Origin of the sequence: Acetobacter nitrogenifigens DSM 23921 = NBRC 105050 (assembly GCF_000429165.1) — a bacterium.
Taxonomy (GTDB): Bacteria; Pseudomonadota; Alphaproteobacteria; order Acetobacterales; family Acetobacteraceae; genus Acetobacter; species Acetobacter nitrogenifigens.
In genome coordinates this window covers 1-54,526 of sequence record NZ_AUBI01000018.1, presented here as the reverse complement: position 1 = coordinate 54,526, position 54,526 = coordinate 1, and the positions used below count along the sequence as shown (strand labels likewise).

Genomic DNA, 54,526 nt, shown 5'->3' with positions numbered 1-54,526 from the left:
AAAGCCGAATCCTGACCCTTCGCCTGTTCAAACAGAGCCTGCCAGACGCCGAGCTTTGCCCAGCGGATGAAGAGTTGGGCTGCCGTCCACCAGGGGCCGAGTTCAGCAGGAATGGAGCGCCATTTCGCGCCGTTCTGATGGCGCCAGAAAATCGCTGACATGGTCCGTCGCAGATCGCGAGGCGGGGTTTTGCCTTTCGGACGAACCGTCTCGATCAGAGGTTCCCAGATCGACCATGCATCATCGGAAAATACAGACTGTATCATGCTCATGACAAAGAGCTATGCAGTGCGCTCCGTCTTTCAAGACCTAACAGGCCCTAGCGCCTTGCTTAACACCGTAGCGACGGGCCGCCCGGCAACCTGAGTGATCGTTCACTACCGCACTGACGCTGCGGACGCACTCTCACGGCACGCCTTCCATTCTCGATAAATCATTCGAACTTCGTTCGCGCGCGATAATTAGGGCCTGTTATGGCTTGATCCAGTCTGCTGCGGCGGCGATGTGGATGACGGCGAGGAACGATGTTGCTGTTTTTTCGTATCTGGTTGCAACAGCGCGCCACTCCTTGAGGCGAGCCCAGAGGTTCTCAACGAGATGCCGGCGCCGATAGACCCATTTTGGGCAGGCGACCGCCCCATCGCGTCGTTTCGCAGGAATGGCGGGCCGGGCTGCCATGTCCCATATCCGTTCACGAAAGGCGTTCGACGCGTAGCCCTTGTCCGCCACGACCCACAGGGGAATGGCAGGAAGGCTGTCGAGCATGGCTGGTGCCTGGGGCAGTTCATGAGCCTGTCCGGGGGCCAGCGCAAAACCAAAGGCTTTTCCATGTCCATCAGCGATCACGCAGACTTTCGTGCCATAACCGCCGCGAGAACGGCCAAGTGCTTCACGATGGTCTCGCTCTTCGAAAGAGGCCCCTTTTTTTGGGCTCCCGCCGCTTTGTGGTGAGCCCTGATGTGCGTGCCATCCAGAAAAGTCATTCCGAACGCCACTCCGTGTTGTTCCTGAACCCGTTCGAGCAGGCGTTCCCATACGCCGAGTTTCGCCCAGCGGATGAAAAGCTGTGCTGCCCGCAACCACGGACCCAGTTCCGCGGGGATACTCCGCCATTTCGCGCCATTCTCATGGCGCCAGAAAATCGCTGCTATCGTGCGCCGCAGATCATGGGGCGGCGTCTTGCCTCGTGGGCGAACTGCCTCAATCAGAGGTTCCCAGATCGCCCATGTCTCGTCCGTAAAAGTGCCTGTTCCGTCTCCTTCTTCCATCCCTACAATATGGGAAGAATTTCAAGATCTAACAGACCCTACAACACCGAGCGCGAAACAATTGAACTGACTGAATCCACTACATTTCGCAACCTCTTTAAATTCTTCAAATCCCTATGATAACCAATCCACAATTTTTGATTTGGTATTAATATTTCATCAACATGCAGAAGATTCATTTTCTCGGCTACAATTTTTGGCAAAATGCACAAACCCAGTCCTCTACCGCATGCAAGCGCCTGCATTTCCGTTGTATCGAATCGCAGGGAAATAGGATTTTCTGGAAGAAATTCACGAGCCAAACCGAAACAAGTTGGAGCAGAGTGTTCAAAAGTCATGCCGATCACGGGCATTTCTCCAGACTCAAATATGGAGTTTTTGCCCTCGACTGCAAAACTCTGTGACGCGTATACGCCGTATCGAACGGAAACCAATCCCTTCTGTAGAACATGGACCTCTTCGAAGGGCTCATGCCTAATCAATATTGTCGTCTGGCAACTATCAATCTCGCCTTGAGATATATCGCTGGACAGTTCGAGGTCTTTAAATTCTTGCGGAGATTTTTTATTGAACAGCCGATCTATCACTACATGAGAGATAAACCAGTCCGGCGCAACAATTCGGACGGAACCCGCTACGGCCTGGGGCCCACATCCATATGACTTCTCGAGTATGCCCGCCTGTTTGGACATTTCGTCTACGTATTTCAGGACGTTCCTTCCATCCTCAGTCAACGCGTAACCGCGGCCGACGCGCTGCACGAGCGGAACGCCCATTTTCTTTTGCAGGACCGCCAGTCGCCGACCCGCCGTCGGTTGACTGATGCCCAGACTGGCTGCCGCCGCGCCTAGCGTTCGGTCCTGGGCAATTGTAGAAAACAGCTTCAGGTCATCCCAACACAGGTCATGTACGCTCATCAAAATCCCCCTCAAACGGCCGGACAGACGCAGCCAATCCTAATTCCAGATTCCCTTCCATGCACCAGTGAATGATTTGTATGCATTTCGCTACTGGATTAAAGACGACATCGTCGCGTAAGAATATTGCATACCGACAGCGCATCAACTCACATCACGCGCAACAAAAAACAGAGGTGAAAACGCAGGAATACATACAAAGTATATTATATTTTAATATATTCACACTTCGTCGTGCGAATAATCGTTTATTTGATTATTTGTATTTTTGAATACAATCCGCACCGGAACGCTGCGTGTGTAGGTTTTCACGCCCCACTTCCCTTAACGCGAATATGTTGCGAATGAATGATTCCAGACTGAATGGGTTGTACGGTTAAAAATTCATCGTTCGCCTCGGCATCGACGAAATTGCACCGTTGTTAAGCAGCCTCAGAGCTAAAGACGTCAATTTTAATGTTCACTTCTAACTCTATACATATGCGTACTGACGCGGAACAACCAACCGCGAGAGAATCGTTTCATTGGGAACAATGGCTGCCCACGCGCCACACCCAATAATCAAAAGCGAGCATATGTCGCTGTTGTAGTCAGGTCGAGTGGTTCAAAAGCATACTCGACCTCAAAATCTACAGTTTTTTCTGAAAGGATACCGTTTATGAGTAAGATTTCAGCAATGGCGTTCGGACTCGCCTTCTCCCTATCCGCCTCGGCATTTGCGTTCGACGCCAACGCCGACACCGTGCAAACAGGCAAGAGAGAAATTCTGCTCGAGGCTACAAAATCATGGAACGGGAAGCCTTACACGCATTTTACGACGGGCCCTGCTGAACTGGTCACTATTCGTCTTACGATTGCGCCTCATACCGTCCTTCCCTGGCACAGCCATCCATTTCCTAACGCCGGATACGTGCTCTCTGGCACTTTGACCCTGCATGATCGCGCAAGCGGCGATTCGCATACATTTCATGCCGGAGAAGCCTTTGCCGAATCAGTGGATGACGTGCATAGAGGTGAATCTGGAGATGAGCCAACTGTGCTGCTGATTACTTATGCAGCAACGCCGGGCACTCCCACATCCGTTTCAGCAAAAGGCGAAAAACCTGAATATTAATCTAATTATCTATAAATATTATATTAATATATTCACAGCGACGTCCAGAAGAAAGGATGAGTAGAGATGATAATACGCCGCCTCAGCATTGCTTTTCTATTCGGTCTATTTTTCCTTTTCTTCTTCCGGACTCCGCCCGCCTCATCGAAGGATCGTGAGCAAGTGCCTAGATATTACAAAGTAGTGCAATATTTCGCCACAGCCGAGTCATTTAATCCATTTCTCGACGCTTGCCGAGAAAATGCGGATGCCTCCCGCAAGGAGCCCGGCATTCTGGGATTTTCGTTCTTTACCGCGCCTGCAACCCCCTTTTCGCTTACGGTCATAGAGACCTACAAGGATCAATTATCGAGCAAAGAGCACATGAATACAGAACATTTTAAAAAATTTATCGAAAATCTCAAACGACTTCAGATTAAACGAACCGTTATAGAAGGCAGTGATTTTCATCTGACTGATGATAAATCCACAAATTAAAAAACTGCCCAACATGGAACATAATTCGTTAGTTGATTATGATGCCGCGCCTCCTGCGTACACATGCAGGGGCATGGCTCCAGTTGATATGCATCGAATCATCGGATGATCTCTCCGTCTCAATCTGCTCGCATGATCAACAACGAAAGCGATCGATTGCGTCGGTCATAGGCGTTTCACCAAAAGCGCTTCAACATCGGCCACAACTTCACCCACGATGCCTTCATATCCCGACATAACAGGAGCGGCGCTCCATCGTACACGGGCAAAGCGTAACGCCCGTGAAGTCTCCCCAGAACTTCGACGGACCCGCATTCTCCCCGCGCAGCAAGCATTCCTCCAACATCAATGACTGCAACTGAGGAAGCGTCGCCCGGCCCCCAGATCCAATAGGCGTTGTGCCCGCTGATGACGTGTGGAACGAAACCATCCGGACTCAAGACTAATATAGCGGAAGCCAGACCGTAATCGCTGGCGAACACTGCAGCCGTCACCGGAACAGAAGGTATCTTACGCCGAATCTCCGCGATCTGCCCGGCCAGTTCCCGCCATCCATGCATATCCGCATACTCTGCGCCTAGCGGCGCCGCACGCCCTCTCTCCGCCTCCGAAAAGTGGACGCCGTGCGCCTGTAGCCACCCTCGGTACGCCAGAAGCCGCGTTTCTGACAGCACCGGCGCAGTCAGCGGCAGCAAAACGAAACCGCTGACCAGAACACAAGCCAGCACCGCCCCCCGAAACGTCACATGACGGTGCAACGCGCGCTCGAACGCGACGCCTCCCGCCGCGAACATCGTCGCATCAATGGGAGCGAGATAATACGCCTTGCCGTGAAGCACGATCATCGTCACGAGAAGCAGCAGATAGGTGACGCCGATCCAACGTTGCTCCCTGTTCAACAAACACCAGCATAAACCGGCGACCAGGATCGACGCGGCGACAGGATTCGCCTGCTGCACCTGCTGCCCGATGAACGCCAATGGCGTGAGCAACACGTTCTTCGCCGCACGACCATTCCGAAGCAGTTCCAGCATCGGCCAATCGTGACGCCACTGCCACAATACGTTTGGAAGGGCGATCAGGATCGCAAGCGCGACGCCGCCGACAAACCATCGAGTGGCGAGCGCCCGACCTCGTCCCGCAAGAATCAACGCGACGGGCGCTGCGAGCGCAATGAACAGGGCGCTGTCCTTGGCCTCCATCGCCACGCCGAACGTCACCCCCGCTGCAAGCCAGTATCGGGGCCGCCCGGCGAGCGCCCGCGATACAAAGAGAGTCGCCAGAGTCCACAACGCCATCTGGACGGTGTCAGGGCCAAGCGTGGTCCCAAACGCTGACAGCACGGGCGCCAGCGCCACACTTGTCGCCGCCATGACCTGTCCCCAACGTCCGGCGCCCATCTCCCCGGACAAGACAATGGCGGCCCAGACCGTCACGGCGGCGAATACTGCCGGGATAGCGCGAAGCGCTACGAGCGAGACACCAAACGCCTGAGACGCCGCAGCGAGAAACGGGACCAGAACGGGCTGATCGACATAGCCGGCAGCGATTCGGCGGCCGCAGACGATGAAATACAACTCGTCCCGGAAGAAGCCATAATGAGGATTCACGATAAGACGCGCGATGAGCACGAGCACGGGCAGCCCGTAGACAATCCATCTGTCGTCGCGGCGGACCATGCCAGAGGCCGCCGCGGGAGCCTGCGTCACGAATCCAGCCAAGCCGGCAGACGCCAGAATGCGCGGACGCCTCTTTCGGAGCGTCCGCTCGTCGTCATGCGAGCGTGAGGCCGTAGCGTATCAGACCGCCCGGCGCGCCGCTCAGGCGACGCAGGTCCGGTCGAGAAGACGCCAGCGCTTCGGCTGAAGTCGGCAAATCCACAGTGACGATTGTCGGCGCCACAGGTTTGGCGAAACGCCAGACCGGGGCGGAGGGAGGATCGACGCGTTTCCTATCCGCGACGAAGCGCAAGACCGCGTCGCGGTTGCCGTCAGGCGCATTGAGAACGATTTTTTTCTGCCCCGTGCCAGGAAAACTGCCGCCGCCGCCAGCGCGATAGTTATTTGTCACCACGACGAAAACGTCATCGGCCCTGACCGGCCGCCCTGCATAGCGGAGGTCGTTAATTCTGTGGCTCGTCGCGTTGATTACTTCCCCGGACTGATCATATCGGGGTGGGCGCGTGACATCGATCTCGTATGTCAGCCCGGCGATCACGTCGAAATTATATGTCTGCCGGTCCGCCGCCAACAGCGCTTGAGGCGTCTTTTCGCCAGCCGTTACCGTGTTGAACGCGATCGCCGAACGCTCCAGCCATTCGCGCACCTCTGCGCCGGTGCAGCGCACGACGCTGATCGTGTTCGCAAAGACGTAGATACTGGCGATGTCCTTCATCGTCAGTGGCCCCGCCGGGATATCGACGAAGGCACCGGAGCCCATGCCGCCCGCGCTGAAAGGGGCGGCGGCGGAGAGCAGCGGAAACTTTGCCGCCTCGGTGCCCGCAAGGAGCGGGCGCGTGTACCAGAGCTGCGCCTCGTTCACGAGCGAGATGGACGGATCAGGCCCAACGAACGCGAAATAGGTGTCGATGGGGACCGCAGTCATTCCGACTGGCTTGGCCATCCACGCGATCGTAGCCTTGTGTTCCGGCTCGACGACCTCGCAGATCGCCGTGTCGTCTTGCGTGAGCGGTATGACCTTCCCGTCGCGTCGTTGGGAGATCGGCCGCACCTCCGTGTGAAACGAATCGACGCGCCACCCATCGGCGCTGCGTTTCAGCACGAGGTCGACAACGCCCAGATGGCTCCCCCAGAAGCCGGGCATGATCGCCGGCTTCCCAGCCAGCGTCCCCGCCACGGCGTCAACTCCTTTCAGGCCGCTATAATCCGGCCCGGGAAAGACCCGATGAGCGTGACCAGTGAAAATAACGTCGACGCCGGGCACGCCAGCGACATAGAGCGCTGCGTTCTCGTCCCCGCCGACACGCGGTTCGGCGGAAATCCCCGAGTGGCACAGAACCACCAGCAGGTCGCAGCGCGCCCGCAACTCAGGGATGTAACGCCGTGCGGCGTCGACGATATCCTGCGCCCGAAGTTTCCCGTTCAGACGCAGCGCGTCCCAGACCATGATCTGCGGAGGCGTAAAGCCTATGACGCCGATCTTCAGCGTATGCGCCACTCCGGCTTCGTCCGTGAACGTGCGGTCCAGAACCGTGAATCGCGGAACGAACGGCGAGCCATCTACATGTTCGACGTTCGCACAGACGAACGGGAACCGGGCGCCCTTTATTGACGCTTCGAGGAACGGGAGACCGTAGTTGAATTCATGATTGCCCAGAGTCGCGGCGTCATAGCCAAGGTGATTCATGGCCCGGAAGATTGGGTGTCCCTGCGCCGGGTCGAGGTGGCCGGGTTGGGCGACATAATCGCCCAGCGGGTTGCCCTGAATGATGTCGCCATTATCGAACAGCATCGCGTTGGCGACTTCCGCCCGAGCGGCCCGCGTCAGCGTCGCCACACGGGCGAGGCCGACATTGTCGTCGACGCGGCTGCGATAATAATCGTAGGCGTCGATGTACATATGGAGATCCGAGGTCTCCAGCAGGCGCAGCTTGAGGACCGGCGACGCACCGTGCCCACCCGGATCCGATCCGGCGGCCTGTTCCGAATGCCCGACCGCGAGGGCGGAGACGGGCATCATAGCCGCTGCGGCGCTCCCGGCGATAAGTGTTCGCCGCGGAACCGGGCGCGGCATCAGACCTCGCCTTCGAGGAGAATACGGGACACATCACCCGCCCACGGACCGGAATAGCGCTCCAGCCAATGCTCCGCCTGCGTCGGACCGCCAGCCGCCAGCGATTCGAGCGGCGCCAGATACACGCTCTCGTCGCGCCCCTGCTCGTCACGAAGACCGCGCGCGCGCAGACCGTCGGCGGCGATAGCCACCATGCGCGCAAGCACGTCTCGGGCCGTTCCTGTTCCGAGCGGCGCATGAAGCGCCTGCGCGGGAACCGCCGCCCGCAAGTCGCGATAGGCCGTCGAGTCGTGTTCGCACACCAGTTCTTCGGCAGCGGCGAGCGCGGCGTCATCATAAAGCAGCCCGACCCACAGGGCGGACTGGGCGAGCATCATCTCCGGCGAGCCGGCGTCGGCCCCTCGCATTTCCAGGAAGCGTTTGAGACGCACGTCCGGAAAGACCGTCGTCAGATGATCCTCGAAGTCCCCGATCGTCGGCGTCAGCCCGTCGAGACCGTCCTGGCGCTCCCCAGCCAGCCACGCACGGAACGACCTGCCGGACACGTCGAGAATCGCACCATCGCGAACGACAAAATACATCGGCACGTCCAGCACCCACTGGACGTAATCCCCAAACCCGAAATCCGGCGCGAAGCAGGCCTCCGGCATGCCAGCGCGCGCATTGTCCGTGTCGGTCCAGATTCGTGCGCGATTGGAGAGGAAGCCATTGGGGCGCCCCTCGAAAAACGGTGAATTTGCAAAGGCCGCCGTGGCGACGGGTTGCAGCGCCAGCGAGACCTTCATCTTGCGCGCCATGTCGGTTTCGGACGCGAAATCAAGATTTACCTGGACCGTGCAGGTCCGCTGCATCATGTCCAGGCCAAGGGTGCCGACCTTTGGCATATAGCCCCGCATGATCGCATATCGGCTTTTGGGCATCCACGGCAGATCGTCACGAGACGCCAACGGATGAAAGCCCAGCGACGCGAAGCCCAGCCCCAAAGCGCGAGCGGGTCCCCGTAAGTTCGTGAAGTGGCGTTCGAATTCGGCCCTGGTCTCGTGCAGATTGGCCAGCGGCGCGCCGGAAAGCTCAAATTGCCCGGCGGGCTCCAGCGAGATCGCTCCTCCCTTTTCTTCCCCTTCGCCCTTGAGGCCGATTATGGCCCCTCGGTCGAGGATCGGCGACCAACCGCCCTGGGCGTGAACGGCGTCCAGCAGCGCCTCGATCCCTCCCGGGGCGTAGGGCGGCGCAGAAAAGGCCGGGCGGGCGGCTGTCGCCGCCTCCGGGCGAACGAAGCCGAATTTTTCGTGCTCAGTCCCGATGCGCCAGGCGTCTTTGGGTTTCGAGCCTGACGCCAGAACCTCCACGAGGTCCTCGATGGACGAAATGGCGCGGGCGTCCTGATCGGAGGGATTCGACATTGTTGGGCGCGAGCTTTCCGTGGAAAATGAAATCAGGACTAACGGCGCAGCGGACTCGCCACTCCGTTCATGCGTTTCCGAGACTGGCGTCGAACAGCGTTGCCGCCGCAGCCACCGCCGTATCGGCGCGCAGCACTCTCTCACCCAGTGTTAGAGCCGTAACAAAGGGTCGGGCAAGCATCACGTCAAGTTCCCCGTCGCTGAATCCACCCTCTGGTCCTATGAGAACTCCGTCGCCCGACCTCGCTCCGGAGAAAGGACGGGGCGCTCGCGCGCGCTCCGCGCCGGGGGAACTGGCCCGGACGTCGAGCCTCTCAACCGCAGCAAACAGGGTTTTTTCGGAAGGCCACGCTCCCAAAAAATCGGTCAGACGCAAGGGAGCGTCGATCGCCGGGACCGTCAGCCGCTCACATTGTTCCGCAGCTTCGATTGCGATCGCCGCCAGCCGTTCCTCGTTCACCCGCTGTCCAACGGTGCGCTCGGTGATCAGCGGCGCGAACCGCGCGACGCCCAGTTCCACGCCCATGCGGATGGCCAGATCCGTGGCGTCGCGCTTGAGCAAGGCGAACGCCATCACGCAGCCCGGCTCTCCATTCTCCGGCGCAGGACGAATCTGCTCCTGCAACACAAAGGAGCCGCGCTCCTTGCGCAGGCCGGAAATTGTCGCGCGCCATTCGCCGATCCGCGCGTTGAATATCCGCACGACGTCGCCGTCGCCACGCCGCATCACCGCTCCCAGATAGCGGGCCTGCCCCGGCTCCATCGCGCAGGTCGCGCCGGCGGACGCTTCGTCCAGTTTCTCCGACGCGACGAACAGGCGCGGAAGGGTGTGGGCGCTCGACATGACGTTCTTCCAACACGGTTCGCGGTTACGTGCTTCATGACGGCCATTGACCGCCGCCGCATGTGACCGCATCAATCGGCGCGATTTCAGCGGGATCGGCGTGCTGGTCAAGTTTCTCGACCTTTCGGGAAGGGCTACGCGCTTTTGCTTCAAGGAGACGTCGTGGCGCCGGTCCAAACCTCCCCCCACACCGACATACGCTTGACGGGCTGGGTCTCACGCCTGCCGGCTGCTGTTCGCCCATACGCACTGCTGGCTCGGCTGGACCGGCCCATCGGCACATGGCTGCTGTTTCTTCCCGGCGTGTGGGGGATTCTGCTGCCTGCGACGGCCGACAGCGCAGCAATCCAGCCTCTCGAGCGCCTTCGCCTTCTGGTCCTGTTTGGCGTCGGCAGCATCGTGATGCGCTCGGCCGGATGCGTCGTGAACGACATGTGGGACCGCGACATCGACCGGCAGGTCAGCCGGACGGCGGGGCGCCCACTCGCCTCCGGCGCGCTGCGCATGCGTCACGCGGTCGCGTTTCTGTCCGGTCTTTTGTTCATCGGCCTGATGATTCTCCTGCAACTGAATCCGCTCTCACAAGCTTTAGGCGCGGCGTCGCTGATTCTCGTCGGCCTTTATCCGCTCGCCAAACGCTTCACCTGGTGGCCACAACTGGTCATGGGCTTCACCTTCGGGTTCGGTGCGCCTCTGGGCTACGCCGCCGCAGCCGACAGAATGGATTTTGCGCAGGCGACGCTCTACGCCGCGACAATTTTCTGGCAGCTTGGGTTCGACACGATCTACGGATTTCAGGATATGGAGGACGACGCACGGATCGGCGTGAAGTCGACGTCCCGCCTGATGGCCGGACGGGCGCGCGGTTTTGTCGGAGCATGTTATGGCCTTGCCGGACTGTCTCTGATTTTTTCCGGCCTCCTGGCGCATATCGACCGGGGCTTCTTTCCAGCAATCATGATTTGCATCGGGGCGATGCTTTTGCAGGCGTCGCGCATCGACACATCGAATCCGTCTCTCTGCCTCGCGCAGTTCAAGGCTAACCGGGCCATCGGTCTTGGCATCGCGGCTGCTTTTCTGGCTGGCCGATTGCTCTGAGCGCACGTCCCGCACCGCTCTGACGCAGTTCTGGATGCCAGTCGGCACGGGGCGAGTCATAATTTCGCCCGAAACGTATGAGCCGACGTTGTGACGCCTTCGTCGCCTCCAACATACGAGACGCCAGGAAATCGCAGCGCGTCCCACTCTGCAGCCGTTTCGCAGGCGCACTGGGCTGGCGGTCATGCACCGAAGATACGTTGACACAGAAGACATTTATATAACAACGCATTAACGAGTATTTTCACGAAACGTCCGGCCAAAGATTCGCGACAATCTCGCGCTATCAATTTTCTGACGTAACCGCGGTTTTCCTCGAAACCGACGCCGGCACCATTCAGACGCAGAACGCGAATCGCAATTAAGCGTCACAAACAAACACATCGTGGCAAAACAAACTTTCCATACAGAAAAGTAAAAAAAGAAACATGGGCATATCATTGTTTATGGACATAAAAAATGATCCGCAGGTCATTATTTTTATAAAATACAATAATATAGTCGAATAATTTTTACAAAAAATAATACAAAAAAGGAATATATATATTTATATATAAATATATATTTTTTATATATAAATATATATTTTTCATCATTACTATCACCACAGATTTGATACCGTTAAAGAACCGTCAATTTGCCTCTTCGTTTTCTTCTGGGGCTCGGAATAATAGTGATTGTTCGCCCATCATTTAAATGAAGAGAGAGTATCCATGCCACGAGCCCTGATTTGGTCCGCGGAACTGGATGAAAAACTGACCCATCTAGTAAATAATAAAAAAATGACCATCAGAAATGCTGCAAAATTTCTTGGAGTAAGTCGGAGTTTTATTCACAGGCGATGTCAAATGCTACAACGCGAAACAAACTTCAGATCATGCAGCGTTGAGCGTGAACGCGCAGGCTTCGAGCCTCTTGCCGCCGGACATCCGATCAGCTGGCTGGCCATCCAGATTCAAAGACCCATTCGCGTTCCGCCAAACCAGAACAGCTATCACGCAAGAGCCGCCTGAAGGTCTCTGCTCGGATGGACGCATCCGGGCAGGCGACAACTCCACTACCACTCGCGCCTAGAAAAACAGACCGTCCCCGACCTGCGACCAGTAGCCCCGCCCAGGCGAATGCTCCTTACTTCTTTAGGCCGCCGGTTTAATTTCGTACGGACCGAGGTTGCTCTATAAGGGGCGTTTGATTCGCTTTTGGACGGGTTCATGCCTTCGCAGACTTCCACCTCCCCAACGAATGCGCCGTCGCCGGGAAAAAGCGGTATGGGCGCACTGGGTTTAGCCCCCCGCTTGACGGCCATGGCCCATCAAGCGGGGCTAGACGCCCCTACGCCTATTCAATCTCGCGCAATACCGGTGATTCTTGAAGGCGCCGATGCTGAGATCATCGCACCGACTGGAGCTGGAAAAACCGCCTGCTATCTTCTGCCGTTGATGCACATTCTGTTGGCCAAGCGAGCCGCCCGAGCTCTTGTCGTCGTCCCGACGCGCGAACTTGCGCGTCAGATTGCTGCAATGGGGCGTCAGTTGGCGCCGGCTCCCGAACTGCGCCCGCTCGCGGTCTATGGCGGCGCCCACGAAGAGGCCGAAACGCCAGAAAGCGCACAAGACGATATTCCCGAGCGTGCACGCATTATTGTCGGAACCCCGGGTCGCCTTCTCGACCTCACGCGACGGGACCAGATCGATCTCGCCTCCTGCCGCCACGTCGTGCTCGATGAAGGCGACAGATTGATGTCGCCGGAATTCCGGGATGAGATGCATGACCTCCTTCCCCTGTTAGCCCCACAACGGCAAACGGTACTTGTTTCCGCCACCCTGCCGCCTGCAGCGCGGGAGGCGTCTCGACGTTTCCTCTACAAACCACAAGCCATTGCCCCCGAAACAGGGAAAACGAGCATCCGACAGGCGATCATGTTCGTTGAGGCTGCGCAGAAACCTCTGGCCGCTGAAGCCGTTCTACGTCGCCACCCGGACCGTAACGCTATCGTCTTCGTCGCCAGCCGGGACGAGGCCGGGGCGCTCGCAAAGCAGTTGCGCAAACGGGGCCTGAAGCCTGCAATCTTGCACGGCGGCCTCACCCAGCCAGATCGTAATCGCGCCATGCAGGAATTTGCATCCGGGCGCGCAGCAGTTCTTGTCGCCACTGACCTTGCCGCCCGCGGACTGGACATTGAGCAGGTTGGCCAGGTCATCAATATGACGCCGCCCGAACAGCCGGAGACGTACGTCCATCGGATCGGCCGCACAGGTCGGGCCGGACGCGTGGGGTGGGCCATCACCTTATGCGCAATGAACGAACGCAGCGCGATGCGCAAAATTGAAACCGCGCTATCCATAAAGCTGACAGTTTTACCTACGGAAATTTCTACGCCGGAAAAAGCCGCGCCGCACATTGAACCTTCGGCCGCCCCAACGAGAAAGCGAGGACGTTCCGAGAACGGGCGGAATAAATCATCCAAAACGGCATAGTCTTGCGAAGAACGGGCTTGTCGTCGAATCCTCGTCCAGAAGTATACGTCGCCTGTCTGGAGGGTGAGCAACCGACCCTGCGCAGCCAAGGCTCAACCTGCCGACCAGAAACGGCTTCGGTGGAATTATAATGTTTTTCAGGTTACCAGCGCAGAGATACAACCTCTCCGGGAATTCGACACACGAGATGAGCGCACGTCACAAAAAATACACAACAAAATAAACGAAAAACAAAAAACTATAGGATATTGCTAGACAACCTCGAAAGCAAAGCGCAACTTCAATCGATGAGAAGATCATCGCCTTCTCTCCGATTAACTGCGCATTGCGTCCGTGTCCTTGCACAGGGGATCAGCAACAAAAAATCGCTTCTTTATATCTCAGCATTCGCCCATCAACTTCCCTGATAAAGAAATTTTACGACGAATAATCCGCTCGAAGGCGACGCGTATGAATGCCTCGTTCCGTGGGTTTTTATACCGCCTCGACGGAAAAGACAGAAACATCAAGCGTGAAGCTGCCATCACTCTCAATCCCCAGAAGACGCACCACCTCTTCCGGCGCCGCTTCCTGCAGGGATCTGATAGCCGCGATCCTCTCCGGCGGTGTTTGTGTCCGCGCGACCCAACTCCCGAACTCCATACGCAAACGATCCGTAGAAACATCCTTGAGAGCGAATCCGGCGTCATCAAGCAGCTTGCGCCATTCGACGACGGAATAATCTCTTACGTGCGAGACGTCCCTCAGGAGTTCCAATGTCTGCAACCAACTGTCAGCTACAGCGACGGCCGGCGCCGTCACGTCGATGAACATGGCCGCTCCATTCCGCGCCAGAACGCGTCTTGCCTCGCGCAACCCCGCCGCAGCGTCGTTCCAGTGATGCGTGGTGAAGCGGCAAAATACGGCGTCGAAGACGCCATCCTCGAATGGAAGCCTTTCCGCCGGGGCCTGTATCGTCCTTATATTCGCCAAACTCCGGCGGATCGCCTCAGCGTCTACGGCGCGCAGCATCTGATCAGTGACGTCGCAGGCTGTTACTTCCGCCACATGCGCGGCCAGGCGATAGGCGACGTGGCCGCCGCCACATCCGAGATCCAGGACACGACGCCATTGCTTCCCTTGCGCGGCCTGCTCGACCGCGTCGAGGTCGCCGCCCTGGCTGTGCACCGTGCTAGCGACATAATCCTGAGCGCGAGCGCCGTAATGTTGCGCCGCGTATGACTTCGTCATTGTCAAGTTCCTACTCTGTGCGTGTGTAATCCAGGTGACACTGACGCACACATAAAGCGGGTATAAGGTTCAGTTTTATCATGGTATAAAAACTCCCACCATGACCGTCCGCTCCAGTGCAGCCATAGCCATCGGCGCGTTTTTGCGAGCCCGCAGGGACGCGCTATCCCCGCTCGAAGTGGGTCTCCATCCAACACCGGGCCGCCGACGCGCTAGAGGACTACGCCGCGAGGAGGCCGCATATATCTGCGGAATCAGCACCACATGGTATACTTGGCTGGAACAGGGGCGCGACGTCTCGTGCTCAGCCGCAACGCTGGGGCGCATCGCAACCGCCTTGCGGCTCACGACAGCCGAACGCGTCTATCTGTTCGAACTGGCGGGACTTAAGGACCCACAGACGCCACGGAGACTCTATGACATCATTCCGGCAGCGGTGTTGACCATGCCTGAGCAGGTGAAAGCTCCCTGCTACGTTTTGGACCGGCTCTGGAACGTCTGCACGGCGAACGCCCCTGCCCGTCTTCTCTTTGGCGAGTGGCTGAACGGCGATGCCCCCAATTTACTACGGTACGTATTTCTATCTTCAGGGGCGAGGGATTTCCTGAATGACTGGGAACAAAGCGCACGTCGTGTTCTCGCGGAATTTCGTGCGGACAGCGTTCATGGCGAAAAAGGACAGGTCGAAAGCTTGATCGAGACCTTGCGCGCCGGAAACCCGGAGTTCGATCGATTGTGGCATGATCAGGCCGTTCTCTCGCGCGAAGGCGGAGCGCGGCGGTTTCGCCACCCGACGGACGGGATACTCAACTTTGATCAGACTACATTGATTTTCGCGACGTGGCCGCAATACAAGCTGGTGACGCTAACGCCGACCCCGCCGGCCTCAAACGCGCCCGACATTTGAACGCCCCCAATACCGTCACTTTACAGGCCAGAGCGGCAATAAACGCGACGCCTCCGCGACGGCATCTGGCGTCGGCTGCTCGAACGGCGGAATTTCCGCAAGCACGGCCACATGCCCGTGACGTTCGATCGCGGCGCGATTGCCCGGCGACAGCGGCCCGTTCATCACCACCCCGGCAATCGCGACGCCCCGCGCCCGCATCGCTTCGATGCTCAATAATGTGTGGTTAATGGTCCCGAGGCCGCTTCTTGCGACCAGCACTACCGGCAATCCCATGCGCTCGATCAGATCGAGAATCATCGCGCCCGCCTCTCCCGTCTCGGGTGATGGCGCAGTCAGCGGCACCAGAACGCCCCCCGCCCCTTCCACAACCAGCGGCCGGTCCGGTTGCGCCATCGGCGTGACGAGCAGATCCAGATTGACGCGCCGATCCTCCGCAGCGGCGGCGTCTTCCGGCGATAACGGAGCCAGAAATCCCTCTGCGCCAGGCACGATCCTGTCGGGCGTCGCTGCGCCAAGAGACACGATTGTCGCCGCATCTCCATCTTCCTCCGCGAGACCGGTCTGCAGCGGTTTCCAGTAAAGGGCGTCCCATGCATGGGTCAGGCAAGCCGAAACGAAGGTCTTGCCAATGCCCGTGTCGGTTCCTGTCACGAATACGCCCGCTCGAGGCGGAGTGCGGAACAGGCCGTAAGCGACCCGCCACGTTACCTCTCCCCCAGCCGCGTCAAAGCGTGCGACGACGCGGCGCATCGCTCCGGGCGACAGGCTGACGCTGTCAGGAGCAGCCTCAGTCGCTCCAATGGCGCGCAAACCACGCATGAAAGCCAGTCCACCCCCGGTCTGCTCCACCAAAGTTTCGACCTCCCATCGACCGCTGGCCTCCGGCAGCCGCCACGGCGCCGCCGCACGATGTGGCCAACCGTGCTGCAAGGCGACGTCGGCGGGATACTCGCGCATGCCGCAAGCAAAGCCTTGCGCGGCGTGAGCGGCGCGCCATTCGACGAAACTTCCGTCCGCGAGCGTCGTCGCCGCCAGAACTCCGCCGGGACGCAGCATACGCGCCAGACCCGCGAGCGCCTCGTCTCGCGGCTCAATCCATTGCAGCGCCAGATTGCCGCACACGAGATCAAACAGGCCGGACAGGCCGTCCGGCAACTCGGGCTGGGCTGCGTCCATCGTCGCGAAATCCGCCATGGGGCATCGCGCACGCGCACGCTCGACCATCGCCGGAGATATGTCAGTCGCCACGATCTGCGCATCCGGCCACATGTCTCGCAACAACCCGGTCAGAAATCCCGAACCACATCCAAATTCCAGCACACGGCCCGGCGCGCGCCCGGCGAAGGCCGACCGCAAGCGCGCAGCCAGCCGCCGCGCGGTCGTGCGTTGAACCGATGCTGCGGTGTCATATGCTGCCGCGCTGTCGAAGCGCGAGGCGATACGCAGACGTTCCTCACGCAGGATTTTCGCCGACCGGTTGTCGGACGGGGTGGAGCGCATTGGCGTCATCCAGTCTGTTTTTGCTGTGCGATAGTCTGGCGAATGAAATCCGCACATAGATCCGGTCGCGTGAGCGGCAGAAGATGCCCCCCGTGATCCGTCCACTGGATACGCTCCGCAGGAAACGACGCCTGGGTCATCGGTTCAGTGGCGAGCACGTCGTCCCGACTGCCGAGCACCGCTGCGATGCGGCCCGTCCGTTCTCTTGCGTCGCCATCGCGCAAATGCATCAGATCCTGACGTAATCTGTGCGTGTCCAGCGTGCCAGAAACCTGAGCGAAGTCGCGGTCCTGCTCCGTCGAAAGCCCACACCGCTCATGGAAAGCGTTGACGACGCCTTGCGCGTCACGATCAAGGCCCACGAGCATACGGTCAATCAGTCGCTGCGGCACACCGTCAGGGAAGTCCGTCGCGCGGCAGAAACGCGTAAAGGCGTTGATCCCCAAAATCACGCTCTCTGCGTGCAATGACGCCTGAGACAGCAGCCAGAGCAGGCCGAAGGAGTGCCCTACGGCGACGACAGGTTCATCCGGAGGAAAGCATATTTCGGAGCAGCCGAAATATCCGAAATCCAGAACATGAATTTCGCCGCCGACGGCGTCCCCCCGCAAGCTGTCGCGCACAGCGCCCCATACCCGCGCGTCAAATCCCCACCCATGCGCAAGAACAACATGCATCACACAGGCCGGTGGAGACGGATTACGGCGTCAGCCAACCTCTCAACCATGTCCTCCGCATGCGCGGCTGACAGCGCTACGCGCAGACGGCTTTGCCCATCAGGAACAGTAGGCGGGCGAATCGCGACGGCCAGCAACCCCTCGCCTTCCAGCGCCTGCGCCACGTTCAGGGCGTCGGCGGCGGAGCCGATCATCACGGGCACGATCTGGGTCGATGACTCGCCGGTCGAAAACCCGGCCCTGATGAGCCTGTCCCGCAACAGCACACCATGATCAGCCACTCGTCGACGCCGATCGTCCAGAGTTGGCAACAGTTCCAGAGCGGCGTCCGCGGCGCCTAGAACGGCAGGCGGCATGGCGGTGGAATAGATAAAACCTGATGCGCTGTTCAGCAGCCAGTCGCACAATGCACGCGATCCGGCGATGTAGGCGCCCATGCCGCCAAGGGCCTTGCTAAAAGTGCCCATGATCAAATGTACGCCGCCCGGCGCGAGCGAAGACAAACCCGCCCCGCCTGATCCAAGCACTCCCGTCGCGTGCGCCTCGTCCAGACAGAGAAATGCTCCGAACCGCTCCGCCAGAGCCGCCAACGCAGGCACGTCCGCGCGGTCTCCGTCCATACTGAAGACGCTCTCAGTCAGGATAATCCGAAGACCAGACGCATCCCGCCGGGCCTCAAGCAGCGTCTCAAGGTGGCTGAGATCGTTATGCCTGAAGCGAATTTGACGCACGCCAGCCGCAGCACACCCATGATGCAAGCTGGCGTGGTTCAGGCGATCGGTAAAAACCAGCGGCGGCGCGCCGACCTGCTCAACCGACAGTCTGGCGAGCGCCGGAACGAGCGAGGCGTTGGCTTGCCAGCCGCTGGCGAAAAGCAACGCGGCCTCCGCGCCCTTGAGGGCCGCGACACGAGCTTCAATCTGCTCATGCAGAAACATCGTGCCTGTCACAAGGCGAGAGGCGCCGGCTCCGGCGCCATAGCGCGCCGCCCATTCGCACGCACGATCGACGAGCGCAGGATGTGAGGCCAGCCCGAGGTAATCGTTGGAAGAGAAGTCAACCACTTCTTGTTTGGCCGCATTAACACGGACGCCCGCAGATATGGGCGTGAACGCGCGCAACCGTCGGCGTCGACTTTCGTCGTCCAGTCTCGCCAGCGCGTCCTGGAAAAGGGGATCGAACCGCGTCATAGAATCGGTCTCGTGCCGGAGACCGAGCCGATGGTCAACTATTCGTCGGGAAAAGTCCCGTCGCCTGCGCACATAGCATCACTGTCAGAAGCGCGGTCCGTCCGCATGGCCCCCAGATCGTTCGACACGTGAACCTCAGAGTTACATGACCGATTACGATTGAGGTTATGCTGCAGTTTAATTTCGACGAGCATGAATAAAGAAAACAAGTAGAGACAAAAATTATAAATACAATGTTAGTTATGTCGTCATAAATCAATAACATTAATTTATCAGAAAACCAAAACGTCACTTAATTTATATTAATTACAAAAAACATAAAATAAAGTGTGTTAAATTTACTACCAAATAATTTATTTTCTCAATTGAATATTTATACAAAAAATACGTTACGAAACAATATCAAATATGTCCGGATGTTAACGTTAAAATTGCATAAAGATTCATTTTGTTTCACTTAATGCTTGTTTTGTATATTTTTAGACGTTTATCTGTTTTTGGGAATCATCCCCACCCACACTTCGATGACGTGTGTGCTGCGTTCTACATTGTCTGTTTGTATTGAACGATCAATTCCAGGGAATATCTCCATGCGTGACTTATCTGACCTTGAAGTAAGCGCCATCTCCGGCGGCGGATCCTTGCTGATTTCGCCCACCGCCGGCGGACTGAGCGCTCTGCTTGGTAACGCTCTCATTGGCGCCGCCAATACAGTCAATGCATTCCAGGACGCTATCAGCCCGATCGGCGTCGCTCTAACCGCCGTCGGCGGTCCGATCACTGGCGCGCTCCACCAGTTCAACGACTACGCCATTTATCAGGCGTCTCAAGTCGTCGACACTATCGGAAAAGCTCTGGGCGGCACGATCACGCCTGAATATCATTATGTCAACGAGTGGATCAAAGGCATCGACTGATCTTAAGTCGCATATAACTTGCCGACCGACGGCACGCCGGTCGGTCGGCGCCTCATACTCAATCAAATGACGACCTGAACGTATTCCGCGCCACGCGCACGTCTTTTTCCAAAAGAAGACCGTATACGCCGCGCCCTGACCACTGCGGCGAGCGTCGTCTTGCGCGGAGTGACGATCCAGCGGGCGTCGCCACCGCAATTGCAGGAAAACATGAAGGAATCAACGTCCACTACAGGCCCCCTGAAACTCACAACGTCGCAGTTGGCGCAGCTTAGCGCCGACACGGACGGCGGCACGGCGAACGCCCTTCTCGGGTATGAGGACATGCTCTCTTTCCTCAATACAGCCATCGCCGATGGAACCAACACGCTCGACTCGCAAAGTACTTTCTGGTACGAGCAAGCTATCACTATTAACGGCAACGATCCGACAAGCTTTGGGAATATCTTCATTCACGCTGCTACCGATTATGGTCTCGCGTGGGATGACAAATCTGTAGTTTTCCAAAATCTCTCGGATAAAATCGGACTTGCCGTCATCTCCGGGACACTCCAGACCGGAAGCCTTCAAACGATCAACTCGATGCTTGAAGACGATATTGGAACGTCCCTTCAATACGGCGGCATGACTGTCGGAGGGTGGGGGGGATCGTTCTACTACTGGGACACCCCATATCAGGGGACCGAGACCGTCGGAGAAGCCATCATGGCCGATCCCGCGCAATACGATAAATTCGTAGCGACTACAGCCAACGCTATAGTCGTCGCCGGAAACTCCGCGATTGAACAGCTTGGCCTTACGTTCAGCACCGGGTCTGTGACGAACGAAGTTAATGAGTTTCTCAATATTCTCAATGTCGGCGTTCCGACTATCGTCGACTCAGCCGTCCAGACTGACGTGAAGGCCGAAGTCATCGCAAGAGCGTTCGAAGAAGACGTTCTCGGACAAAGCGCCGCCGGAGACCCCAATTATATCAACGGATATCTCTACCTGGGCAACAACTGGTTCGGCGACAGTCAATGGATCGCGACGGGCGCCGTGAGTTCCAGCGCCATCAAGGTAACCGATAATGCCGAACTGGACGCCCTTCGCGCGACACGCATCAGCGAGCAGGATACGAAATCCGGTGATGCTGCGACAAACATCTATTCTGCAATTGGCATAGCCGCGACGGCGGCCGCCACCGGACAACTGACTTTGCCGTCGGAATTACAAAAAGCTCCGGGCGCGACCATCAGCGCCAGCCAAACCACTTCTTCCGTGTCTCTCAATCTCCCAACCGTTCCACAGAGCCTTGTCAATGCTACGTTGCAGGACATTCTAGCAGATATTTCGCATGGCCTCACGTCGGACTTCCTCTCCCCCCTTGTGAATGTCGTTAGCACAGGCTTGACAGATGTTATCAACGTCGCTGGCGGCGTTCTCAATACACTGACAGCAGGAATCAGTTCGACAACGTCCGTAGCCACGACGTCGCACCACGCCGGTTCAGGAAATCACAATCTGCTCGAAAGTATTTTTAAGTAAAGATTATCTCTCACGACCAAATGCAGACTCATTATTCGGCCGCATGCAGTAATGAGTTTGCACCTGTGGGCGATGCGCACTGTGGGCTATGCATACGAACGCATACCGCCACACACAGTTTTCGTTCGCTCCAAATTAAAGGTTATGTTTATATTTATCAAATTATTACGTTAATAAAGCAAAATATTTTGTATATATTTTTATCTTCATTATATAATGCATTTATTTAATACATAATATTAGTAACAATACTTTGTCCGTCGTCGAAAGATTTGGGACTGTGGATGGCGTGAAATAAGGGAGGCTTTGGCCCATCTGATTTTGATGTTTAGGCGGCGCGTTGCTGATGAAGCAAGCGTCGTTTCTGAATGGTAGCGCGTTTGACGCGCTCACGTTCGAGCAGGATGGTCTGCCCCCTCCGAACCAGACATCGGCCGGCGTGAGATTGTTGAGGCTCTCGTGATAGCGACGCTGATTATAGTTTTCGACGAATGCCTCGATCTGCCTTTCGAGATCTCCAGGCAGATAATAATGCTCAAGAAGCACTCGGTTCTTGAGCGCCTGATGCCAACGCTCGATTTTTCCCTGTGCCTGAGGGTGGTTCGGAGCCCCACGCACATGATCCATGGTCTTCTGACCGAGCCATTTTGCGAGTTCGTCAGCAACATAACAGGGACCGTTATCGGAGAGCAGTCGCGGTCGGTGTTTTACTGTGGCCTGATCGAGCCCTGACGCCTGTATCGTCGAGGATGGTCGACAGATAGAACCATCCCCATCCGATGACCTTGAGGTAAGTGAAGTCTGTTTGCCAGAGCTGGTTCGTCGCCGTCGTTTTCGTGTGGAAGTTTTCCGCCGCCTTGATGACGATGAATTGCGGACTGGTGATTAGGTCATGGGTCTTGAGCAGACGATAGACCGAGGATTCCGAGACGAAATAGCCCTGCTCGTCGGTGAACCGCACGGCGATTTCCCGAGGCGACAGTTCCGGCGCCTCCAGAGCCAGATCGATGACCTGCGCACGGACATCGTACGCGATGCGATTCCACGTCCGATTGGGGCGTGATGGCCGGTCGGTCAACGCTTCGGCGCCGCCGTTCCGATACAGATCGTACCAGCGGTGAAAGGTTGACCGCGGGATGCCGATCCTGTCCAGAACCTTTCGGGCAGGCAGAACCGATTGTTCGACGAGACGGATGATCTCGAGCTTTTCCAAAGCCGTATATCTCATGCGGGGTCTCCCCCATCCCCGATCATGCTTTTTTTGAGCAGGCGCAATCCCAGCGTCTGTTCGGCCACGACCTCTTTGAGGGCCCGCGCCTCGTCACGCAGATAACGGACTTCACTGGTCGTGGCGTTACGCGCCGTATCGCCCGCAAGTTATTTCTTCCCGGCCTCGAGAAATTCCTTCGACCAGGCACAATACAGGCTCTCCGCGATCCCCTCACGACGTCACAGCTCGGCTATACTGCTTTCACCACGTAGCCCGTCGAGCACAATGCGGATCTTCTCTTCCGCCGAATACTGCCGACGCGTCGCCCGGCGGATATCGCGGATCAACCGTTCCCCCGATGTCGTCTCCGGCAAGGATTTCTGGCTCATACTTCACTCCTTCGTCGTTACGATGAGCCAGAAATCCTCCATTATTCAATTTGCCAATTCCGTCCCATAGGTCCTGACGACGGACAGGCGACGTCGTGCATCTGGTCGCGAAGAAGATTGCGGACCTTTCCGGGTTGCTCGCGGACGTGGGTAATCGCTCCTCTGCTGGGAGCACCCATGGCCGCACTGCCGACTGTGAACGGATCATCGTCACATCGCGCAATTTCCACTGATCCATGAAGCTCCCGGCGAGACGCATCCACATCCGTGAACTCACCCATTTTATTATCCTTGTGCGATGTCCATGGCCTGAAGACACGAACTTTGCTGAGTTTTATTCTCATGGAGATGCTTTTAGATACGCCCGGCGCCGTGATTCGCAGGCAGCGCCGTGTGATCAGGATGCAGTAGCGGACCAAAGCGACGCAGGCAGCATGCGCGCCGACGGCGGACCAGCGCACGCAACGAGATCGGGATACGGCAGCCGACCGGTTCAGTGCGCGCCTGTTCCGTGCGGTCGGTGCAGGCTGCACAGCGCCACCACAGGACGACGGCCATACGAGCGCCTGCGCGCTGGATGCATCGTCTGCGCCACCGAAAAAGACCACGATGTTGCTTCAGGACATTACACATTGGCGGCGGTCTCCGTGCTAGCGACGCTGACCGCTGACCGCTGACCGCTGACCGTCCTTTAGGACATCGGCGTCATCCGACAATCGCCCCTATGACGAAATCTCTTCGCGCTGAACTTGAAGTCGCGCTGTCGTTGGCTATCGGAGATTACGTCGCCCATTGACACGTAAAGCCGGTGCCGACCGGCCTACGGTGGTCATTCGCCAAGGTATGCACGCTTAACGTGGAGGCCAACCTCTCACCATCTGAAGCATGGCGTCGCGTCGTGGTTTGCGATGGATCACGTGCCGATCGATCAGGCAGCAGACTGGCTTGCGACAGACCCAACCACCCTGCGTCGCGTCTATCGAAAATTCGACCCGACCTACCTTCGAAGCATCGCTGATGATTTTAGTTTGTAGTGGTCCATGTGGACTACTAAGCCACTTGTGGATAACTAAATTTATCCAACAAAATCAGTGGCGTCCCGTACGGGATTCGAACCCGTGTTACCGCCGTGAAAGGGCGGTGTCCTAGGCCTCTAGACGAACGGGACAGGACGAGGCGGTTGGTAATTGAGGGCGCTTACCCCGTCAAGGGGCTCGCACAAGAAAAGTATCAAAACAGCACTTTATCCGCGCCTAGGGTGACTCAACTCCGTGATCACGCCGTGCAGCGTGCGCAATTCCTGCTCGGTGACTTCGCCGCGCGTGAAGAAATGACGCAGGTTCCGGACCATTCCAGGCCGCTTCTGCTCGTTGCGGAGGAAACCGCAGGAATCGAGTTCCCGAATCAGATGCCGCATGAAGTTCTCAAGCTCGCCCTTCGTCGCGACATGCGTCTCATTCGTCATCAACTCGCGCGACGGCGTGGCGTCTTCGGTCAACCACCACTCATACGCCATGATCATCACCGCCTGGGCGAGATTGAGCGACATGAACGACGGATTGAGCGGGTAACGAATCAGGGCGTCAGCGCGCGCCATGTCCTCGTTGTCGAGACCCGCGCGCTCAGGCCCGAACATCAGTCCGACCTTGAGACCCCGCGCGGTCGCCGCCCGCAGTTCCACCGCGCCGCCACGCGCAGTCAGAACCGGCTTGACGATATGACGCGGCCGGGGACACGTCGCGAAGACGTGGTGCAGGTCCGCCACAGCGTCATCGACCGTCTCATAGGCCGTCGCCGCCTCAAGAATACGGTCGGCGCCAGAGGCGGTTCTCCACGCGCGATCCTGGGGCCAGCCGTCGCGTGGGGCCACAAGACGTAAATGGAACAGCCCCCCGTTCGCCATCGCGCGCGCCGTCGTGCCGATATTTTCCGCCAGTTGCGGGCGCACGAGTATAACGACCGGGGTATTCCCCAATGGCTGAAGATCGGCGCCGCCGTCCCGACCGGTCACGAGCCACGCCTCCAGGTGGTGCCCGAAGGGCCGTCCTCAAGAATCACGCCTGCCTCCGAAAGCTCAGCGCGAATGCCGTCCGCCCGCGCGAAATCCCGCGCCTTGCGGGCGGCAAGACGCTCTTCGATCAGCGCCTCGATTGTTGCGGCGCTCAATGCGCCCTCACCTTCTTCACCGCGAAACCAGTCGTCGGGCTCCTGCTCCAGCAGTCCGATCAGCCGCCCCGCCGCGCGCAGGTCGGCAGCCGCGGCAGTGTCTCCTTGCAGCGCTGCGCCGGCCAGCGCATGCATTTCCGCAATCGCGCGCGGCGTGTTCAGATCATCGCACAGGGCAGCCAGAAACGCCGCTGGCGGCGCACGCTCGGCGTCTTCGGGACTCTCCGGCGAACCCGCCAGAGCCCGGTAAAAACGATCAAGCGTCTTGCGCGACTCTTCCAACCCTGACCACGTAAAATTTAGAACAGAACGATACTGTGCGCTCATGAGAAGCAGACGCAACGCCTCCACCGGCCCACGCGCCAAAACGTCCCGGATGGTCAGGAAATTGCCGAGCGACTTCGACATTTTCTCGCCGTCAACCAGCAGCATCGCATTGTGCAGCCAGTAGTTGGCGAACCGGCCGCCCGGAAAGCAGCACAGACTCTGCGCGCGCTCATTTTCATGGTGGGGAAACAGCAGATCGCTGCCGCCGCCATGAATGTCAAAACTCTCTCCAAGGTAGCGATGCGCCATCGCAGAGCATTCGATGTGCCAACCCGGTCGTCCGCGACCCCAGGGCGATTCCCACCCCGGCAGATCGGGAGTCGATGGCTTCCACAGGACGAAATCACCTGCGTCACGCTTATATGGAGCGACCTCCACCCGGGCCCCCGCCACAAGCTCCTCCGGATCCCGCCCGGAGAGCGCGCCGTAGGACGGAAACGACGCGACCGCGAACAACACGTGCCCCTCAGCTTCATAGGCGTGCCCGTATTCGATCAGACGCGAAATCATCGCCTGCATCTCGGCAATATTATGTGTCGCGCGCGGCTCAATGTCCGGCGGCAGCATGTTCATTGCAGACAGGTCTGCATGAAATTCCGCAGTCGTGCGTTCAGTAAGCGCGGCAATGTCCTCGCCGTTATCGCGAGCCCGCGCCGTGATCTTGTCATCGACGTCTGTGATGTTCCTCACAAACGTCACGCGCGGATAAAGACGCCGCAGAACGCGCGTCAAAATATCGGCGGTAAGCATCGCACGCAGATTGCCCACATGAGGCAAGTCGTAGACCGTGGGTCCGCAGTAATAGATACGGACATGTTCCGGATCGAGCGGCGTAAAGGGCGCGACGGCGCGTCGCTGGCTATCGTGAAGCGACAGGACAGGCCGCGTGGCCTCCTGCAGCGGCGTCGGTAAGGTCATCGTCCCGGTCCGGATCAAGAAACAGAAATTCGTGGGTTGAGCGCGCGAACATGCGTCGCCCCTGCCGGGAAGGCAACATCTGGCGCGAACTCCGACGCCGTATGACACCCTTCGCGGACGCGCCAGCCTGCATGCGCCGACGCAAAAGCAGGCCCACTTAGAAGGCGCCTGTTTCACAACCTGTCGCCGGACGACCTGAGCGGCGGCCCAAAAGGCCGCCTCGTTACGCTCCCCCCGTAAACTCGGGTCTCAGCGCGGCGTCACCCAGCCATTTCCGGTGGAATCGCCCAGCTGGCCCCGGCCTGTAGGGCCGTTGTCCTGATAGGACGATCCAAAATGAGACAGATTGGAGCCCGTCACAGAGTCCCGCTGCACCGACGCTTCATGGTCCGGATCCGGGCCATGCGTCATGTCCATGGAAGGAGCGTCCTGATACCCGGGCGGCAGCGAATGGTGGCCACGAACCGTCATGTGCTCGTGCTGGCGCGATTCAGTTCCCGCGACGCCGGAACTCTGCTGCGTCGGATCGCCAGTGGTGATCTCCGCGCCCGCCAACGGATCGGACGACGCGGACAACGGCGCCGCCTCAGCCTGCATGATCGGGCTTGCAAGCAGCGCCAAAGCCGCGGCGGCCAAAACACGGGAACGTCGGGAAACAACCATAAAGCACACCTTCAGCGATTGACACTCCCCGCAGCGCGAGGGCCTGATCGGGCCGATCATACAGATTCGGCGACGACCGCAGTCGCCGGTTCGCTGGCCGGGAGCGAACTGACGCGACAGCTTCGCACGACCGGGACAAGAGCGGCAACAACGTTCCACGCAGAGCGTCCCGGCGCCTGCGCTGCGCCCACACGTTAAGTGTATAAAGTATGAGGACGCGAACCGAGCAAGCGATCCCCGCGCGGACGGAGAACTGGAGCCATGACCGCGGATCTTTTCGACCTTGAGCAGTCACGACAGGAAGCGCCAGAGACGCCGCCTCGCCCTGTCCCGCTGGCGGAAGGCGCCGTGCTTTTTCCGGGGCTGGCCTTGCCCGACGTCCCCGCCCTGCTGGCCGGAGTGGAAGCGGTGAGCGCGGAGTGTCCCTTCGAGCAGCTGGAGACGCCCGGCGGCGGCCGCATGTCGGTCGAAATGACCGCCTGCGGCGCGTTCGGCTGGCGCTCCGACCGCAAGGGGTATCGTTACGCTCCACTTTGCCCCGCGACGGGCCGCCCATGGCCGCCCCTGCCTCCCGCGTTCGCCGCCCTGTCGCGCCGCGCCGCCGCAGCCGCCGGTTTCGATCGCGCGCCGCTGCAATCCTGCCTCATCAACCGCTACAATCATCGGGCGCGCATGTCGCTGCATCAGGACCGTGACGAAGGCGAACTCATCACCCCGATCGTTTCGGTCTCTCTCGGCGTCGCTGCGACCTTTCTCTGGGGCGGCCTCAATCGCTCAGACCCCACGCGCCGCATCCGACTGGCGCATGGCGACGTCGTCGTCTGGGGCGGCCCGTCGCGTCTGACATTTCACGGCGTGACGCCGTTGCCGTCCGGCGAGCATCCCGCGACGGGTCCATGCCGCATCAACATTACTTTTCGTCAGGTTACGGCGGACATGGACAACTTTTCGACGCCCTGACGCGCGCTTCCCACCCCACGTCGAAGCGCCCTCCGCACATGCCTATTCTGCGGCTGTTGCGTGGCGTCCTGCTTCCTTTGCATCCCATATCAAAGTTAGGCATAAATGCCGCCCCGCGTTCCCGGACTGCCGGGCTCGGGCCATTTTTTACTTCACCAGAGACGCGCAAGAACCGCGCATTCCAGATACCGACAGGAAACGACAATGAGTGTCACGCTCAACCCGACCTCTCCGCAGCAAGCAGTCCGCGCCTCCGCCGACTGGTCGCCGGAGACGTGGCGGTCGTTTCCGATCAAGCAGTCTCCGACTTATCCTGACGAGGCAGCCCTGAAAGGGGTCGAAGCACGCTTGCATCGGTATCCTCCGCTGGTCTTCGCCGGAGAAGCGCGGCGCCTGCGCGCGCATCTGGCCGAAGCGTCCACCGGCCGCGCCTTCGTCCTGCAGGGCGGCGCCTGCGCGGAGAGCTTCTCTGAATTCTCCGCCGACATCGTGCGCGACACCTTCCGGGTGCTGCTGCAGATGGCCGTCGTCCTCACTTTCGCCGCCAAGGTGCCGGTGGTGAAGATCGGTCGCATCGCGGGCCAGTACGCCAAGCCGCGCTCATCCGACACGGAGACTCTGGGCGACACGGTGCTGCCGTCATATCGCGGCGACATCATCAACGGTTCCGAGTTCACGGCGGAAGCACGCATTCCTGACCCGCAGCGCATGGAGACCGGTTATTTCCAGTCGGCTGGCGTGCTCAACCTACTGCGCGCGTTCGCTGGCGGCGGCTACGCCAACCTGCATCAGGTGCATCGCTGGAACCTCGGCTTCGTGGAGCGTTCGCCTTTGGCCGAGCGCTATCGCGTTCTCGCCGAACGCATCGACGAGACCCTGTCGTTCATGGGCGCGTGCGGCCTGAACGCCAAGACAGCGCCGCAGATCGACGAGACCGAGTTCTACACCTCCCACGAGGCGCTGCTGCTGCCGTATGAGCAGGCTCTGACCCGCATCGATTCGACGTCGGGCGAATGGTACGACTGCTCGGCCCATTTCCTGTGGATCGGCGACCGCACCCGCCAGCCGGACGGCGCGCATGTCGAATTCCTTCGCGGCGTGCGCAACCCGATCGGCGTCAAGGTCGGACCGACGACGAAGGTCGACGACCTTGAACGCCTGCTGGAAATCCTCAACCCGGCGGACGAGGCTGGGCGCATCACGCTGATCTCCCGCATGGGCGCGGAGAAAATCCATGAGTTCCTGCCGCCCCTGCTGCGCAATGTGCGCGCCACGGGCCGCAAGGTCACATGGCTGACCGACCCCATGCACGGCAACACCATCTCGACGTCCAGCAAGGTGAAGACCCGCTCGTTCGACGCGATCCTGTCCGAAGTGCAGGGCTTCTTCGACGTGTTCGCCGCTGAAGGCGTGGCGCCGGGCGGCGTTCATATCGAGATGACCGGACAGAACGTCACCGAATGCGTCGGCGGCGCGCATCGCCTGACGGAGCACGACCTCGGTGCCCGTTACGAGACGTTCTGCGACCCGCGCCTCAACGCGGAGCAGTCACTGGAACTCGCGTTCCTCATCGCCGAGGAACTGACCACCCGCCTGCGCGCTGTCCGCGCAGCCGCCTGAACAGCGAAGTTCCGGACGGTCTCGGCCGACGCCCGCTGGCAACGATCCGGCGCGCATCGGCCAGACCACCCAGTAAAGCCGTCCGCCCAGCCAGACGAAACGAACGCCATACGGGCATCGCAGCGAATGTGCTCCTGACCTTCAATGCGCGGCGCCATACAACCAGGCTCGGCATCAGGCCCTCAACGCGTAGGGACGCGCCCCGCCAGAGCGCTTTTTCCGCTCAGAAGAACCACCCTGCGCGGGAACTGGCTGACAGTCGATCAGGAAACGCGAGCGTCGCTCCAGCGAAAATCGGACCTCCGAAAATTGCCCGACGTAACGGCGAAACAGAACTGATTTCTCACCTCCCGCATGGGCGCAGGCTCCCTCATTCTTCATGCCTTCCGACGCGATACGATCGCCCTGACGCAGGCGGCGCGCACGGAGACTTGCGCCCGTCGACCCGGCGGGCGGCTTGCCGTTCGTCCTTCTCCCCGGCAATGCTTCTTGCCGCATGACATATCCGGAGCGGCGGCGCGGACGCCCACCGCCAGCCTCGCGCGTTGTGTCAGAAACGCGCCGCGTGTCCAGGCGCGGAAAACGCGCGCAGGACAGAAGGAAGTAACGATGACGACTCCCCCCACCCGACCAACTGCGTCTCCAACGGATATGACGCCCTCTCCGGGCGTCTCGTCAGCCTGTTACGTGAAGGCGCTCAGTGACGCAAACATCCGCGCCCGGACGGACAGCTATTTCAACCGCACCCGGGAGATCGTCACCCGTTTCGGCGACCGGGCCGTCACTTACGCCGTCTTCATTCGCCGCCCGGTGCTCGCCGCTACCGCCATGCTGGAGAAGTGGCTGGAGAATGTCGCGCGCGAACGTGGGATCGAGATCATCGTCGAGACCGTCCACCCGGAAGGCGACTGGGTCGGCGCCGGCGAGCCGCTGCTGTACCTGACCGGCTTTTTCAGCCATCTGACTGACCTGGAGACACTGATTCTCCAGAAACTCGGGCCAGCCTGCGTCGCCGCCCACAGGGCATACCAGATGGCGCTGTCGCTGCCGAAAGCTCAGTTCCTCGCCATGGAAGCGCGCCACTGCGCCGGTTACGAAATGCAGGAGCTGATGGCTTATGGAGCCTCTGTCGGCAGCCGCGCCGCACAGAAGGAGGGCGCCATCGGGTTCATCGGCGGCGCGAACGACGCCACTGCGGCGTTCTTCGGGCAGGCGAAAGGCTTCGGCACCATGCCACACGCCCTGATCGGGTACGCCGGTTCAACCGTTCGCGCGGCCGAGATGTTTCATGAGGTCTATCCTGACGCCGACCTCGTTGTGCTGGTCGATTACTACGGACGCGAGATCACGGACGGTCTTGCGGTCTGCCGCAGATTTCCCGAACTCGCTGCCGCTGGGCGGCTCGCGTTGCGGCTCGACACGCATGGCGGCCGTTTTCTCGAAGGTCTCGATCCGCAGGAATCCTACGCCGTCATGGCTCGTCATGTGCCAGAGGCGATCCGCCGCTACAGGTCGGAGGGGGAACTGCGATACCTGATCGGCACAGGCGTCTCCGCCGCCGCCATATGGCGGATGCGGGAGGTCCTGGACGAAGCCGGGTTCAACAAGGTGCGCATCGTCGTCTCCTCCGGCTTCGGCGTGACGAAATGCGCCAGCATGGCGGACGCCAACGCCCCTATCGACGTGGTCGGCACAGGATCGTTCATCCCAAAACTGTGGAACGAAACATACGCCACGGCTGATATCGTCACGTATGACGGGGTCGAAAGCGTGAAGATCGGGCGTGAGTTTCTGCTGCCTTCGTTCCGGCGGGCGGAAGCGGAGAAAAAGAAACGTTCCTGACCCCGCCGTCCACCCGAAGGTTTGCGACGCAGTCGTCGCCCCCCGAACGAACCGGCAGTCCCTTTTAAGCGCCGGGGTATCGTCTCTGGTCGGGCTCGGCTAGAGCCTTACCCGTTCACACCGGTTCACGGATAAGGCTCCGGTTTGTCGTTTTGATGAGCCTCTTTATCCGATCAACCGATTCAGTCTGATCGGATGATGCTCCAGGACGGGACCAACCATGCGCAGCGTCCACAACGGCGTTGTTTTTCAGGACGGCAGAGAGACCATGACAGCAGACATGAACGACGAAGACTTCAAGGATCACGCCGATCTCGATGACGAAGCGCAGCCGGGAGAGGAAGACGCTGGCTGGCGCGTCCGCATTCTCGATCTGTCCGGCGGAGCAGAAGACAATATCGTTGAAGACGTAAAAGGCTTTCACGATGTGGCTCACGCCAATGCGTTCGCTCGGGCCTATGTCCGCGACAGTGTGGAATTGTGCCGGGCGCCGGGCGCCTCCCCGCGCGACACGCTGAACGCGTGGTTCGCGTTCGGCGAAAATGCCGAGGTGCTCGAAGCGGGCGACGACGGCTGGAAATCAGCGACCGAACTCGACGACTTCGTGTCTCGCCCCGCCACACACATGGAACGCGACTGGCGCTCGCTCGATCCTCGCAGACTGGTCGAAGACGAAGGCGGAGAGATGGATTTCGGCGCAGACGACGATCTGGGAGCGGCCGACGGGGAGTAATCCCTGACAGGTCGTTTACAAACTTCCCGGCGCACTTGCTCTGCGGCGCGACGTCCAGCCCGCTGCAGAGTTGGACCACCGACGGTCAGATGGCTATTCGGCATCCGGCGTGTTGGCGATCAACACATCTCTGAAACGACGAATCTCGTCGTTAAGTCGCATCAGTTCCGCGATGGACAAGTCTGAGCGACCAAGCAACGTCTCTCCAACGCAGGCGGCGTCCTGCCGCAAGGCCACGCCCTGCGGCGACAGGGTGACGATGACCTGGCGTTCATCTTCCGGATTACGTTCCCGGCGCACGAAACCAGCCCCCTCCAGACGCTTCACCAGCGGCGTGATCGTGCTCGACTCCAGCGCGAGTCGCCCTGCGATGTCGCCAATGGACTGCCCGTCCCTCTCCCAAAGCACGCTCATGACCAGATACTGCGGATAGGTCAGGCCTAGGCGTTCCAACGCGGGACGATATGCCCGGTTGATCGCGATATTGGCCGAATAAATGGCGTAGCACAGATGCGCATCAAGCGGCGGCGGGCAGGGCGACGGGTCCACGTTCGATCTCCGTGAGTGGGCGCAGTTTGTTATCACGGAACTTCATATCGCGATAAAGAAAACGCTTTACAAGCTGAAAATCACCGCCTAGAAAACATTTATCGCGATAATTTATACCGCGAAATATAAAGGAAAACGACCATGGCTATTCTCTATCGCGCTGAAGCAACCGCAACAGGCGGCCGCACGGGATCTGCGAAATCGAGCGACGGACGTCTGGCGGTCACACTGGACACTCCGAAGGAACTCGGTGGTTCCGGCGGCGACGGCACCAACCCGGAACAGCTTTTCGCCACGGGCTATTCCGCATGTTTTCTTGGGGCGCTCAAATACGTCGCCAACCAGAAAAAGGTGAAGCTGTCCGAGGACACAACCGTCACAGCGACAGTGGGCATCGGCCCGCGTGACGACGGTCAGGGCTTCGGACTTGAGATCGCGCTGTCCGTCTCCGTCCCGGGGGTCGAGCGTGACGTGGCCGAGGCGCTCGTGGCGCAGGCCGATATCGTCTGCCCGTATTCGCACCTCGCCCATAACGGCGCCGCCGTAAGCCTCACCGTAGCATGAGCCGGTCCCCGCCGGCTTGATCCGGCGGGGACAACCACCCTGTTAGGCAGATCAGTAATACTGACGGATTTGTCAGCGGCATGTGCCCCCAGCCACATGACCGGACGTTGCTCCATTAACCTCACGTTCAAGTCGTGACGTGACAGGCATCTTCGATGCTTGCGCTACAAATGCACGCACGCCAATACTCCCTTCACTGTGGTCGCAATTACGGTTGCATTACATGTGGGGAGCAAATGCGGCAGATAGATTACATATGCTTCGCGACCTCGCTTAAGCTATTTTGCGCTTCAGAGACCAGCGCCCGCGACGCCGCCGTCCGCTAACCAGATCAAAAATGATTCGAAAATTTGCGACAGGCTTGCGAAAAGCTTGAGTTTACCCCCTGATCCCGCATCAAAAATTCCTCGATACGGCGCGTCGTGCAAGTGTTCTGCCACACATTCTTGAGGGCCAGACCACAGTCATACGTCCCAGGCATCACGCCATTAGAATTTATCATAGGAAAACATCATGAAATTTATAAATTTTTCAGATGGCGACGAACCAATTAACTCAGGCGTATCGGGCTTTCGGAAATTGCGCCCTGCCGAGCACGTCTCAGGTCCCTATAAAATATGGGAACTTTCCGACGACCAAGGATGGCGTTACGATTATCACTGGAAAAGACCCCACGAGGCGCTCAATCCAATCGGGCTTTATGACGTCGAAGATGTCATCGTCACGCGTCCCGGCGGGCTGATATTGAATAGATTCATTGGCTACAATAACGCGACAGGCCGCGACAATCAGAGAAGCATCCCGCCGCACGACGACTACATCAATTTAAGCGGCAGGAACAAAGTAATCATCGACGAGCCGATCATCGTCGCCGACGGCGTCGCGTTCGACGTATGGGGACACTGGATTGTCGACTACCTCCCGCGTTTCGGCGTGGTCCGTGACTTTTATCTGGCCGATTTCTTTGATCTGAAGGTTCTTCTCCCCGCGTACGCGCCAGCCTGGGTCACGGAATTTCTAAAAATATCATGCGGCGTCATGGAAGAGAATATTCTGAAATATAACCCGGACAGCGATGTCGTGCTGTGCAGGCGCGCCATAGTGCCGTCTTACTGCTACACAGAAGAGTTTGCATTTCATAGCTACGTAAAAGACTTCTACAGATCATTCGCGCTCACGCCCCCGTCCCCGAAAACCCCAGAAAAAATACTCGTATCGCGGGGCAATCAATCTGGGAGCAACAGGCTCTTTCCGAACAGAGATGCATTCGAAAACATGGCCCGCGAACGGGGGTATCAAATCATACGACCGGAAGAACTGTCGATCCCGGAGCAGATAAACGTGTTTTCACGTTCGTCGGTCGTGATCGGGGAACACGGTTCCGGCATGCATAGCGCAGTTTTTTGTGGCAAAGGAACCGTGGTCGGCTGCATCGGATTTTGGAACGCCGTACAACTTCACATCGGTTATCTCATGGAGCACCGGAACGTCTATCTCACCAGGGGCTGTCTCTGGCCCACGCCGGAGCGCAACGAATACGTAATCGACGTCACGATCGAAGATCTGGTGAGCTTTTTCGATAAAATCGACGCCATGACAACTGACGCCTCATCAGAGTAAAGCCCCGTCATCGTCCAGCCCGTCTCGGGCTGGACGGCGCTATTGCCATGAAGCTGAAATTATCCCTGACGGCCCAGACACGTTCAGCCAGAACCACACGCTCTCCGCCCTCACCCGGTCGCCTTGCGGGCCAGCTTGTCCAGAGCCGTCACCACCCGACGCGCCAGATCAATACGTTGAACGTTGGTCAATTCCCGCACAACGGCAAGTTTGTGATCGGGACGCAGCCGAACGGCCCCATCCTTCCATGCGCCCATCCAGCGGATCAACCCCTCAGGATTGGCGAAGCTGTTGCCCCGAAATTGCAGAACCATACCCTTCGGCCCCGCCTCCAGCCGCTCCACGCCCGCGCCACGACACAAACGCTTCAACTCGACCACATCCAGCAGGTTCTTGACCTCCGGCGGCGGCGCGCCAAAGCGGTCGACCAGTTCCGCCTCCATCGCCTCGCCGTCCGCATTGGAGGCGAGCGCGCCGATACGACGATAGAGCCCAAGCCGAACCGGAAGATCCGCGACATACCCGTCAGGAATCAACACCGGCAATCCAAGCACGATGTTTGGCGTCCAGTCGCGATCTTCCGCCCGGGCGCGCCCTTTCTCCGTCCGCAGATCCGCAACCGCGTCCTGCAGCATCTGCTGATACAGCTCGATGCCGACTTCGCGGATATGACCTGACTGCTCATCGCCCAGCAGGTTGCCTGCGCCGCGCAGATCGAGATCGTGCGACGCCAGAGTAAACCCGGCGCCCAGCGTGTCGAGCGTCTGCATGATCTCAAGCCGCTTTTGCGCCGACGCCGAGAGAACATGCGTCTGCGGCCAGGTCAGATACGCGTAACCACGCTGCTTGCCTCGACCGACCCGTCCGCGAAGCTGATAGAGCTGCCCAAGGCCAAACATATCGGCGCGATGAATGATCAGCGTGTTGACCGCAGGCATGTCGAGACCACTTTCGACGATATTCGTCGAAAGCAGGATGTCGTATTTGCCGTCCGAGAACTCGGTCATCACCCGTTCCAGCTCGGTCGGGGACAACTGCCCATGCGCCTGCACCACACGCGCATCGGGGACGATGTCGCGCAACCGCTCGCCCAACCGATCCAGGTCCTCTATGCGCGGCGCCACGCAGAAAATCTGCCCGCCTCGGAAACGCTCGCGCTGCACGGCCTCGCGGATCACCACGCTGTCGAACGGCATGATGAAAGTGCGCACTGCGAGACGGTCCGTCGGCGGGGTCGCAATCAGACTCATCTCCCGCACGCCGGACAACGAAAGCTGCAACGTGCGTGGCAACGGCGTCGCGGAAAGCGTGAGGACATGCACGTCCTCACGCAGCGCTTTCAGCTTTTCTTTATGACTGACGCCGAAATGCTGCTCCTCGTCGACGATCAGAAGACCAAGGTCGGCAAACTGAACGCCCTTCGCCAGCAAGGCATGGGTGCCGATGACGACATTAACGGTTCCGTCCGCAATTCCCCGGCGCGCCTCAGCCGCCTGCTTCGCCGTGACCATGCGCGAAAGCTGGACCACACGAATGGGAAACCCTTCGAAACGTGCTTCAAATGTCCGGAAATGTTGACGTGCGAGCAGCGTCGTCGGCACCACCACGGCGACCTGCGACCCGGACATCGCCGCCACGAAGGCGGCGCGCAGGGCGACCTCGGTCTTGCCAAAGCCTACGTCGCCGCAGACCAGACGATCCATCGGGCGCCCCGCGCCCATATCTTCCAGAACGTCGGCGATCGCGCGCGACTGATCCTCCGTCTCCACGAACGGGAAACGCGCGCAGAACTCCTCCCACATGCCCTCGGGCGCGCCCAGCACCGGCGCCTCGCGCAGCGCGCGGGCGGCGGCCGTGCGAATAAGCTGCCCCGCCATGTCGCGGATGCGCTGCTTCATCTTCGCCTTGCGACCCTGCCAGGCCACGCCGCCAAGTTTGTCGAGCGCGACCCCGGCCTGATCCGAACCGAAGCGACTCAGAAGCTCGATATTCTCGACGGGCAGATAAAGCTTCTGCCCGCCGTCATAGAGCAGGCGCAGGCAGTCATGCGGCGCCACGCCAACGCTTACCGTCTCAAGCCCGTCATATCGGCCGATACCGTAATCCTGATGAACCACCAGATCGCCTTCGGTGATCTCCCCCGCCTCGGCGATCAGCTCGTCCGCGCGACGGCGCTTGCGCGGAGGCCTGCCGATCCGCTCGCCCAGCAGATCCTGCTCGGACACGATGGCGAGATCGTCGCCAACGAAACCACGATCAATCCCGAGGACCAGCAGACCGACCGGCCCCGGCTTCATGCGCCGGGCGGAAGTCCAGTCGTCATGGGTTTCGACAGAAACACCGTGTTCTTGAAACAATGTCTTGATCCGCTCGCGCGAGCCCCGCGTCCAGGCGGCGACGAAGCAACGCCGCTTCGTGTCGGTCCAGACGCGCGCCTGATCCTCCACCAGCCGGAACGTCTCCTCCCTCTGCCCGGCGGGCGCGAGCTTCGAGAACATGATTCCAGGCCGCCCGCCTGCGTCCAGCCCCTGCGCGCCGTCCGGCTTCGCGAACGGGCTGAAGCTCGTGACCGGCACACGACCCAGCGCCGCGTCCCAGCCGCGTCGATCAAGGTAAAGCAGGCGCGGCGGCAAAGCACGATACGGAATCTCGCCTTCGCGCGGCGGTGCGCGACGGGCCTGATAATGATCCTCGATCATGTCGAGGCGGGCGCCGATTGACTCCTCAACCTGATGGTCCAGCGACACCGCAGCGCCCGGGAGATAATCGAACAGCGTCTCCATGCTGGCGTGAAACAGCGGCAGCCAGTGCTCGACCCCGGTATGGCGTCGACCTTCGCTGATATGCTCATACAGCGGGTCGGATGCGGCTGCTGGACCGAACTGGTCGCGCCATGCGCTGCGAAAGCGCGAAATACTGGCTAGATCAAGCGAAAATTCTGAAACCGGATGCAGCGAAAGCTGCTCCACCTTGCCGCTCGAACGTTGGGTTCCAGGATCGAAATTACGAATGTTTTCGACTTCATCTCCGAAAAGATCGAGACGCACGGGCTCGGCCTGCCCTGCGGGAAACAGATCGAAAATACCGCCGCGCGTCGCAAACTCGCCCGGCTCCATCACCGTATCAGTGCGCGTGTAGCCATTGGCGATCAGCAACTCGATCAGAAACGCCTGATCGAGGCTCTCCCCTTGCGCGATGGTAAGCGACTGCCCCCGGAACGCGTCACGCGGCGGCACACGCTGCATCAGGGCGGGCGGCGTGGTCAGTATGACGCGCCCCGCAGCATTCGAACGCTTCGGCTCCAGCAGGCGCGTCAGGGTCGCCGCGCGCTCCGCCACCAACACCGGGTTGGGCGAGACGCGATCATAAGGAAGACAGTCCCATGCAGGGAAGCGCAACACCTCGACGTCCTCGCCAAGGTAGTCGAGCAGATCGCTCAACCGCGCCAGCGCCGCGTCATCTCTCGCGACATGAAGAACGGGGCCGTCATGTTCGCGGGCTCTTTTCGCCAGAAGCAGGGCGTCAAACCCTTCCGGCACGCCCCAGACAGTCGCGCCTTGCGCCAGCGCGCGCGGCGCGGCGCGAACATCAGCCTCCATCACAGCTCTCCGTCTTCATCGCGAGTTTCAGCCCCTGCGCTCCTGCCCGGCAGCCGTATGGCGACGATATTCGTCGATCATGGCGCGCAGCATCGGCGTCGCCTGATCCTCGGGCAGCGGCATGCGCCCGGTCAGCCAGTCGGCGAGGTCAGGGTCGGGAATCTCCAGCACCGCCTCCATGTCGTCCAGCGCCGCGCTGTCCATCGTCTGGGCGTTACGTTCGACGAAGCCCCCGATCAGGATGTCCGTTTCGAACGTGCCGCGGTGCCGCGCGCGAAACAGCAGCTTGCGACGACGGGCGTCCAGTTCGGCGACCGCGTCGGCGGATGCGCCTTTCGGCGGCGTCGGAGGAGTGATGGTTTCGTTTTGTTCCATGGCGTCGCTGTCCTATAGCCTTGTGACCCCAGCCTGTCAGCCCGCAAGAAAGGCCGTAGCGCCGCCCGTGTCCAGCCCAACCGCCAGCAAGGAGACCGCGACTCACGGCGCCGACTCGGCTCCCTCCACCGTGTCAGGCCGAAAACGCTCGCCCGCAGTCGGGTCTGGGCCGGACGCTGCGGTCGGCCGCCAGGACATGACTCAGGACAGGCTGACGGCTGCAGAGAGCGGACCGCAACAAGACGACGCGTGGCTCGCCCCCCTGTTGGCGCCGATCGCCGATCTTCCCGGCGTTGGGCCTGCACAGGCGAAGCTTTTGACGCGCGCGGTCGGTGGCTCGCGCGTGGTCGATCTGCTGTTTCACATGCCGGAGAGCGTCGTCGACAGGCGCTATCGACCGGCCCTGAGCGAAGCGCAGCCCGGACGCGTTGCGACGCTGGAAGCAACAGTCAGGCAGGTGACGGCGCCCGCGCACGGACGCCAACCATGGAAAGTCCAGCTCGAAGACGGCGCAGGCAGGCTCGAGGTCGCGTTCTTCTCCCGCTGGCAGGCCGGACGCATGACATCCGGCGCACGCGTTCTCGTCTCCGGTCTGATCGACACGTTCAACGGACGGCTGGCGATGACCAACCCGGACTATGTTCTGTCCGCCGGAGACGCCGTTCCGACGCTCGACCCGGTATGGCCGCTGACCGCAGGACTTTTCACCGGGCAGGTCCGCAGCGCCATGCGCAAGGCTTTCGCCCGCCTGCCCGAGCTGCCGGAGTGGGAGGAGCCGTCCGTGATCGCGCGACGCCGCTGGCCCGATTTCCGCACAGCGTTGCTGTGGACGCATTTTCCATCCGACGACCCCGCTATATCCGGGCCCGAGGCGCCGACTGACGCGTGGATTGACGCGAGACGACGGGCGCGCGAGCGACTGGCATGCGACGAACTTCTCGCCGATCAGGCCGCAACCCTGTTGGCGCGGGAAGCAAATCGCAGCCGCCCCGGGCGTTCGTTGATCGGTTCCGGGGCGTTGCGACGAGAGGCGCTGACCAGATTCGGCCATTCGCCGACAGCCGCCCAGACACGGGCGCTGCGCGAGATTGGCGCGGATCTCGAAGCCCCGCGCCGCATGGTTCGCCTGCTGCAAGGCGACGTAGGCGCTGGCAAAACACTGGTGGCGTTGCTGACGATGCTGCAAGCGGTGGAAGCGGGCGCGCAGGCCGCGATCATGGCTCCGACGGAAATCCTTGCACGCCAGCATCTGACGACGTTTGAAAGGCTGTCCCCCGTCCCGGTGGCGTTCCTCTCGGGGTCGGTGCGCGGCAAGGCGCGCAAGGCGACGCTGGAGGCCATAGCGGATGGCTCCGCCTCCCTCATCGTCGGCACACATGCGCTGGTTCAGGAAGGAGTGCGGTATCACGACCTTGCCCTCGCCGTCGTGGACGAGCAGCACCGGTTCGGGGTGGAACAGCGTCTGACGCTGGGCGGAAAGGGCGCCGCCGTGGACATGCTGGTCATGACGGCGACCCCGATCCCGCGCACGCTTCTGCTGACGCAGTGGGGGGACATGCAGGTCAGCCGGCTGGACGGAAAACCCGCCGGACGCAAACCGATCAAAACTTCGGTGCACGGGCCGGACGCGTTCGACGGCGTTCTCTCCGGCCTTGAACGGGCGTTGGCGAGCGGCGCCCGCGTCTTCTGGGTCTGCCCGCTGGTCAGCGAGAGCGAAACGCTGGACATCGCCGCCGCAGAAGCCCGGCATGCGTCGCTTGTGCGTCGTTTTGAAGATCGTTACGGTGTGGGCTTGGCGCATGGACAGCAGGACATCGCTGTCAGGGAGGCGGCGCTCGCAGCTTTCGCCAACGGCCACACCGCGATTCTGGTCGCGACAACCGTGATCGAAGTCGGCGTGGACGTGCCCAGCGCGTCTGTCATGGTCATTGAGCACGCGGAGCGTTTCGGCCTGGCGCAGCTTCATCAGTTGCGCGGACGTGTGGGCCGCGGTTCCGCCGAATCGTTCTGTCTGCTGTTGCACGGCGGAGAGATCGGCGTCACCGCGAAACGGCGTTTGAGTCTTTTAAAGGACACCGAAGATGGTTTCCTGATCGCCGACGAGGATTTCCGACTACGCGGAGGCGGTGAAGTGGCTGGCTCCAGACAGTCAGGGTTGCCGGGTTTCCGCATTGCGACAATGGAGGCGAACCTTGATGAGACGCGCAATCTTGTCGTGCTTGCCCGTCAGTCCGCGGAACGTGGGTTGCAAGGACGTCACCCGGACGCAGCTTTCCGTTGCCTTTTGAAGCTTTTCGGCAAGGCGAAGTTCGACAAAATAATGCAAGCGGGATAGACAGCGCGTCACAGATCGTCTTTTTTTCGCGATTAAATCTATATTTACGGAGAATCGGCACCGTGGGGACGATCGCCGCGCACTTTGCGTCCTGTAGAGAGCGATCCGGTCTTACCGGCCTGAAAGCGTAGAATTACAAAATGCGTCACCAGACCGCCGCGCCCGACGCGCAGCAGGAACCCGACCTCAACGCGTTGGCCCAGTCGGTCGCCCGGCTATTGCCCTGCGACGCAACGATTATCGTAGCGCGCGGACGCTCCCGCGCCTCCCAGACAGCCATCGTCGCGGCCGCCAACGCGCCAGGCGTCGATCTGACGCGAATCATGACTGCGATCGAAACGGCCTCTGGCTCGGATGGCGCGAACATCGACGCGACGTCAGGCGTTTTCGACACGCCGGAAGGCGGATTCAATACGTGGCTGGTCAAGTCTCTTGACGAGGGCGCGAAAGACGGGCCGCTTTTGGTCTGCCTCAACCGCACCTCCAGACCATTTCCAGAACGGACACTGACGCGCCTCGCATCCATGGGCGACGTCATGTCGGGCGACGCCGCCCCCAAACGTGAAACAGACCACGCGCCCACAGGAATAGTCGCCCTTACGCATTATCTGGATGCACGGATGGCGGGCGCCGGCCTCTCCCCGACTTCTCCGATCGCCCTGCTTCGCCTTGATCTCGGACGCGTCGGCCCTACCAATGATAGCGACGGTTGGCCGAAATCGGACACCCTGATCAACCGCGCCAGCGCAATTCTCGCCGAAACAGCGCCGGAGCCATGCTTCACCGTCCACCTCGGCGGCGGCAGTTTCGCGATCATTCTGCCGCTAGAGCACGACATCAACGAGGCCGCCCGCCTTGCCGGAGAGATCGTGGAAAAGCTGAGCGCCCAGTCTGAAATCCAGACCCTCGGCTTCCCTTTCGACCCCTATATCGGCTGGGCCGCCTATCCGTTTGACGCGCCCGAAGCTGACACTCTGATAGGCTTCGCCAACGCCGCCCTCGCACGTATCCGCGGCATGCATGCAGGGCCGCGCGTGAACCGCATAGCTCCGGAAATCGCGCGCTTCCACGCAGAACAGATCGGTATGGAAAACGATCTTCGGCAGGCCATCGAGATCGGAAGCTTCACCCTCAACTGGCTTCCCGTGCTGGAGACGAGCACCCAGGCAGTCGTCGCGTTTGAGGCGCTCGTGCGTTGGAACAGACCCGGACACGGACCGATAGATCCTGCGGCCTTCCTTCTCTGCGCGGAGAATGCAGGACTTATCGAAGAAATAGATCGCTGGGTGCTTCGTGAAGCCTGCGCCCAGGCCAACGCGTGGGAAACCGCGCTCGGCGTCAGCATCAACGTCTCGCCGTCGTGGCTCGAAACAGAACGGGTCGCCTCCACGATCTCTGATGCGCTGCAACGCGCTGGCCTCGACCCCGCACGACTTCAGATCGAACTCTCCGAACGCAGTCGCTTCGGCCCCCCTGACAGCGCACGCAAGGAACTCGCCCGCATCCGCGCCATGGGGGTCAGGCTGGTTCTGGATGATTTCGGCACCGGCATCGGAGCCCTGGAGCGACTGACCAACTACCCGTTCGATCAGGTGAAACTTGACCGAATGTTCATCACGCGGCTGGGCAGCGACAGCAGGGTAGAGACTGTCCTGCGATCAATGCTGCACATGATTCACTCACTGAACATGACGTGCTGCGCGGAAGGCGTGGAGACTGAGGAGCAGCTCGGCTTTCTCGACGCCCACGGATGCGAGGAAATTCAGGGCTATCTGATCGGTCGCCCAACCATCGAATTGCCGATTTCTCGCGCCACCTGACAAGGAGCATCCGCGCGCCTTACGACCGTGAAGCTCCCCGCGGTCGGGCGCCGTTTTTCAGGCGCGTCAACGCGATCTGAGGCGGCCTGGGATTCAAACCGCCTCTATCTTTTCAGAATTTCGCCGAAACCATAAGCGAACCGTAGTTGAAGAGCCCGCTCCGCGCCGTCTTGAACTGCTGCGTCTGCCAGACCTGGCTATACGAAACACGCAGCCCATAAAACATGACCGCCAGGCCAGCATGAATTTCACCCACGTCCCACTTCTTGGCCACGTGAGGCGAATTGCTGCGCATCGTGTTGCCCTGCAGCGAAGCGTCATACCCGACCGCGTCGCCGCTTACGCCGCCGAACGCGTACCACGCAAACGGTCGAGTCGCCTTATAGGCGTCAGTGCCGTCCGTGCCCGGACTGATCGTAGGCGTGCCGAAGTCGCTATCGAGGCCCTGACCGATTCGCAACGTATCGGCCAGTTCGCCGACGATACGGTAATCACCCACCGCGGCGTTCACGTTCGGCAGCATGTCGAACGAAATGCCGTTCCTGCCACCAATGGTGGCCAGTGGCAGACGCCAGATGCGGCCGCCCTGCACCTGAAAGATCGGCTGATTCGCGAGCTGATGGCTCCAGCCGAGATTTTTCGTGTCGCCGATCGCGCTGTGGAAGCCGTTCTGCAACTGCCTGCCCAACCCGGCAGGCCCCATCACGCCGAACTGGATGCCGAACGTGCTGCGCGACAGGTCCGTATCGTTGATGAGGTTGATCGTGCCCAGCAACAGGCTGGAATACGGCCGATCACGCGGCGAAGGCGTCGCGATCTGCGTATCGTGAGGCGTAAAGATCAGCTGCTGCACACCTATGCTGATCCGCTGCATCCCCTCGCCCAGAATAGCGCGGTTCACTGTCGCGAATGGCGCAGGAAGATTATCTGTGCCGGACGTCCAGTTCAGACGCAGGCCGCTGGTGTAATACTGGTCAGACGTGCCTTTCAGCGTAGAGACAGCGTCGTTTTCGCCCTGCAAGGTCCACGTGCCCTGCTTGTCCTGGAGCGGCGTCGCGCCAGCGTGGGAAACCGTCAGCAGGCCGGAGGCCAGCGTCCCGAAGGCGGCGGTGAGGCGCCAGCGATAGCCGCCTGCTTCTTTTTTCCTGTCCTGCCGCATCGGGCTCGTGCTCCGTCTCTACGCCGCGTCGAAGGTCGTCCCGGCTTTGTATCGCCGTTACTACGGCAATTATGGGGGCTTAGAAAGTAGCGTATCCAACCGCAGGAACGTCTCGCGCCGAAACCGCACCGCCGCAATTTCTGTCTTCAGAGCTCACAGATTGCAAGAAATTCACCTTTCCACCGGACCTTCGCGGCAAAAAGGCAGTAGCTTTTTGCCGTGACCTTATGCTTTGGTGTGCAAGCCCGAAGCCTGCCTATTCAACTGAGGTTCCGGGCGCCGGACCGCACGACCCTGAGGTCATGCAAGTCGCGACGGCCGTCTGCACACAGGCAGCCTCTCTCGATCCGGAATTATTTCACAAGGCGACTTCTATCGCCAAGCCAGACCTCGGGATCAAGACCGTTGAGAAGTAACAGGACCGACCGCAGCTCCCGCTCTCCCCGCCGCGGCGGATATGATGACGATTTCATGAGCTCGCCCCCGTCGTACGGGGATCGCGGCAACAGCTCCCCCTACGGTGGCGCTGGCGGTGGTGGTGGCGGCGGATATGCTCCGCGCCGTCCTTCCAGCCCGCAGGTAATTCCCTCCGGCCCCGAAATCGACGCCACCGTCAAGTGGTTCAACGGCGAGAAGGGCTTCGGCTTTGTCGAGCTGTCCGATGGTTCGGGAGATGTTTTCCTGCACGCCAACGCCCTTTCGCAGGCTGGCCATGACAGCGTCAGCCCCGGCGCGACGCTGAGCGTTCGCATTGGGCAGGGCCCGAAGGGTCGTCAGGTTGCGGAAGTGATCTCGGTTGACGAGAGCACGGCGCAGCCTGAGCGTCCGCGCAGCCCGGCTGGCGGTGGCTTCGGCGCACCGCGTAGCGGTGGTTTCGGCGGGGGTCGCGCCCCGCGTCCGGCTCCGGATCTCTCTTCCGCTGAAGACATCCGTGGCGTGGTCAAGTGGTACAACGCCACGAAGGGCTTCGGCTTCATCACTCCGGAATCCGGTGGCAAGGACATCTTCGTCCACGCTTCGGCTCTTGAGCGTTCTGGCATCGCCAGCCTCAACGAAGGTCAGACCACCAACGTGAAGGTTGTGCAGGGCCAGAAGGGTCCTGAAGCAGCAGCCGTTTCGGTCGACTGAAGACAAGAGGACGCGCCCTCCCTGCGGGGGCGCATTCCACTTCATGCAAAAAGCCCCGCGCTCCATATGGAGCGCGGGGCTTTTTCATATCTGACGGGCAGACGTCAGCTCAATATTCCTTGCCCTTGCTTCGTATCAGACGCGCCTTGTCTCGTTGCCAGTCACGGTCCGCAATCGCCCGGCGTTTGTCCACGTTCTTGCGTCCCTCGCCCAATCCCAGCGTGAGCTTGGCCAGACCGCGATCGTTGAAGTGAATGTCGAGCGGGACCAAAGACGCGCCATCGCGCGCGACGGCGCCGAGCAGATGATTCAGCTGCTTTTTGTTCAGCAACAACTTACGCGGCGCGCGGCTGTCGAAGCGCGACAACACGCCCCCCTGATACTCAGGGATGAAGCAGTTCAGCAGCCATAGCTCGCCATTACGCTCGACCGCATACGCCTCGGTAATCGTCGCGCGCCCCAGCCGCAGGCTTTTGACCTCCGGCCCCTTGAGAACCAGTCCAGCCTCAAAGGTCTCCAAAATGGTGTAATTGAAGCGGCCCTTGCGGTTCTGCGCGGCAATGCCATGCGAGATCATGCCGCTCTTTTTTTTGGGCGTCGCCATTATCGGTCGAGCAGTCCGACCTCGACGAGCGCCGCTTTCACCGTCGCGCGCGCCGCCTCCGACAGGGGCGCGAGCGGCAAGCGGCAGGTCTCGCCCGCCAACCCAAGGAGCGACGCGGCGTATTTTGCAGGCGCAGGGTTGCTCTCGCAGAACAGAGCGTCATGTAGCGGCAACAGACGGTCCTGAAGCTCCTGCGCCTCGGACGCTCTCCCGTCACGCCACGCCTTTTGCACCCGAGCGCACAGGGCGGGCGCGATGTTGGAAGTCACGCTGATGCACCCGTCCCCTCCGGCGGCGAGGAACGACACCGCAGTTCCGTCTTCCCCCGACAACTGATTGAACCGCTTGTTACGTATCGCCCGACGCACCTGAAGAGGGCGCAGCAGATTGGCCGTCGCATCCTTCACGCCGATGATATTGGCGTTCGCCGCAAGGCGCGTCATCGTTTCGACGCTGATGTCCACGACAGAACGACCGGGGATATTATAAAGAACGACAGGAATCTCGACCGCATCGGCGATCGCCGAGAAATGTCGGTAGAGTCCCTCTTGCGTCGGCTTGTTGTAGTACGGCGTCACGACCAGCGCAGCCGAGGCGCCGGCGGCCTGCGCGTGCTTCGCGAGATCGATCGCCTCGGCCGTGCTGTTGGAGCCAGCGCCCGCGATGACCGGCACGCGTCCCGCAGAAATGCGGACGGTCCGCTCGACGATATCATGGTGCTCTTCATGCGACAGGGTAGGACTCTCCCCTGTGGTGCCTACAGGAACCAGACCGTCGCTTCCCTCTGCGATCTGCCATTCGACGAACCTGTCGAACGCGGCGAGATCAATAGAACCGTCGGGGTTCATCGGGGTAATCAGGGCCGTAAACGACCCTTGAAACATAATGTCTGTCATTGGTCTTCTTCTTGCGTTCAGGCTGGACGGCGCCAGCCGTCGCATTGAATGACTTTGGCCCTTTCAGGCCGCTACGTTGCGCGCTTCGAACCGAAAGGGGGACTGGGGATAGACGCCCAGTATCCGAAAGCGTTCGGCGAAGAACTCCAGCTCCGCGAGCGCCCGTTTAAGCCCCGGATCGTCGGGTTTTCCCTCAACGTCCAGCAGAAACTGCGTCGCAGCGAAGGAACCGCCAGTCATGTAGCTTTCAAGGCGGGTCATATTGACGCCGTTCGTGGCGAAACCGCCGAGCACCTTGTAGAGTGCGCCGGGCACGTTTCGCACCCCGAAAAGCACGGTGGTCATCATCGCCGCCTCGGACGGCGCCGCCTGCGGGTCGCGTGACGTCACGTAGAAACGGGTGGTGTTATGTGCGGCGTCCTCGACGTTGCGACGCAGGATAGTCAGCCCGTTTAACTCAGCCGCCAGTTCAGAAGCGACAGCGACATCCTCCGGCCGCCCCCACTGCGCCACCAGCTCAGCAGCGCCCGCAGTGTCGAACTCAACGACGGGGGTCAGTCCCAGTTCCTGCACCAGCCCCCTGATCTGGCCGAGGGCGACCGTGTGCGTATGGACCCGCTTCGCCTGTTCAATCCGCGCGCCGGGCACGCCGATCAGGCAATGCTCCACACGCTGGAAGTGCTCTCCCACGATATGCAGCCCGGAATCGGGCAGCAGAGCGTGGATATCGGGCACCCGCCCGGCGAGGCTGTTCTCGCAGGCCAACATGCCCAGCGCGGCGCGCCCGTCATTCACCGCAGCGATGGCGTCGGCGAACGTTTCGCAGGGCAGCGTCGTCCAACCGGGATACGCCTTGCGGCATGCGAGATCGGAGTAAGCGCCGGGTCGCCCCTGAAATGCGATCGTGTGGGATGCGCCGGTCGTCATGCACTTGCTCTTTCAATCATGCGCCTCGCACGAGCGAGGTCGTCGGGCGTATCCACCCCAAACGGAGCCACAGGAATGCGCGCGCATCCGATCGCCATCCCGGCCTCCAGTGCGCGTAACTGCTCCAGCTTTTCGCGTCGTTCCAGAATGGACTCCGGCAGCGCGACAAAACGCTCGAGCGCGTCGCGACGCCAGGCGTAAACGCCTACATGGTGCCAGAGCGGCCCGGCGCCCCAGGGAATGGCCACACGGGAAAAATATAGCGCGCGCGCCACCGCGTCCGTTCCCGCGACGCCATTATCCTGAAAGGCGCAGGCGACCTTTACGACAGAATCCGCTGCGGCTTCTTCCGCATCGTGAATCGGCGCCACGAGCGTTCCTATGGATATGGCGTCGTCAGAAAGCGGCGCCAGCACCGCACGGAGCGATTGTGGATCGAGCCCCGGCAAATCGCCCTGCAGATTGACGACGACCTTATGTCGTCGTTCGGGATCCAGAAGTTCCGCAGCCGCGTGCGCGCGGTCCGAGCCCGAGGGCAATTCGGGGTCGGTCAGCACGACCTCCCCTCCTGCGTTGCGCACGCAGGCCACGATCTCCTCGTCAGCAGCGGCGACCACGACGCGCCCCACCCCCGACGCGAGAGCCCGCTCCAGCACATGGAGAATCATCGGCCGACCGCCAATATCCGCCAACGGCTTGCCGGGAAGTCGGGTTGAGGCCATGCGGGCCGGAATCACTATGAGAGGCGACATCATCGACGGAACGGAACCCGGAAGCACGCACGACGGCGAAAGCGCCGCCGACCGCTTCACATGAAGCGGCGCGCACTCTAGAAAAGACGGCTGATCGACGCAACCGCGGTCTGGCGCCGCCCTGCCCCGCGCTTTTGCGCGACGACCGCCTCAGGGTGAGCATGGATTTTTCGACCTTGAACCGTATCGCCACGGCGATCCTCATCACATGCGTGGCGGTCGCCACCGCGTGGCTGTGCGGGTCATGGACCATACCCTATGCGCCGCCTCCACGCCCGGCGTTCGACATCCCGGAAAAAACAGACGGCGACGCCCTGCCGCGCCCGATCAGCGTGGCGCATGGCGCAATTCTGGCCACGCGTATCTGCTCGACCTGTCATGAACTTTTGCCGGACGGCCATGACGCCGTCGGCCCCGCTCTGGCGGGCGTCATCGGGCGCGGAGTGGCAAGCCGGGCGGGATATTCCTATTCCGCCGCCCTGAGCGCACATCGCGGTGAAACCTGGGACGACGCGCGCCTTGGCGAGTGGCTCAGCAATCCCTTCGCCTTCGCTCCCGGCACGCGAATGTCCCTGTCCGGAGTGCCCGACCCCAACGATCGGGCCGACATTATCGCGTGGCTCAAAACTCTCCACCCCGCCCCGACGCCGTGAAACCGCGCTTACGGACGTGGCCAGACTTGCAACAGGATCGCTCATGACGCTTCACGATCTCGACCGCCTCGTCGAAACAGCCCATGCGCTTGCCGATGTCGCCGGCGCCGTCATCTGCCCCTATTTCCGCTCCCCGATCACGACGCTCGACAAGGCGGACGAAAGCCCCGTCACCATCGCCGATCGCATGGCCGAACGTGTGATGCGCGCGATGCTTGCCGAACGTCATCCCGATCACGCGGTTCTCGGCGAGGAGTTCGGTCTGCAGAGCGGCACCAGCGGCTATCGCTGGACTCTGGACCCCATCGACGGGACACGCGCCTTCATTACCGGCCGCCCCAGCTTCGGCACGCTGATCGCGTTGCTGCACGAAGGGGAGCCGCTGATCGGGATCATCGACCAACCCGTGACAGGTGAACGCTGGACAGGCGTAACCGGCCGCCAGACGCAGTTTCGAAAGGGCGCGTCCGACGTCGGGCGGACGATTTCCGCTCGCGCCTGCCCGACGCTGGCCGACGCCGATCTTTCCTGCACCTCTCCCGAAATGCTGGATCTCGCTCCTCGACCGGGTTGGGACGGGTTGAAAAAGCAGGTCAAGCGCGCAAGCTGGGGCGGCGATTGCTACAGCTATGGCCTGCTGGCTATGGGGCATATCGACGTCATCGCTGAGTGCGCGATGAAACCATGGGATTGGGCCGCGCTGATCCCGGTGGTTGAAGGCGCCGGGGGACGGGTGACCGATTGGAACGGCGCGCCGCTCTCGGACGCCGGAGACGGCACAGTGCTCGCCGTCGGCGACGCGACGTTGCTCGACTCGGCGATCGAAAGCCTTCGAGCCTGAACCGCGCGCCGGACGCAACCCTGACGGAACCGCCATGATTTCCAGCACGCACTGAAACGTGCTATGGCGGCGGCCCCGCCGCTTCCCGTCATCCCGACGGCCGCCGCGCGCCGGACGGATATGCGCGATGAAGGCTTAGCGGTCGCCTTCGCGCCAACGCCGCCCGCCAGACGGATCGTGGCCCGGATCTGCGCAACTGCCGCGAGCTAACCGAATGAATTCTCAACTGTCCCTCTCCAAGGACAAGATTCGCATTCTCCTTCTTGAAGGCGTGCACGACAGCGCCGTGGCGCTGCTGAAAGCCAGCGGCTACGAGAACGTCGTCCGCCACAAGGGCGCGCTTGAGGGCGAAGCGCTGCAACGCGCACTTGAAGGCGTGCATCTCGTCGGCATCCGCTCGCGCACGCAGCTCACGCGTGAAGTCATCGACGCGGCGGACCGTCTGATCGCCATCGGCTGCTTCTGCATCGGCACCAATCAGGTCGACCTGAAGGCCGCGCAGGAACGGGGCATCCCAGTGTTCAACGCCCCGTTCAGCAACACCCGCTCCGTCGCCGAACTGGTCATGGGCGAGATCGTGATGCTGATGCGCCGCATCTTCCCCCGCTCGGTCGGCTGCCACGACGGACAGTGGGACAAATCCGCGACCAACAGCTGGGAAGTGCGCGGCAAGACTCTTGGCATTGTCGGTTATGGATCGATCGGCTCGCAGCTTTCAGTGCTGGCTGAGGCGTTCGGCATGCGCGTCATCTACTACGACGTGATCGACAAGCTGGGTCACGGCAACGCCTCTCCCGCCAACTCCCTTGAGGCGATGCTGGCCGAAAGCGACGTGGTCAGCCTTCATGTTCCGCAGCTCCCCGGAACGGCGAACATGATCGGCGCCGAGCAGATTCGTGCGATGAAGCCGGGCTCCTTCCTGATCAACAACGCCCGCGGCAACGTCGTCGACCTCGACGCCGCCGCCGACGCGCTGAAATCCGGACATCTGCTCGGCGCAGCCATCGACGTGTTCCCCAAGGAGCCGAAAGCTGCGGGCGAGCGCTTCGTCTCTCCGCTGCAGGGACTCGATAACGTCATTCTCTCTCCACACATCGGCGGCTCCACCGCCGAGGCGCAGGAGCGGATCGGCGTCGAAGTCGCTCGCAAGTTCGTCGATTACTCCGACATTGGCTCCACGCTGGGCGCTGTGAATTTCCCGAGCGTGCAGCTGCCTCAGAGCCCGCGCGGCACGCGCTTCATGCATGTCCATCACAACGTTCCGGGCATCCTGTCGCGCATCAACGAGATTTTCTCTCGCGAAGGCTGCAACATCACTGCGCAGTATCTTCAGACGGACGGCGAGCTTGGCTACGTTGTGGTCGAAGCCGACACGGGCGGCGATCACGACAAGGACCATCGCCTGCTCGATCAACTGCGCGAGCTGGATGGCTCCATTCGCGCCCGCCTGCTCTACCAGGGCCGCTGAACGACGCTGTAGCCGAGGTCTCGTCCGGTCCATGATCAACGCCCGGGTCCGCAGTTTCGCTTTCTTGGGCATAGAGGCCGCTCCGGTCTGGGTGGAAGTCCAGATCGCAAGCGGTCTCCCTGCGTTTCTAATCGTTGGCCTGCCTGACAAGGCCGTCGGCGAAGCGCGGGAACGCGTGCGCGCGGCCCTGACGTCCATGGGGCTGGCGCTGCCGCCAAAACGTATCCTCATCAACCTCGTCCCTGCCGATTTGCTGAAGGAAGGATCGCATTTCGATCTTCCCATCGCGCTCGCCGTGCTGGCGGCGATGGAAGTCCTCCCCATAGAGGAACTCGGCCGTTACGCCGTGCTTGGCGAGTTGTCGCTCGATGGCGGCTTGAACAGGGTCGCTGGCGTCTTGTCCGCTTCGATCTCGGCCGCAGCGCTGAAACTGGGGCTAATATGCCCCGCTGCGCAGGCAACGGAGGCGGTTTTCGGCGGCGATATCGACATTCTGGCCGCCCCTGATCTGGTGTCGCTGGTCAACCATTTTCGTGGTGTGCAGGTTCTCTCCCAGCCGGCTCTCCCCTCGCTGGAGGACGAAGCGCCGATCGGTCCTGACCTTGCTGACGTGAAGGGCATGGCCGTCGCCCGGCGAGCACTGGAAATCGCCGCCGCGGGCGGTCATTCGATGTTGATGTCCGGGCCGCCCGGCTCCGGCAAGTCGATGCTCGCGTCCCGTCTACCCGGATTGCTGCCGCCTCTTTCAAAGGAAGAGACGCTTGAGGTCACCCGCATCTACAGCGCCGCCGGGCTGCTGACGGATGGACGTCCTCTGTTGCGGCCGCCGTTTCGCGACCCGCATCATTCCGCCACGCAGCCTGCGCTGATCGGCGGCGGCGCCCGCGCGAAGCCAGGCGAGGTCAGCCTGGCGCATCGGGGCGTGTTATTTCTGGATGAATTGCCGGAATTCTCCCGACAGGCGCTCGAATCCTTGCGTCAGCCGCTGGAGTTGGGCCGAACGACCATCGCCCGCGCCGCCGCGCATATTACGTACCCCGCGCGGTTTCAACTGATCGCCGCCATGAACCCGTGCCGCTGCGGATATCTGGGCGACACGTCACGCGAATGCCGGAAGGCGCCGCGCTGCGGGGAAGATTACCTATCCCGCCTGTCGGGGCCACTTCTGGACCGCATCGATCTTTGGGTTGACGTGCAACCGTTGAGCCCCCTCAGCCTCATGCAAGCGCCGTCCGGGGAATCCTCCGAAGTCGTCGCGGCCCGCGTCGTTACCGCGCGGGCACGCCAAAGTAAACGAACAGACGGTCTTCGGAACGCCGAGGTCTCAACTCAAGATTTCGAACTCTCATCTGAGGCTAAAAGCGTTCTGGAGGACGCTGCGCGAAAGCTACGTCTCTCAGCGCGCGGCTTTACGCGCCTGCTGCGTGTCGCCCGCACCATAGCGGATCTTGACGACCGCGACTTAATCGAAGCGCGACACGTCACGGAGGCGATCGGCCTCAGGCCGAGGCACGCATCGCTGCTGTGACCGTGCGGGCGGCATGAGCTATCTCGAACGCCTATCTGAACACTGCTGTCCTACAGGGAGCATTTTCGCGCCATGATATTTTAACTATCGATGCCCACATGTTTTGCGGTCGCTCCGCGTGAATTGAAACAGGGCGTTTCAGAGAGACTGCCCTCGCATACATACTGCGTTGCATATTAACGAACGCCAAAGCCACGGTGCGTGCGCCTATTAGCGCACATACAAATATTTCAATATTTTCACAAAAACATTTAATGACCTCGGACGCCCAAACTTGCCGTTTCTCTTTCTTTCCGTCAAAAAAACACAGAAAAACAGCGAGAGGAAAAGATGATAAAAGCTATTGGCGCTCTTACTCTGGTCTCCTTGGCCGCGTGCTCCACACCGACGCCGCAAGCAGAAAAAGCGACGACGAAATCACCGCTGTATGTTGGTTACGACGGACACTCGTCAAACGGGCCGGAAGACAACGCTGCCCAGGGACCAAACGGAACGATCTCGCCCGTTCAATAGATCCACGAAGCCATTCCACGCATCTAAAAGAGCAATCCGGCGGAGGCTGTGTCGCCTTTTCAATTACGTGGGAAGGCAGGATCGTTCAATTCCGCCCCTCGTTATTGAGCGGCGGGATAACTGCGATATCGCACAACGGCAATAATTCGGCCCTCGATATAGCGATCGATTCGAAACGCAGTATATATCTGCACAACAAAATTATATGCAAAAACCAGCAGATTCAAAATACTGGAAAACTCACATCGCCTCAACCTGAGCGAAAAAAACGGCGCCAAAAAAATTTTGCAATTTGGCGACATTCGTTGATCAAGATCAAATTCAATTCGCAATTTCGCTGATACCCAAAGAACAGGACAGCGAATGAATTTGGATTATAGTCATGTGGTTTTATATTCTTGGTCTGATGCTTGTGAATATCTTCCTTGGCATCGAGGGAGCATGGCTTACCGCTCTGTCTCTCAACATAGCAGGGCAGGTCGCTGTCGCAATCTTCATTGGTCGCAGTTGCCGCGATGACTACACTTCTTCCTGAAATTTCTCAAAGACCGCACGGTGGGGGGGGGAATTTTCTCCCACCATTAGGTAAAGTGTATTTTTTACCGCAATATTTGTGCGAACGAATTTTGCATTTTTATTTAAATTCAACACAAGATTGTCCGATCATTACTCAAATATCAGGACGCTCCGACAAATTACCGACGGCATGCGACCCAGACATCAAATTATCTAGGGCCTGTTAGGTCTTGAAAGACGGAGCGCACTGCATAGCTCTTTGTCATGAGCATGATACAGTCTGTATTTTCCGATGATGCATGGTCGATCTGGGAACCTCTGATCGAGACGGTTCGTCCGAAAGGCAAAACCCCGCCTCGCGATCTGCGACGGACCATGTCAGCGATTTTCTGGCGCCATCAGAACGGCGCGAAATGGCGCTCCATTCCTGCTGAACTCGGCCCCTGGTGGACGGCAGCCCAACTCTTCATCCGCTGGGCAAAGCTCGGCGTCTGGCAGGCTCTGTTTGAACAGGCGAAGGGTCAGGATTCGGCTTTAGGTCTGGTCTTC

At 60.3% G+C, this 54,526-nt stretch carries 47 protein-coding genes, 1 tRNA gene and 1 pseudogene; 23 read left to right on the top strand and 26 right to left on the bottom strand.

Annotation, left to right across the window (positions count from 1 at the left end):
* From G442_RS25280 to G442_RS0115985, 3 genes are all read right to left on the bottom strand, one after another.
* Positions 1–266: transposase (locus G442_RS25280; RefSeq protein WP_154660363.1), on the bottom strand; the 266-nt coding region annotated here is incomplete at its 3' end.
* 205 nt (positions 267–471) lie between these two features.
* A protein-coding gene (locus tag G442_RS24540) for an IS5 family transposase (RefSeq protein WP_211229158.1) occupies positions 472–1,268 on the bottom strand; the annotation gives its coding sequence in 2 pieces (ribosomal slippage) (positions 472–929 and positions 929–1,268; 798 coding nt in all).
* A gap of 38 nt (positions 1,269–1,306) precedes the next feature.
* Positions 1,307–2,185: a LysR family transcriptional regulator gene (locus G442_RS0115985; protein WP_026398796.1), complete on the bottom strand. Its 879-nt coding sequence runs from the start codon at positions 2,183–2,185 to the stop codon at positions 1,307–1,309.
* 658 nt (positions 2,186–2,843) lie between these two features.
* On the opposite strand from G442_RS0115985, the gene G442_RS0115980 reads away from it, so the two are divergent.
* Positions 2,844–3,299: a cupin domain-containing protein gene (locus tag G442_RS0115980; protein ID WP_371863420.1), complete on the top strand. Its 456-nt coding sequence runs from the start codon at positions 2,844–2,846 to the stop codon at positions 3,297–3,299.
* A 66-nt stretch (positions 3,300–3,365) separates the two neighbouring features.
* Positions 3,366–3,776, top strand: coding sequence for a putative quinol monooxygenase (locus tag G442_RS24065; RefSeq protein WP_051292424.1), 411 nt, complete (start codon positions 3,366–3,368; stop codon positions 3,774–3,776).
* Between the two features lie 176 nt (positions 3,777–3,952).
* Here G442_RS24065 and G442_RS0115970 read toward each other — a convergent pair whose 3' ends face one another.
* From G442_RS0115970 to G442_RS0115955, 4 genes are all read right to left on the bottom strand, one after another.
* Complete coding sequence (locus G442_RS0115970) at positions 3,953–5,485, bottom strand: glycosyltransferase family 39 protein (protein WP_146882578.1); 1,533 nt, start codon at positions 5,483–5,485, stop codon at positions 3,953–3,955.
* A 64-nt stretch (positions 5,486–5,549) separates the two neighbouring features.
* Positions 5,550–7,529, bottom strand: coding sequence for a bifunctional 2',3'-cyclic-nucleotide 2'-phosphodiesterase/3'-nucleotidase (locus G442_RS22790; protein WP_035376780.1), 1,980 nt, complete (start codon positions 7,527–7,529; stop codon positions 5,550–5,552).
* Positions 7,529–8,932: a glutamate--cysteine ligase gene (locus tag G442_RS0115960; RefSeq protein WP_026398793.1), complete on the bottom strand. Its 1,404-nt coding sequence runs from the start codon at positions 8,930–8,932 to the stop codon at positions 7,529–7,531. Before G442_RS0115960 ends, G442_RS22790 begins: the two co-directional genes overlap by 1 nt.
* A 67-nt stretch (positions 8,933–8,999) precedes the next feature.
* Positions 9,000–9,776: a 16S rRNA (uracil(1498)-N(3))-methyltransferase gene (locus tag G442_RS0115955; RefSeq protein WP_026398792.1), complete on the bottom strand. Its 777-nt coding sequence runs from the start codon at positions 9,774–9,776 to the stop codon at positions 9,000–9,002.
* A 162-nt stretch (positions 9,777–9,938) separates the two neighbouring features.
* Here G442_RS0115955 and ubiA point away from each other — a divergent pair, with 162 nt between their 5' ends.
* The 3 genes from ubiA (at position 9,939) to G442_RS22785 (ending at position 13,351) form a co-directional block, all read left to right on the top strand.
* Entirely contained in the window at positions 9,939–10,874 is a 936-nt protein-coding gene (gene ubiA / locus G442_RS0115950) for a 4-hydroxybenzoate octaprenyltransferase (protein ID WP_026398791.1), read from the top strand.
* 713 nt (positions 10,875–11,587) lie between these two features.
* Entirely contained in the window at positions 11,588–11,887 is a 300-nt protein-coding gene (locus G442_RS25275; RefSeq protein WP_146882581.1) for a sporulation transcriptional regulator SpoIIID, read from the top strand.
* A gap of 198 nt (positions 11,888–12,085) precedes the next feature.
* Positions 12,086–13,351: a DEAD/DEAH box helicase gene (locus tag G442_RS22785; RefSeq protein ID WP_084440655.1), complete on the top strand. Its 1,266-nt coding sequence runs from the start codon at positions 12,086–12,088 to the stop codon at positions 13,349–13,351.
* Between the two features lie 474 nt (positions 13,352–13,825).
* On the opposite strand, the gene G442_RS0115940 is transcribed toward G442_RS22785, so the two are convergent.
* The gene (locus tag G442_RS0115940; protein ID WP_026398790.1) at positions 13,826–14,581 is read right to left on the bottom strand and encodes a class I SAM-dependent methyltransferase; all 756 of its coding nucleotides are present in this window, start codon (positions 14,579–14,581) and stop codon (positions 13,826–13,828) included.
* Between the two features lie 100 nt (positions 14,582–14,681).
* Between G442_RS0115940 and G442_RS0115935 the strand changes: the two genes are divergently transcribed.
* Positions 14,682–15,488, top strand: a complete 807-nt coding sequence (locus tag G442_RS0115935; RefSeq protein ID WP_026398789.1) for a helix-turn-helix transcriptional regulator — start codon at positions 14,682–14,684, stop codon at positions 15,486–15,488.
* A gap of 15 nt (positions 15,489–15,503) precedes the next feature.
* Here G442_RS0115935 and bioD read toward each other — a convergent pair whose 3' ends face one another.
* Genes bioD through G442_RS0115920 form a run of 3 tightly spaced genes read right to left on the bottom strand, consistent with a single transcriptional unit; the run spans position 15,504 to position 18,858 of the window.
* Complete coding sequence (bioD, locus tag G442_RS0115930) at positions 15,504–16,991, bottom strand: dethiobiotin synthase (protein WP_051292426.1); 1,488 nt, start codon at positions 16,989–16,991, stop codon at positions 15,504–15,506.
* Between the two features lie 5 nt (positions 16,992–16,996).
* On the bottom strand, positions 16,997–17,668 hold the full coding sequence (locus G442_RS0115925; RefSeq protein ID WP_026398787.1) for an alpha/beta fold hydrolase: 672 nt from the start codon (positions 17,666–17,668) through the stop codon (positions 16,997–16,999).
* Positions 17,668–18,858 (bottom strand): aminotransferase class I/II-fold pyridoxal phosphate-dependent enzyme, encoded by a 1,191-nt coding sequence (locus tag G442_RS0115920; RefSeq protein WP_026398786.1) that lies wholly within the window; start codon positions 18,856–18,858, stop codon positions 17,668–17,670. The genes G442_RS0115925 and G442_RS0115920 overlap by 1 nt, the downstream gene beginning before the upstream one ends.
* 590 nt (positions 18,859–19,448) lie before the next feature.
* Here G442_RS0115920 and G442_RS0115915 point away from each other — a divergent pair.
* Both G442_RS0115915 and G442_RS0115905 read left to right on the top strand, forming a co-directional pair.
* Complete coding sequence (locus tag G442_RS0115915) at positions 19,449–19,775, top strand: hypothetical protein (protein WP_026398785.1); 327 nt, start codon at positions 19,449–19,451, stop codon at positions 19,773–19,775.
* Between the two features lie 210 nt (positions 19,776–19,985).
* Complete coding sequence (locus tag G442_RS0115905; RefSeq protein ID WP_026398784.1) at positions 19,986–21,302, top strand: hypothetical protein; 1,317 nt, start codon at positions 19,986–19,988, stop codon at positions 21,300–21,302.
* 328 nt (positions 21,303–21,630) lie between these two features.
* Here the strand turns inward: G442_RS0115905 and G442_RS22780 are convergent.
* From G442_RS22780 to G442_RS0115865, 6 genes and pseudogenes are all read right to left on the bottom strand, one after another.
* A pseudogene (locus G442_RS22780) lies at positions 21,631–22,901 on the bottom strand (helix-turn-helix domain-containing protein).
* A gap of 354 nt (positions 22,902–23,255) precedes the next feature.
* The gene (locus G442_RS0115890) at positions 23,256–23,459 is read right to left on the bottom strand and encodes a hypothetical protein (RefSeq protein WP_026398783.1); all 204 of its coding nucleotides are present in this window, start codon (positions 23,457–23,459) and stop codon (positions 23,256–23,258) included.
* 534 nt (positions 23,460–23,993) lie between these two features.
* Positions 23,994–24,069: transfer RNA gene (locus tag G442_RS0115880), tRNA-Glu, on the bottom strand.
* Between the two features lie 75 nt (positions 24,070–24,144).
* Positions 24,145–24,912 carry an RNA methyltransferase gene (locus G442_RS0115875; RefSeq protein ID WP_026398782.1) on the bottom strand — a complete coding sequence of 256 codons (768 nt, stop codon included), beginning with the start codon at positions 24,910–24,912 and terminating at the stop codon, positions 24,145–24,147.
* Positions 24,909–26,312 (bottom strand): cysteine--tRNA ligase, encoded by a 1,404-nt coding sequence (cysS, locus tag G442_RS0115870; protein ID WP_051292425.1) that lies wholly within the window; start codon positions 26,310–26,312, stop codon positions 24,909–24,911. Before cysS ends, G442_RS0115875 begins: the two co-directional genes overlap by 4 nt.
* Before the next feature lie 249 nt (positions 26,313–26,561).
* Positions 26,562–26,975, bottom strand: coding sequence for a hypothetical protein (locus G442_RS0115865; RefSeq protein ID WP_026398780.1), 414 nt, complete (start codon positions 26,973–26,975; stop codon positions 26,562–26,564).
* Positions 26,976–27,236: 261 nt separating this feature from the next.
* On the opposite strand from G442_RS0115865, the gene alkB reads away from it, so the two are divergent.
* Entirely contained in the window at positions 27,237–27,935 is a 699-nt protein-coding gene (gene alkB, locus G442_RS0115860) for a DNA oxidative demethylase AlkB (protein WP_026398779.1), read from the top strand.
* A gap of 204 nt (positions 27,936–28,139) precedes the next feature.
* Positions 28,140–29,555, top strand: a complete 1,416-nt coding sequence (locus G442_RS0115855) for a class II 3-deoxy-7-phosphoheptulonate synthase (protein ID WP_026398778.1) — start codon at positions 28,140–28,142, stop codon at positions 29,553–29,555.
* A gap of 174 nt (positions 29,556–29,729) precedes the next feature.
* Here the strand turns inward: G442_RS0115855 and G442_RS25270 are convergent, their stop codons facing one another.
* Positions 29,730–30,053 (bottom strand): hypothetical protein, encoded by a 324-nt coding sequence (locus G442_RS25270; RefSeq protein WP_146882583.1) that lies wholly within the window; start codon positions 30,051–30,053, stop codon positions 29,730–29,732.
* Between the two features lie 153 nt (positions 30,054–30,206).
* On the opposite strand from G442_RS25270, the gene G442_RS0115850 reads away from it, so the two are divergent.
* Together G442_RS0115850 and G442_RS0115845 are read left to right on the top strand one after the other, a co-directional pair.
* A complete protein-coding gene (locus tag G442_RS0115850; protein WP_035376785.1) occupies positions 30,207–31,397 on the top strand; it encodes a nicotinate phosphoribosyltransferase in 1,191 nt (396 codons plus the stop codon).
* 280 nt (positions 31,398–31,677) lie between these two features.
* A complete protein-coding gene (locus G442_RS0115845) occupies positions 31,678–32,130 on the top strand; it encodes a hypothetical protein (RefSeq protein WP_026398776.1) in 453 nt (150 codons plus the stop codon).
* Positions 32,131–32,223: 93 nt separating this feature from the next.
* On the opposite strand, the gene G442_RS0115840 is transcribed toward G442_RS0115845, so the two are convergent.
* Positions 32,224–32,679: a MarR family winged helix-turn-helix transcriptional regulator gene (locus tag G442_RS0115840; protein WP_026398775.1), complete on the bottom strand. Its 456-nt coding sequence runs from the start codon at positions 32,677–32,679 to the stop codon at positions 32,224–32,226.
* Between the two features lie 141 nt (positions 32,680–32,820).
* Between G442_RS0115840 and G442_RS0115835 the strand changes: the two genes are divergently transcribed.
* Together G442_RS0115835 and G442_RS0115825 are read left to right on the top strand one after the other, a co-directional pair.
* Complete coding sequence (locus tag G442_RS0115835) at positions 32,821–33,243, top strand: organic hydroperoxide resistance protein (RefSeq protein WP_026398774.1); 423 nt, start codon at positions 32,821–32,823, stop codon at positions 33,241–33,243.
* A gap of 513 nt (positions 33,244–33,756) precedes the next feature.
* Positions 33,757–34,863 carry a glycosyltransferase family 61 protein gene (locus G442_RS0115825; RefSeq protein WP_026398773.1) on the top strand — a complete coding sequence of 369 codons (1,107 nt, stop codon included), beginning with the start codon at positions 33,757–33,759 and terminating at the stop codon, positions 34,861–34,863.
* 110 nt (positions 34,864–34,973) lie between these two features.
* Here G442_RS0115825 and mfd read toward each other — a convergent pair whose 3' ends face one another.
* Together mfd and G442_RS22770 are read right to left on the bottom strand one after the other, a co-directional pair.
* Positions 34,974–38,462, bottom strand: coding sequence for a transcription-repair coupling factor (gene mfd, locus G442_RS0115820; RefSeq protein ID WP_035376778.1), 3,489 nt, complete (start codon positions 38,460–38,462; stop codon positions 34,974–34,976).
* 27 nt (positions 38,463–38,489) lie between these two features.
* A complete protein-coding gene (locus G442_RS22770; RefSeq protein ID WP_051292422.1) occupies positions 38,490–38,837 on the bottom strand; it encodes a succinate dehydrogenase assembly factor 2 in 348 nt (115 codons plus the stop codon).
* Between the two features lie 196 nt (positions 38,838–39,033).
* Between G442_RS22770 and recG the strand changes: the two genes are divergently transcribed.
* On the top strand, positions 39,034–41,172 hold the full coding sequence (recG, locus tag G442_RS0115810; protein WP_026398771.1) for an ATP-dependent DNA helicase RecG: 2,139 nt from the start codon (positions 39,034–39,036) through the stop codon (positions 41,170–41,172).
* Positions 41,173–41,312: 140 nt separating this feature from the next.
* The gene (locus tag G442_RS22765; protein WP_051292421.1) at positions 41,313–42,992 is read left to right on the top strand and encodes a GGDEF domain-containing phosphodiesterase; all 1,680 of its coding nucleotides are present in this window, start codon (positions 41,313–41,315) and stop codon (positions 42,990–42,992) included.
* Between the two features lie 112 nt (positions 42,993–43,104).
* On the opposite strand, the gene G442_RS0115800 is transcribed toward G442_RS22765, so the two are convergent.
* Positions 43,105–44,151: a lipid A deacylase LpxR family protein gene (locus G442_RS0115800; protein WP_051292420.1), complete on the bottom strand. Its 1,047-nt coding sequence runs from the start codon at positions 44,149–44,151 to the stop codon at positions 43,105–43,107.
* A 405-nt stretch (positions 44,152–44,556) separates the two neighbouring features.
* Here G442_RS0115800 and G442_RS26470 point away from each other — a divergent pair, with 405 nt between their 5' ends.
* On the top strand, positions 44,557–45,279 hold the full coding sequence (locus G442_RS26470) for a cold-shock protein (RefSeq protein ID WP_026398768.1): 723 nt from the start codon (positions 44,557–44,559) through the stop codon (positions 45,277–45,279).
* Between the two features lie 109 nt (positions 45,280–45,388).
* Here G442_RS26470 and smpB read toward each other — a convergent pair whose 3' ends face one another.
* The 4 genes from smpB to G442_RS0115770 form a co-directional block, all read right to left on the bottom strand.
* Complete coding sequence (gene smpB / locus G442_RS0115785; protein WP_026398767.1) at positions 45,389–45,883, bottom strand: SsrA-binding protein SmpB; 495 nt, start codon at positions 45,881–45,883, stop codon at positions 45,389–45,391.
* Positions 45,883–46,779, bottom strand: a complete 897-nt coding sequence (dapA, locus tag G442_RS0115780) for a 4-hydroxy-tetrahydrodipicolinate synthase (RefSeq protein ID WP_026398766.1) — start codon at positions 46,777–46,779, stop codon at positions 45,883–45,885. Before dapA ends, smpB begins: the two co-directional genes overlap by 1 nt.
* Before the next feature lie 63 nt (positions 46,780–46,842).
* The gene (locus G442_RS0115775; protein WP_026398765.1) at positions 46,843–47,706 is read right to left on the bottom strand and encodes a prephenate dehydratase; all 864 of its coding nucleotides are present in this window, start codon (positions 47,704–47,706) and stop codon (positions 46,843–46,845) included.
* Positions 47,703–48,458, bottom strand: coding sequence for a 3-deoxy-manno-octulosonate cytidylyltransferase (locus tag G442_RS0115770; protein WP_026398764.1), 756 nt, complete (start codon positions 48,456–48,458; stop codon positions 47,703–47,705). The genes G442_RS0115775 and G442_RS0115770 overlap by 4 nt, the downstream gene beginning before the upstream one ends.
* 176 nt (positions 48,459–48,634) lie before the next feature.
* On the opposite strand from G442_RS0115770, the gene G442_RS0115765 reads away from it, so the two are divergent.
* The 6 genes from G442_RS0115765 to G442_RS0115730 all read left to right on the top strand — a co-directional run.
* The gene (locus tag G442_RS0115765; protein ID WP_264799951.1) at positions 48,635–49,111 is read left to right on the top strand and encodes a c-type cytochrome; all 477 of its coding nucleotides are present in this window, start codon (positions 48,635–48,637) and stop codon (positions 49,109–49,111) included.
* Between the two features lie 43 nt (positions 49,112–49,154).
* A complete protein-coding gene (gene hisN / locus G442_RS0115760) occupies positions 49,155–49,952 on the top strand; it encodes a histidinol-phosphatase (protein WP_026398762.1) in 798 nt (265 codons plus the stop codon).
* Positions 49,953–50,166: 214 nt separating this feature from the next.
* Positions 50,167–51,420, top strand: coding sequence for a phosphoglycerate dehydrogenase (serA, locus tag G442_RS0115750; RefSeq protein ID WP_026398761.1), 1,254 nt, complete (start codon positions 50,167–50,169; stop codon positions 51,418–51,420).
* A 31-nt stretch (positions 51,421–51,451) separates the two neighbouring features.
* Entirely contained in the window at positions 51,452–52,948 is a 1,497-nt protein-coding gene (locus tag G442_RS0115745; protein ID WP_026398760.1) for a YifB family Mg chelatase-like AAA ATPase, read from the top strand.
* An 895-nt stretch (positions 52,949–53,843) separates the two neighbouring features.
* Positions 53,844–53,996 (top strand): hypothetical protein, encoded by a 153-nt coding sequence (locus G442_RS25260; RefSeq protein WP_154660397.1) that lies wholly within the window; start codon positions 53,844–53,846, stop codon positions 53,994–53,996.
* A gap of 251 nt (positions 53,997–54,247) precedes the next feature.
* A partial coding sequence (locus G442_RS0115730; protein ID WP_246789493.1) for a transposase occupies positions 54,248–54,526 on the top strand: 279 nt, incomplete at its 3' end.

Bases quoted from the DNA above. Each gene is read 5' to 3' on its own strand.
- G442_RS0115960 (WP_026398793.1), bottom strand. From the start codon at position 8,932: ATGTCGAATCCCTCCGATCAGGACGCCCGCGCCATTTCGTCCATCGAG.
- G442_RS22785 (WP_084440655.1), top strand. From the start codon at position 12,086: ATGCCTTCGCAGACTTCCACCTCCCCAACGAATGCGCCGTCGCCGGGA.
- G442_RS24065 (WP_051292424.1), top strand. From the start codon at position 3,366: ATGATAATACGCCGCCTCAGCATTGCTTTTCTATTCGGTCTATTTTTC.
- G442_RS0115850 (WP_035376785.1), top strand. From the start codon at position 30,207: ATGACGCCCTCTCCGGGCGTCTCGTCAGCCTGTTACGTGAAGGCGCTC.
- G442_RS0115770 (WP_026398764.1), bottom strand. From the start codon at position 48,458: ATGTCGCCTCTCATAGTGATTCCGGCCCGCATGGCCTCAACCCGACTT.
- G442_RS0115890 (WP_026398783.1), bottom strand. From the start codon at position 23,459: ATGGCCGTCGTCCTGTGGTGGCGCTGTGCAGCCTGCACCGACCGCACG.
- smpB (WP_026398767.1), bottom strand. From the start codon at position 45,883: ATGGCGACGCCCAAAAAAAAGAGCGGCATGATCTCGCATGGCATTGCC.
- recG (WP_026398771.1), top strand. From the start codon at position 39,034: ATGACTCAGGACAGGCTGACGGCTGCAGAGAGCGGACCGCAACAAGAC.
- G442_RS0115980 (WP_371863420.1), top strand. From the start codon at position 2,844: ATGAGTAAGATTTCAGCAATGGCGTTCGGACTCGCCTTCTCCCTATCC.
- hisN (WP_026398762.1), top strand. From the start codon at position 49,155: ATGACGCTTCACGATCTCGACCGCCTCGTCGAAACAGCCCATGCGCTT.
- G442_RS0115775 (WP_026398765.1), bottom strand. From the start codon at position 47,706: ATGACGACCGGCGCATCCCACACGATCGCATTTCAGGGGCGACCCGGC.
- G442_RS0115935 (WP_026398789.1), top strand. From the start codon at position 14,682: ATGACCGTCCGCTCCAGTGCAGCCATAGCCATCGGCGCGTTTTTGCGA.
- G442_RS0115940 (WP_026398790.1), bottom strand. From the start codon at position 14,581: ATGACGAAGTCATACGCGGCGCAACATTACGGCGCTCGCGCTCAGGAT.
- G442_RS25275 (WP_146882581.1), top strand. From the start codon at position 11,588: ATGCCACGAGCCCTGATTTGGTCCGCGGAACTGGATGAAAAACTGACC.
- G442_RS0115835 (WP_026398774.1), top strand. From the start codon at position 32,821: ATGGCTATTCTCTATCGCGCTGAAGCAACCGCAACAGGCGGCCGCACG.
- alkB (WP_026398779.1), top strand. From the start codon at position 27,237: ATGACCGCGGATCTTTTCGACCTTGAGCAGTCACGACAGGAAGCGCCA.
- G442_RS0115845 (WP_026398776.1), top strand. From the start codon at position 31,678: ATGAACGACGAAGACTTCAAGGATCACGCCGATCTCGATGACGAAGCG.
- cysS (WP_051292425.1), bottom strand. From the start codon at position 26,312: ATGACCTTACCGACGCCGCTGCAGGAGGCCACGCGGCCTGTCCTGTCG.
- G442_RS0115800 (WP_051292420.1), bottom strand. From the start codon at position 44,151: ATGCGGCAGGACAGGAAAAAAGAAGCAGGCGGCTATCGCTGGCGCCTC.
- G442_RS0115865 (WP_026398780.1), bottom strand. From the start codon at position 26,975: ATGGTTGTTTCCCGACGTTCCCGTGTTTTGGCCGCCGCGGCTTTGGCG.
- G442_RS0115985 (WP_026398796.1), bottom strand. From the start codon at position 2,185: ATGAGCGTACATGACCTGTGTTGGGATGACCTGAAGCTGTTTTCTACA.
- G442_RS0115925 (WP_026398787.1), bottom strand. From the start codon at position 17,668: ATGCATGTTGTTCTTGCGCATGGGTGGGGATTTGACGCGCGGGTATGG.
- G442_RS0115745 (WP_026398760.1), top strand. From the start codon at position 51,452: ATGATCAACGCCCGGGTCCGCAGTTTCGCTTTCTTGGGCATAGAGGCC.
- G442_RS22765 (WP_051292421.1), top strand. From the start codon at position 41,313: ATGCGTCACCAGACCGCCGCGCCCGACGCGCAGCAGGAACCCGACCTC.
- G442_RS0115920 (WP_026398786.1), bottom strand. From the start codon at position 18,858: ATGACGCGGTTCGATCCCCTTTTCCAGGACGCGCTGGCGAGACTGGAC.
- G442_RS0115855 (WP_026398778.1), top strand. From the start codon at position 28,140: ATGAGTGTCACGCTCAACCCGACCTCTCCGCAGCAAGCAGTCCGCGCC.
- G442_RS0115915 (WP_026398785.1), top strand. From the start codon at position 19,449: ATGCGTGACTTATCTGACCTTGAAGTAAGCGCCATCTCCGGCGGCGGA.
- serA (WP_026398761.1), top strand. From the start codon at position 50,167: ATGAATTCTCAACTGTCCCTCTCCAAGGACAAGATTCGCATTCTCCTT.
- G442_RS22770 (WP_051292422.1), bottom strand. From the start codon at position 38,837: ATGGAACAAAACGAAACCATCACTCCTCCGACGCCGCCGAAAGGCGCA.
- G442_RS0115825 (WP_026398773.1), top strand. From the start codon at position 33,757: ATGAAATTTATAAATTTTTCAGATGGCGACGAACCAATTAACTCAGGC.
- mfd (WP_035376778.1), bottom strand. From the start codon at position 38,462: ATGGAGGCTGATGTTCGCGCCGCGCCGCGCGCGCTGGCGCAAGGCGCG.
- dapA (WP_026398766.1), bottom strand. From the start codon at position 46,779: ATGACAGACATTATGTTTCAAGGGTCGTTTACGGCCCTGATTACCCCG.
- G442_RS22790 (WP_035376780.1), bottom strand. From the start codon at position 7,529: ATGCCGCGCCCGGTTCCGCGGCGAACACTTATCGCCGGGAGCGCCGCA.
- bioD (WP_051292426.1), bottom strand. From the start codon at position 16,991: ATGCGCTCCACCCCGTCCGACAACCGGTCGGCGAAAATCCTGCGTGAG.
- G442_RS25270 (WP_146882583.1), bottom strand. From the start codon at position 30,053: ATGCGGCAAGAAGCATTGCCGGGGAGAAGGACGAACGGCAAGCCGCCC.
- G442_RS0115955 (WP_026398792.1), bottom strand. From the start codon at position 9,776: ATGTCGAGCGCCCACACCCTTCCGCGCCTGTTCGTCGCGTCGGAGAAA.
- G442_RS25260 (WP_154660397.1), top strand. From the start codon at position 53,844: ATGTGGTTTTATATTCTTGGTCTGATGCTTGTGAATATCTTCCTTGGC.
- G442_RS0115905 (WP_026398784.1), top strand. From the start codon at position 19,986: ATGAAGGAATCAACGTCCACTACAGGCCCCCTGAAACTCACAACGTCG.